The sequence below is a fragment of the Streptomyces sp. A012304 genome (assembly GCF_026008495.1).
In the GTDB taxonomy this organism is placed as follows: Bacteria; Actinomycetota; Actinomycetes; order Streptomycetales; family Streptomycetaceae; genus Streptomyces.
On record NZ_BQUN01000098.1, the window covers coordinates 240,467 to 289,696 of the forward strand.

Annotated in this window: 42 protein-coding genes and 2 pseudogenes; 20 read left to right on the plus strand and 24 right to left on the minus strand. The window is 72.1% G+C overall.

The window, feature by feature from the left end; translation table 11 throughout:
• Positions 1-53 precede the first annotated feature (53 nt).
• Positions 54-485, minus strand: a complete 432-nt coding sequence (locus ALMP_RS24040; protein WP_264931572.1) for a hypothetical protein — start codon at positions 483-485, stop codon at positions 54-56.
• A gap of 191 nt (positions 486-676) precedes the next feature.
• Positions 677-1,360, minus strand: a pseudogene (locus tag ALMP_RS24045) (ATP-binding protein); the annotation flags it as partial.
• Positions 1,361-1,591: 231 nt separating this feature from the next.
• On the opposite strand from ALMP_RS24045, the gene ALMP_RS24050 reads away from it, so the two are divergent.
• The 3 genes from ALMP_RS24050 (at position 1,592) to ALMP_RS24060 (ending at position 3,597) form a co-directional block, all read left to right on the plus strand.
• A complete protein-coding gene (locus ALMP_RS24050; protein WP_264931574.1) occupies positions 1,592-2,452 on the plus strand; it encodes a helix-turn-helix transcriptional regulator in 861 nt (286 codons plus the stop codon).
• Positions 2,453-2,707 (plus strand): DUF397 domain-containing protein, encoded by a 255-nt coding sequence (locus ALMP_RS24055; RefSeq protein WP_057580268.1) that lies wholly within the window; start codon positions 2,453-2,455, stop codon positions 2,705-2,707.
• A 77-nt stretch (positions 2,708-2,784) separates the two neighbouring features.
• Positions 2,785-3,597, plus strand: a complete 813-nt coding sequence (locus tag ALMP_RS24060; RefSeq protein WP_264931582.1) for an SAM-dependent methyltransferase — start codon at positions 2,785-2,787, stop codon at positions 3,595-3,597.
• Positions 3,598-3,655: 58 nt separating this feature from the next.
• Here the strand turns inward: ALMP_RS24060 and ALMP_RS24065 are convergent, their stop codons facing one another.
• The 4 genes from ALMP_RS24065 to ALMP_RS24080 all read right to left on the minus strand — a co-directional run bounded on the left by ALMP_RS24065 (position 3,656) and on the right by ALMP_RS24080 (position 9,725).
• The gene (locus tag ALMP_RS24065; RefSeq protein WP_264931584.1) at positions 3,656-4,372 is read right to left on the minus strand and encodes a dual specificity protein phosphatase family protein; all 717 of its coding nucleotides are present in this window, start codon (positions 4,370-4,372) and stop codon (positions 3,656-3,658) included.
• A 139-nt stretch (positions 4,373-4,511) separates the two neighbouring features.
• A complete protein-coding gene (locus ALMP_RS24070) occupies positions 4,512-5,627 on the minus strand; it encodes a hypothetical protein (protein WP_264931586.1) in 1,116 nt (371 codons plus the stop codon).
• Positions 5,624-7,747: a PEP/pyruvate-binding domain-containing protein gene (locus tag ALMP_RS24075; RefSeq protein WP_264931588.1), complete on the minus strand. Its 2,124-nt coding sequence runs from the start codon at positions 7,745-7,747 to the stop codon at positions 5,624-5,626. Before ALMP_RS24075 ends, ALMP_RS24070 begins: the two co-directional genes overlap by 4 nt.
• A gap of 487 nt (positions 7,748-8,234) precedes the next feature.
• On the minus strand, positions 8,235-9,725 hold the full coding sequence (locus ALMP_RS24080) for a PLP-dependent aminotransferase family protein (protein ID WP_264931589.1): 1,491 nt from the start codon (positions 9,723-9,725) through the stop codon (positions 8,235-8,237).
• 47 nt (positions 9,726-9,772) lie between these two features.
• On the opposite strand from ALMP_RS24080, the gene ALMP_RS24085 reads away from it, so the two are divergent.
• A complete protein-coding gene (locus ALMP_RS24085; RefSeq protein ID WP_264931590.1) occupies positions 9,773-10,321 on the plus strand; it encodes a carboxymuconolactone decarboxylase family protein in 549 nt (182 codons plus the stop codon).
• A 196-nt stretch (positions 10,322-10,517) separates the two neighbouring features.
• Here the strand turns inward: ALMP_RS24085 and ALMP_RS24090 are convergent, their stop codons facing one another.
• From ALMP_RS24090 to ALMP_RS24100, 3 genes are all read right to left on the minus strand, one after another.
• Positions 10,518-12,005, minus strand: coding sequence for a glutamate synthase subunit beta (locus tag ALMP_RS24090; protein ID WP_264931591.1), 1,488 nt, complete (start codon positions 12,003-12,005; stop codon positions 10,518-10,520).
• Positions 12,006-12,161: 156 nt separating this feature from the next.
• Entirely contained in the window at positions 12,162-12,641 is a 480-nt protein-coding gene (locus ALMP_RS24095; RefSeq protein WP_264931593.1) for a DUF1772 domain-containing protein, read from the minus strand.
• A gap of 155 nt (positions 12,642-12,796) precedes the next feature.
• Positions 12,797-13,531: a DUF2293 domain-containing protein gene (locus ALMP_RS24100; protein WP_264931595.1), complete on the minus strand. Its 735-nt coding sequence runs from the start codon at positions 13,529-13,531 to the stop codon at positions 12,797-12,799.
• A 336-nt stretch (positions 13,532-13,867) separates the two neighbouring features.
• Here ALMP_RS24100 and ALMP_RS24105 point away from each other — a divergent pair, with 336 nt between their 5' ends.
• Complete coding sequence (locus ALMP_RS24105) at positions 13,868-14,509, plus strand: uridine kinase (RefSeq protein ID WP_264931597.1); 642 nt, start codon at positions 13,868-13,870, stop codon at positions 14,507-14,509.
• Between the two features lie 196 nt (positions 14,510-14,705).
• Complete coding sequence (locus ALMP_RS24110) at positions 14,706-15,170, plus strand: CBS domain-containing protein (RefSeq protein WP_264931599.1); 465 nt, start codon at positions 14,706-14,708, stop codon at positions 15,168-15,170.
• Between the two features lie 132 nt (positions 15,171-15,302).
• Here ALMP_RS24110 and ALMP_RS24115 read toward each other — a convergent pair whose 3' ends face one another.
• Positions 15,303-16,430 (minus strand): magnesium and cobalt transport protein CorA, encoded by a 1,128-nt coding sequence (locus tag ALMP_RS24115; protein ID WP_264931600.1) that lies wholly within the window; start codon positions 16,428-16,430, stop codon positions 15,303-15,305.
• Between the two features lie 267 nt (positions 16,431-16,697).
• Here ALMP_RS24115 and ALMP_RS24120 point away from each other — a divergent pair, with 267 nt between their 5' ends.
• Positions 16,698-17,492: a methyltransferase domain-containing protein gene (locus tag ALMP_RS24120; protein ID WP_264931601.1), complete on the plus strand. Its 795-nt coding sequence runs from the start codon at positions 16,698-16,700 to the stop codon at positions 17,490-17,492.
• Between the two features lie 78 nt (positions 17,493-17,570).
• Here ALMP_RS24120 and ALMP_RS24125 read toward each other — a convergent pair whose 3' ends face one another.
• Together ALMP_RS24125 and ALMP_RS24130 are read right to left on the minus strand one after the other, a co-directional pair.
• Positions 17,571-18,623: a carbohydrate kinase family protein gene (locus tag ALMP_RS24125; protein WP_264931602.1), complete on the minus strand. Its 1,053-nt coding sequence runs from the start codon at positions 18,621-18,623 to the stop codon at positions 17,571-17,573.
• Positions 18,620-19,525 carry a pseudouridine-5'-phosphate glycosidase gene (locus tag ALMP_RS24130; RefSeq protein ID WP_264931954.1) on the minus strand — a complete coding sequence of 302 codons (906 nt, stop codon included), beginning with the start codon at positions 19,523-19,525 and terminating at the stop codon, positions 18,620-18,622. Before ALMP_RS24130 ends, ALMP_RS24125 begins: the two co-directional genes overlap by 4 nt.
• A gap of 102 nt (positions 19,526-19,627) precedes the next feature.
• On the opposite strand from ALMP_RS24130, the gene ALMP_RS24135 reads away from it, so the two are divergent.
• A complete protein-coding gene (locus ALMP_RS24135; RefSeq protein WP_264931603.1) occupies positions 19,628-20,056 on the plus strand; it encodes a VOC family protein in 429 nt (142 codons plus the stop codon).
• A 26-nt stretch (positions 20,057-20,082) separates the two neighbouring features.
• On the opposite strand, the gene ALMP_RS24140 is transcribed toward ALMP_RS24135, so the two are convergent.
• From ALMP_RS24140 to ALMP_RS24150, 3 genes are all read right to left on the minus strand, one after another.
• On the minus strand, positions 20,083-21,366 hold the full coding sequence (locus ALMP_RS24140; RefSeq protein WP_264931605.1) for an MFS transporter: 1,284 nt from the start codon (positions 21,364-21,366) through the stop codon (positions 20,083-20,085).
• A gap of 135 nt (positions 21,367-21,501) precedes the next feature.
• Entirely contained in the window at positions 21,502-22,056 is a 555-nt protein-coding gene (locus ALMP_RS24145) for a methylated-DNA--[protein]-cysteine S-methyltransferase (RefSeq protein WP_264931607.1), read from the minus strand.
• Between the two features lie 69 nt (positions 22,057-22,125).
• The gene (locus tag ALMP_RS24150) at positions 22,126-23,025 is read right to left on the minus strand and encodes a glycerophosphodiester phosphodiesterase family protein (RefSeq protein ID WP_264931609.1); all 900 of its coding nucleotides are present in this window, start codon (positions 23,023-23,025) and stop codon (positions 22,126-22,128) included.
• 276 nt (positions 23,026-23,301) lie between these two features.
• Between ALMP_RS24150 and ALMP_RS24155 the strand changes: the two genes are divergently transcribed.
• From ALMP_RS24155 to ALMP_RS24180, 6 genes and pseudogenes are all read left to right on the plus strand, one after another.
• On the plus strand, positions 23,302-24,189 hold the full coding sequence (locus ALMP_RS24155; RefSeq protein WP_264931611.1) for an MHYT domain-containing protein: 888 nt from the start codon (positions 23,302-23,304) through the stop codon (positions 24,187-24,189).
• Positions 24,190-24,229: 40 nt separating this feature from the next.
• Positions 24,230-26,377, plus strand: a complete 2,148-nt coding sequence (gene uvrB, locus ALMP_RS24160; RefSeq protein WP_264931613.1) for an excinuclease ABC subunit UvrB — start codon at positions 24,230-24,232, stop codon at positions 26,375-26,377.
• Between the two features lie 152 nt (positions 26,378-26,529).
• Complete coding sequence (locus ALMP_RS24165; protein WP_264931616.1) at positions 26,530-27,108, plus strand: TerD family protein; 579 nt, start codon at positions 26,530-26,532, stop codon at positions 27,106-27,108.
• A 57-nt stretch (positions 27,109-27,165) separates the two neighbouring features.
• The gene (locus tag ALMP_RS24170; RefSeq protein ID WP_264931618.1) at positions 27,166-29,166 is read left to right on the plus strand and encodes a TerD family protein; all 2,001 of its coding nucleotides are present in this window, start codon (positions 27,166-27,168) and stop codon (positions 29,164-29,166) included.
• Between the two features lie 308 nt (positions 29,167-29,474).
• Positions 29,475-30,476, plus strand: a complete 1,002-nt coding sequence (locus ALMP_RS24175) for a TerC/Alx family metal homeostasis membrane protein (protein WP_264931619.1) — start codon at positions 29,475-29,477, stop codon at positions 30,474-30,476.
• 266 nt (positions 30,477-30,742) lie between these two features.
• A pseudogene (locus ALMP_RS24180) lies at positions 30,743-31,149 on the plus strand (ionic transporter y4hA); the annotation flags it as partial.
• A 48-nt stretch (positions 31,150-31,197) separates the two neighbouring features.
• Here the strand turns inward: ALMP_RS24180 and ALMP_RS24185 are convergent.
• Together ALMP_RS24185 and ALMP_RS24190 are read right to left on the minus strand one after the other, a co-directional pair.
• Positions 31,198-32,469 (minus strand): MFS transporter, encoded by a 1,272-nt coding sequence (locus tag ALMP_RS24185; protein ID WP_264931621.1) that lies wholly within the window; start codon positions 32,467-32,469, stop codon positions 31,198-31,200.
• A 150-nt stretch (positions 32,470-32,619) separates the two neighbouring features.
• Positions 32,620-33,666, minus strand: a complete 1,047-nt coding sequence (locus ALMP_RS24190; protein ID WP_264931623.1) for a S66 peptidase family protein — start codon at positions 33,664-33,666, stop codon at positions 32,620-32,622.
• Between the two features lie 103 nt (positions 33,667-33,769).
• On the opposite strand from ALMP_RS24190, the gene aroQ reads away from it, so the two are divergent.
• A complete protein-coding gene (gene aroQ / locus ALMP_RS24195; protein ID WP_264931625.1) occupies positions 33,770-34,243 on the plus strand; it encodes a type II 3-dehydroquinate dehydratase in 474 nt (157 codons plus the stop codon).
• A 15-nt stretch (positions 34,244-34,258) separates the two neighbouring features.
• Here the strand turns inward: aroQ and ALMP_RS24200 are convergent, their stop codons facing one another.
• The 5 genes from ALMP_RS24200 to ALMP_RS24220 all read right to left on the minus strand — a co-directional run bounded on the left by ALMP_RS24200 (position 34,259) and on the right by ALMP_RS24220 (position 38,487).
• Positions 34,259-35,032: an amino acid ABC transporter ATP-binding protein gene (locus ALMP_RS24200; RefSeq protein WP_264931627.1), complete on the minus strand. Its 774-nt coding sequence runs from the start codon at positions 35,030-35,032 to the stop codon at positions 34,259-34,261.
• Entirely contained in the window at positions 35,029-35,961 is a 933-nt protein-coding gene (locus ALMP_RS24205) for an amino acid ABC transporter permease (protein ID WP_264931629.1), read from the minus strand. The genes ALMP_RS24200 and ALMP_RS24205 overlap by 4 nt, the downstream gene beginning before the upstream one ends.
• Positions 35,958-36,845 carry an ABC transporter substrate-binding protein gene (locus ALMP_RS24210; protein ID WP_264931631.1) on the minus strand — a complete coding sequence of 296 codons (888 nt, stop codon included), beginning with the start codon at positions 36,843-36,845 and terminating at the stop codon, positions 35,958-35,960. Before ALMP_RS24210 ends, ALMP_RS24205 begins: the two co-directional genes overlap by 4 nt.
• A gap of 288 nt (positions 36,846-37,133) precedes the next feature.
• Positions 37,134-37,790: an MBL fold metallo-hydrolase gene (locus ALMP_RS24215; RefSeq protein WP_264931633.1), complete on the minus strand. Its 657-nt coding sequence runs from the start codon at positions 37,788-37,790 to the stop codon at positions 37,134-37,136.
• A 10-nt stretch (positions 37,791-37,800) separates the two neighbouring features.
• Complete coding sequence (locus ALMP_RS24220; protein WP_264931635.1) at positions 37,801-38,487, minus strand: maleylpyruvate isomerase family mycothiol-dependent enzyme; 687 nt, start codon at positions 38,485-38,487, stop codon at positions 37,801-37,803.
• 223 nt (positions 38,488-38,710) lie between these two features.
• Here ALMP_RS24220 and uvrA point away from each other — a divergent pair, with 223 nt between their 5' ends.
• Positions 38,711-41,725: an excinuclease ABC subunit UvrA gene (gene uvrA, locus ALMP_RS24225; RefSeq protein ID WP_264931636.1), complete on the plus strand. Its 3,015-nt coding sequence runs from the start codon at positions 38,711-38,713 to the stop codon at positions 41,723-41,725.
• 131 nt (positions 41,726-41,856) lie between these two features.
• Here uvrA and ALMP_RS24230 read toward each other — a convergent pair whose 3' ends face one another.
• Both ALMP_RS24230 and ALMP_RS24235 read right to left on the minus strand, forming a co-directional pair.
• Positions 41,857-42,768, minus strand: a complete 912-nt coding sequence (locus tag ALMP_RS24230) for a carbohydrate kinase (protein WP_264931638.1) — start codon at positions 42,766-42,768, stop codon at positions 41,857-41,859.
• A gap of 135 nt (positions 42,769-42,903) precedes the next feature.
• The gene (locus tag ALMP_RS24235) at positions 42,904-43,863 is read right to left on the minus strand and encodes a hypothetical protein (RefSeq protein ID WP_264931640.1); all 960 of its coding nucleotides are present in this window, start codon (positions 43,861-43,863) and stop codon (positions 42,904-42,906) included.
• Between the two features lie 324 nt (positions 43,864-44,187).
• Between ALMP_RS24235 and uvrC the strand changes: the two genes are divergently transcribed.
• The 4 genes from uvrC to whiA all read left to right on the plus strand — a co-directional run.
• On the plus strand, positions 44,188-46,260 hold the full coding sequence (gene uvrC, locus ALMP_RS24240; protein WP_264931642.1) for an excinuclease ABC subunit UvrC: 2,073 nt from the start codon (positions 44,188-44,190) through the stop codon (positions 46,258-46,260).
• Positions 46,257-47,336, plus strand: a complete 1,080-nt coding sequence (gene rapZ, locus ALMP_RS24245; protein WP_264931644.1) for an RNase adapter RapZ — start codon at positions 46,257-46,259, stop codon at positions 47,334-47,336. The genes uvrC and rapZ overlap by 4 nt, the downstream gene beginning before the upstream one ends.
• A complete protein-coding gene (gene yvcK / locus ALMP_RS24250; protein WP_264931646.1) occupies positions 47,333-48,400 on the plus strand; it encodes a uridine diphosphate-N-acetylglucosamine-binding protein YvcK in 1,068 nt (355 codons plus the stop codon). Before rapZ ends, yvcK begins: the two co-directional genes overlap by 4 nt.
• A partial coding sequence (whiA, locus tag ALMP_RS24255; RefSeq protein ID WP_264931649.1) for a DNA-binding protein WhiA occupies positions 48,391-49,230 on the plus strand: 840 nt, incomplete at its 3' end. The genes yvcK and whiA, both read left to right, overlap by 10 nt.

Below are 49,230 nucleotides of genomic sequence, written 5' to 3' on the forward strand. Positions count from 1 at the left end.
GTGCGTTCAGGGTGCGCTGTGGTGAGGGGCGGTCGGCGGGTACTGGTGACGCCTCACGCGCTGACCGGGCGGGTCCAGGTCGGCGGGGTCCCGGTGAGGCGGCACAGCGCCAGGTAGAGGGGGATCGGCGGGGTGTACGGAAGCGTGCCGTCCGGCCGGTGGATGAGTTCGGGGGCGTGCGGGAGGTCGGGGACGAGCGCGCCCGTGGCGTAGTGCGCGGGCGCGGGCCACTCCAGCGCGTAGTCCGAGTCGGCCGGCACCAGCCACCACCAGTGCGTCTCGTCGGCGTATATACAGCCCACGTGGGGCAGCCGGGGCATGATCAGCTGCCCGAGACACGCGGGTACGGCGACGGCGTCGCAGCCCAGCGGCGCGGTCATGTCGTCGGGCACGGCGAGTCGGCGCGGCGGACTGTCCGTGCCGCGCCGCAGACGCAGCAGTGTCTCGAGACTCAGTACCGTGCCCCGCCCGGGCACGGCGCTCACGCCGGACCTCGGCCCGGGTCCCGCCGGGGCGGGTGGACCGACAAGGGGGCGGGGAGGTGGTCGGAGGGGGAGCGGCCGCCGGTCTGCGCGCCGTGCTGTCGCTGCGGGACCACGCGGGAGAGCGGGGCGGTGGGCGCGGGGTGCGGCCGCCGTCCCGTGAGGTGCCCGGTCGAGCCGAGCCCCATGTGCTCCCGCTCGCCGGTCTCGTCCTCCTCGCCCGAGCCGCCGGCCGGCCCCGGCTTCGGACGGGCGCCCCAGCCGAGGTCGTCGCGAGGGGCGGCGGGGAGACCGGGAGGGCCGGGCAGGCCGGGGACGCACGGGATGTCGCGGACGTCGTACGACTCCGTGGGCGCGGTGTCGGGGTGGCGGGGCAGGTCGGCCCAGACCAGCAGACCGGGGCCGTGTTCCTGGGCACCCCAGGAACGGCACAGGGCGTCGACGAGGAACAACCCCCTCCCGTGTTCCTCCTCGGGACGCTGGGGGGACGGGTGCGGCTCACCGGGAGCGCAGCCCTCGTCGCGCACGGCTATGCGCACGAGGTCGTCGCCGTCGATCAGCTCGCAGACGACGACACCGCTCGCGGTGTGCACGATGGCGTTGGTGACCAGCTCGGATATGACCAGGGCGGCCGTGTCGCAGGTGTCCTCGCACACCGACCAGCCGGTCAGCCGGGCCCGAGCCAGGCGTCTCGCCTGGGCGGGAGAGCCCGGATGGGCGGCCAGTTCGAATCGGAACCGGCGCTCGGGAACGGTCTGGTCAAGACCGGTTCCCGCGGCGGCACCGAGACCCTGGGGGCGGCCTGCGGCGGCGTCTGTTCCTAAGCGTGCGGACGGAATCACGCTTGCCACTATCGCCCCGCCGTGAACACTTGGCAAGTGTCACTCTGAAAAATGCAGAGTGCTGTGTGACGTGGTGAAGGGCCGTGGCACACTGCTCGCAACAGCACATCGAGCGGCGCCAGTTGGGATCGCCGGAGATCCGTACCCATTCGTACGGATCTTCGAAGTGGATCTTCGAATGGCGCCGCAGGGCTGTCGGGATTCCTTTCGTGACCGGCCGGCCGGGCCAACCAGGCCCACCGGCAGGGCTCTTCGGGGAGGTGGAGCGTGAGCGAACCGCGGTCCGCGCCGACCGTCGGACAGGTCGTCCTCGGCCGGCGCCTGCTGGACCTGCGGGAACGCGCCGGGCTCAAGCGCGAGGAGGCCGCCCGTGTCCTCCGTGTCGCGCCCGCCACCGTCCGTCGTATGGAGATGGCCGAGGTCGCCCTCAAAATCCCCTACCTCCAGCTGCTGCTGAAGGCGTATGGGGTGAGCGACGAAGAGGCCGAGGGCTTCGTCCAGCTCGCCGAGGAGGCCAACAAGCCCGGCTGGTGGCAGCGCTTCCACGACGTCCTGCCCGGCTGGTTCTCCATGCACGTCAGCCTGGAGGGCGCCGCCTCCCTGATCCGCCAGTACGAGCCACACTTCGTCCCCGGCCTGCTCCAGACCGAGGACTACGCCCGCGGCGTCCTGAGGTCCGGTGCCATCGGCCAGACCCGGCCGGAGGACATCGAGCGCCTCGTCGCCCTGCGCATGCAACGCCAGGAACTGCTCATCCGGCAGGACGCGCCCCGGCTGTGGGTCGTGATGGACGAGACGGTGCTGCGCCGCCAGGTGGGCGGCCCGGAGGTGATGCGCGGCCAGATCGACAAACTTCTCGACGCCACGAAGCTGCCCAACGTGACGCTTCAGGTCGCCCCGTTCGCCAGCGGGCCGCACCCCGGCACGTACGGGCCCTTCGTGCTGTTCCGATTCGCCATGCCGGAGCTTCCGGACATGGTCTACAGCGAGTACCTGACCGGCGCCGTCTACCTCGACGCGCGCACCGAGGTGGCGAGCCATCTCGAGGTCATGGACCGCATGGCGGCGCAGGCCGCTACGGCACATCGCACGAAGGAGATCCTCCGGGATCTCCGCAAGGAGCTGTGAATGGATCGCATCAAGCCGCGCAAACGGGTCTACAACGGCATGCCCGCGCGGGACTTGGGCAGCGAAGGCTGGCACAAGCCGTGGAGCGGCGGCAACGGCGGGAACTGCCTGGAGGCGATGAAGCTCGCCGACGGCCGTATCGCCGTCCGTCAGTCCACCGACCCGGACGGTCCGGCCCTGATCTACACCACCGACGAGATGACCGCCTTCATCGAGGGCGCCAAGGCGGGGGAGGCGGACTTCCTGCTGTCGTGACCTGCTTGGCTTTCTGAGTTCGGCTTCTTTTGCATTGGTACTGACTTGATTACTCGTTGCATCTTACGGAGTGCCTCATGACCGGGCAGTTCCCGACCCCTCCCGTTGAGATCGACACCAGCAAGCCCCACCCCGCCCGGATGTACGACTGGTACCTCGGCGGCAAGGACAATTACCCCGTCGACGAGGCGATGGGCCGGCAGATGCTCGCCCTGGACCCGCGGGTTCCGGTGATGGCCCGGGTCAACCGCGCTTTCATGCACCGGGCGACCCGCTGGCTCGCCAAGAACGGCGTACGGCAGTTCCTGGACATCGGCACGGGCATCCCGACCGAGCCGAACCTGCACCAGGTCGCCCAGCGGATCGCGCCGGACGCGCGCGTGGTCTACTGCGACAACGACCCGATCGTGCTGGTCCACGCGGCCGCGTTGCTGCGCAGCACGCCCGAGGGCGTCACGGAGTACCTCCAGGCGGACGTCCGCGACCCGGCCACCATCGTGAAGGAGGCCAGGAAGGTCCTGGACTTCGACCGGCCGGTGGCCCTGTCGCTGATCGCGCTGCTGCACTTCGTCCCCGACGAGGACGGCGCGCACGAACTGGTCGACCGGCTGCTCGCCGAACTGCCCTCCGGAAGCCACCTGGTGATGACGCACGCCACCGCGGACTTCACCCCGCAGGAGTCCGCGGCGGCCACGGAGAAGCTCAAGGCGGCCGGCGTCACCCTGGCGCTTCGCTCCCGCGCGGAGTTCAGCCGGTTCTTCGACGGCCTCGACCTGGTCGAACCCGGCGTCGCGGTGGTGCCCGACTGGCACCCTGAACTCGGCGAGCCGGTGCCCGGTCAGGAAGACGGCGTCATCCCGGGGTACGGGGCGGTGGGCCGCAAGTCCTGACCGGGGCCGGTGTGAGAACGGGGGTCGGTGTCAGAACCGGGACCCGGCCGGTGTGGTGTCAGAACCGGGACCACATGCGCCGTGGGGCGTCCACCAGACGGCTCACGGCGACCACCGGAAGCGGCGGCTGCTCGGCCTCGGCGCGGTCGAGGTGCAGTCCGTAGTAGATCTGCTCGATCGACGGCGGCCCGACCGCGAGGTTGCGCCGGACGGCCGCCGACGACGACTCCTCCCCGGTCTGCACCAGGTACGCGGCCGCCATGGTGCCCGTACGGCCCACGCCCGCGCCGCAGTGCACGAACACCTTCCCGGGCGCCTGTGCGACGACGTCGAGGAGACGCTGCACCTGCTCGGGCTTCGGCGTCTGCCCGTCCCGGATGGGCAGACGTACGACGTCCAGCCCGGCCTTGTTCGGTCCGGCGAGCTGGTGCGCGGTCAGGTCCTCGGCACGCAGGTCGACCACGGTGGTGAAGCCCATGCTCGCCAACGATCCGTACCCGGCGGGGCTGGGGGCCGCGCCGCGCCACAGCCGCTTTTCGGCGTCCACGGGCTGGAAGTGATGGATGCCCTGCACGGTTCGGGTGCCCGGCGGTGCGGGGGTCTCCTCTCGGGCCCAGTAGGACACGGCCAGGATGCCGAGGGCTCCGGCGGCCCACAGGGCGAGGTAGCCGACGATCAGCCCGAGGAGGACTCGCAGCGCCAGCCGCGCGCGGAAGCGCCTGCGCAGGGACGGGGAGGGGGTGGGAGTGGGCGAGGGTGTGGCGAGAACAGCCATGAGCGACCCGATGGGGCTAGGGGACGGAGAGCGCGTTCGTGCATGCTAACCCGGGACACCCGTGGTGGTCTTGTCCGTGTACGTATGTATATGCGAACGATATGACCGAATAGGGCGTTTTTTAAGAGTTTTGCCCTGGTCAGTGGCCGTCCTGCGTCGCGTCGCCTATGCCGACGACTGTGAGGGCGGCGCGTTCCAGGGTCGCGTCCTCCAGGCAGCCGCGCAGCCGCATCCGGTCGTTCTCGGTGAGTGCGGGCCGGACGACCCCCGCGTACAGACCGTCCCCGAGGTCGCCGAGGGTCGCGTGGCGCAGCGGTACGGACGTGGAGTCCCGGCAGCGCTCCCAGACCTGCTGGGCGGCCAGGGACCGCCGCTCGGCCGTCATGTCCGCGCCCCGCATGTCGACCCGGACGATCACGGAGGTCGCCGCGTTCCCGTTCGCCCGCTCCTGCCGGGTCTGCGTCAGCTCGGCGAGACCGGCGACCAGCGCGGTGAGCAGGGCGGCCACCACGGCGACGGCGGCGACCAGGCGTGCGGCGCGGGCCGGGGAGGGGCGGGCGCCCAGCGGCGGCAGGTCGTCCAGGTCGTCGAGGCTGTAGGGGTTGGGGTTGTAGGGGTTCTTGAGGTCGCTCAGGTTGTTGAGGTCGTCGCGCGCCTCCGGGGCCTCTGGGTCCTGTCGGGCGGCTGGGGCCTTCGAGCCGTGCCGGAACCAGCGCGGTGTAAGCCGCTGTGGGGGTCGGTGGGTGCCCTGTGCGTGTCGGTCCGAGTGCGGTGCGTAGGGGTCGGTGAGTGAGGAGGCGTCGGGGGCGGCGAGGACGGCCAGTCGGCCCGCCAGCCGCCGCTCGGCCGGCCGGGCCGTGACTGAGGCGATCCGCTGGACGACCCAGGCCAGTGCGGACAGCAGCACTCCGGTGACCATGAGCACCGGCACGAACACATACGTGCGGTCCGCCGGGTCCCGCAGCCACCGGAACCGGACGTCCTCGCGCTCCGCCGCGGGCTGCCGGAGCCGGTCGAGCACGTCCGCCTGCCGAGCGTCGCTCTCCCGCTGCCGCCGGTCGGTGTCACGCAGCCGCTCCTCGATCCGGGTCAGCCGCCCGAGCATCACGACGCCGAACAGCATCACCTCGACGACCAGCAGCAGCACGCCGCAGAGCATGGCCCGCTGCCACTGCCACCGGTACAGGTAGACGATCAGATACGTGCCGGCCCCGGCGGCGGCCAGCGCTCCGAAGACGTACGCGACCCTTCTCATGCCGTGCCTCCGGGCCGGACCTCACCGGTGGTCCCGTCGACGGTCAGCCGCGAGCCGGGCGGGAAACGGTGCACGGCGTCCACGACGCCGACGACCGCGGGCAGCCCGAACTCCCGTGCCAGGACAGCGAGATGGGAGAGCGGGCTGCCGGTCTGCGCGACCAGGCCGAGGAGACCGGGCAGCAGCGGGGCGAACGCGGGATCCAGGGTGCGCACGACCAGCACAGGGTCCTGCGGCCGGGGTCCGGCCCCGTCCCAGACGGTCCCCATCGCCCGCCCACCCGACACGCCGCGTCCTCCCTCGCCGTCGTCGTCGCGGTGCTCGGCGACGACGACCCCGCCCGCCGTGAGACGGAAGGCGTCCGGCAGCGGGGCCGAGGCGGGCCGCGGCACGCGCGCGTGGAGATCGCCGGGCAGGGTCCCGCCGTCGAGGGCGGCGGCCAGTTCCCGCCAGCGCAGCAGCCCGACGCGCTCCCCGTCGAGCCCCCAGCGCTGGGCCGCCTCCCGCACCAGCCGCACCTGCAACTCCTGCACCCAGCGGATACGGAGGCGGAGGGCTTCACGGGGCGGGAGGACGGGGCTGCCCGTGACGGTCGGGGCCGGCTCGCCGTTCGAGCCGCGGTGCCGGACGCCGCCGTTCCGACGCGCCGTGGGAGGCGGGGGGAGCTGCGGACGGCCCAGCAGGGTGGGTGCGGTGAGGGCCAGGATCACGGGGTGTGTGGCGATCAGGTCCCCCTCGGGCACTCCTCTCGCCCGGGCCCGCTCCAGGGCCGTCAGCGCCGTACCGGCGGCCGTGCGGCTCGTCGCGCGGCTCTCCGGCGGCTCGTGCAGCAGGGCACCCGTGAGTGCCTCCTGGGCGTGCAGGGAGACCAGGACCCTGCGCGCCCAGCGCAGCTCCACGGCCAGGTCGGGGGCGGCCAGCAGGGCGGGCGCGGGCACCTCGGCCAGGTGGCGGTCGACGTCCGCGACGAGATCCGTCGCGAGGCCCGGCAGCGCCGGGCCCAGCCGCCCCACCCGCCAGGCCGCGGCGAGCCGGCGCGCTCCCGGCGCCGGGTTCAGCAGCGCGAGCCACGGGTGCCTCGGCGCGACCGCGCCGAGCAGCCGCAGGTCGGCTGCCGGGCGCCCGCCGGCCGTCGTGACCACCGGCACCGTCCGCAGCAGCCGGCGTGGCGCGGTGCCGCCGATGTCGAGCGCGGCGGCCAGTCCACGGGCCATCGGCGCCACCCACAGGTCCTCCTCCAGTGGCGCCAGCTGCTCCGGCAGCGTCTCCGCGACAGGACCGGGCCCGAGCAGGCGCGCCCCGCGCACCGGCCGTGCCGCCATCGCCGTGATCGGCCGGCTCTGGAACAGCCACAGCCGCCCGTCCTCGTCGAACCCGAACTCGATGTCCTGCGGCCCGCCGAAGACGGCCCGGGCTCGCCGCGCGAGCCGCGCCAGCCGGAACAGCTCCACGCGCGTGAGCAGCCGGTCGGCTCCCGCGGGCTCCGTCCGAAGCAGCCGCCCGTGCGCGCCGAGCCAGTGGTCGGTACCCGTCCGCTCCCCGCTGACCAGGGTGTCCGGCCCGCCGCGCACCGCGCTCACCAGTATCCGGTCGGGCCGCCCGGCCACGGGGTCGGCGCCGAACACCACCCCGCCGACCCGGGCCGTGAGCATCGGCTGGACCAGCACCGCCATCGGCGCCGTGGACCCGTCGGGCCGCCGCGCCGACTCCAGCACGGTCCGTACGGCCGTACGGAAGGCCGGCCAGCCGCGGACGTCGAGCACGGACGCGAACTGCCCGGCCAGCGACAACTCGTCCGTGTCCTCCTGCGGCGACGAGGACCGTACGACGAGCGGGCGGGTGCCGCCCTCGGAGAGCTTGTCCCAGGCGCGCCGCAGGGCGACCGTGTCGCCGCCCCCGTGGTGCGGGATCACGAAGCCGGGGAGGACAGGCAGCCCGGCCCGGGCCGCGCGAGCGAGGTGCGCGGCCTTGGACCCCGCCGACCGGGGGGACTCGGCGCCGGGCTGTTCCAGGGGGACGGCGGCCGGGACGCGGTCCCCGGCCAGGCCCAGGGTCACCTGGCCCCGCGCGCCTTCCCCGCCGTGGGCGTCTTCTTCGTGACGTTCGTCGAGCGTCGTCATCCAACACCCTCCAGGACCGGCCGCCAACAGGGGGGACGCGCGGGGGTGGCCCTGCGCCTGACGGCGGAACGAAGGATGGGGGCGGGCCGCTGCCGGTCCGTGACCCGGACGCGACGGCAGCACACCTCCTGTTCCGATGGTCCCACCGCAGTTCTCATCCATGTAGCCCCAAAGCGACTTTTCGGACATGCGTGGGAGGAATTACGGAGGTGGCCGTAGGGCGCTACGGGCGGTTCCTCCGGGGGGAGCGGTCCATGCCCTCGTTCTCGGGGAGGAGTGGCTGTGGCGGGGTCGCCTTCGGGGGGTGAGCGCGGGGGCGCGTCACGTCACGGCCGTGGTGGTGAGGGCGGGGTCCGGTGGTGGGTGGTGGCGGTCGGTCGTTCGGTGGTGGTGTCCGGTGGTCGGGGGGTGGCGGTCGGGTCGTCCGGTGGCTGGTGTCCGGTGGTGGGGTAGTGGCGGTCGGTCGTTCGGCGGTGGTGTCCGGTGGTCAGGTGGCGGGTCGGTCGTCCGGTGGCAGCACCCCGCACAGGGCCTCCAGGGCGGCCCCGAAGGCGTGCTCGGGCGGTGTCGCGTATCCCACGACCAGCCCGTCCCCGGCCGGCGTGTCCGTCCCCGGGTGCCGGAAGGCGGACAGGCCGTCCAGGGCGATGCCCCGCCAGGCGGCCGCCTTGACCGTGGAGCGCTCGGTGCCGGGCGGCAGCCGCAGCACCGCGTGCAAGCCGGCCGCGATCCCGGTGACCTCCACGTGCGGCGCGTGCTCGGCGAGCGCCGCGACCAGCCGGTCCCGGCGAGCGCGGTACCGCTGCCGCATGCGCCGCACATGACGGTCGTAGGACCCACTGGTGAGGAAGTCGGCCAGGGTCAACTGGTCCAGGACGCTCACCCAGGCCTCCCGCTCGCCCTTGGCGGCCAGCACACCGTCGACGTACCGCTCCGGCAGTACCATCCAGCCCAGCCGCAGTGCGGGGGTGAGGCTCTTGCTGACCGAGCCGATGTGGATCACCCGCTCCGGGTCGAGGCCCTGCACGGCGCCCACGGGCCTGCGGTCGTAGCGGAACTCGCCGTCGTAGTCGTCCTCCAGCACCACCGCGCCACGCGCGCGTGCCCAGTCGATCACGGCGGCTCGGCGCGTGGCGTGCAGCGGACCGCCGGTCGGGAACTGGTGCGCGGGCGTGAGCAGCACGGCCCGCTCGCGCTCCAGCAGGTCGACGCGCGCCCCGTCGCCGTCCAGGGGGAGCGGCACGGTCCGCACGCCCGCCGCCGTCAGCAGCTCACGGTGGAAGCCCAGCCCGTACGCCTCCACGGCCAGCGGACCGCGCAGCACCGCGCCCGTGCCGCCTTGGCCACCCTGGCCGCCGTGACCGCCCTGGCCGCCTCCACCGCCGTGACCGCCCGGGCCGAACAGCAGGCGCAGCGCGTGCGCGAAACCGGAGCAGACGACGACGCGGTCCGGGTCGGTGCGTACGCCACGCGCGCGTGCGAGGTATTCCGTCAGGGCCTCCCGCAGTTCCCGGCGACCGGCCGGATCACCGGGCCCGAACACCTCGTTGGGCGCCTGGTGCAGAGCCCTGCGGTAGGACGCCAGCCAGGCCGCGCGCGGGAACGCCGACGCGTCCGGGGTGCCCTGCCGCAGGTCGTGTCGCGGGCCACGCGCGCGTGCGGGCGTTTTCTTCGGCACGCGCGCGGTACCGCGCAGGGTGGCGCGGTCGGCCACCCGCGTCCCGGAACCCTGACGTGCTGTCAGCCAGCCCTCGGCGACCAGCTCCGCGTAGGCGTCCGCCACCGTGTTGCGGGCGACCCCGAGGTCGGCGGCGAGCGAACGGTACGGCGGCAGCCGGGTGCCCGCGGCCAGCCGCCCACTGCGTACCGCCTCCCGCAACGCCCGGATCAGAGCCGCCCGCCGGCCACCCGGCCCGGACAGCTCCAGATGCAGGTCGGCACCGATCCGCTCCGCGGAATTGACCCATGATTCCCCCATGGAAGTGCACCCTACCGAGGGTCTATCCACCTCGTAGCGTGAAGGGCATGACGACGAACACGATCGACACGACCACGGCCGACACGAACACTGCCGGTGAGTCCGTCCCGGACCCCTCCGCCGCGATCGCCGCCGCCGAGGCCACCCGTACCCGGCTGGACTTCGCCAAGTCCGCGCGCAAGGCCTTCCGTTCCCTCATCGGCTTCGACGCCGCCGCCCGGGAGGGCCTGGACCCGGCCCTCGTCGAGCTGATCCAGATCCGCGCCTCCCACCTCAACCACTGCGCCTACTGCCTCCACATGCACACCAACGACGCCCGCAAGGCCGGCGAGAGCGAGGACCGCCTGCACATGGTCGCCGTCTGGCGCGAGGCCCGGCACTTCTTCACCGAGCGGGAACAGGCCGCCCTCGCCCTCACGGAGGCCATCACGCTGGTGGCCGACGGGGGCGTCCCGGACGACGTCTACGCCGAGGCTGCGGCCCGCTTCGACGACGAGGAACTCGCCCAGGTGATCGCCGTGATCTGCACGATCAACACCTGGAACCGGGTGGCCCTGGCGACCGGGAAGGTGGCGGGGACGGACGAGCGCCGCTGAGTCGGCCCGGGCTGCCGAGCCGGGAGGGACGGTGCCGGCCACGCCGGGCCGGGAGGGACGGCGCCGGCTGCGCCGAGCCAGGAGGGGCCGCGCCGGGCTGCGCAGGGCCCACGGGGCGGGCCGGGGCGGCTCCGGGCCGGCGTCGGGATACGCCGAGCCAGGCCCGGAGGGCGACGGCGGCGCGAGGTTCCCCTCCTCACACGCCCATGGGCCGGTCGTACGGCGAGATCGGTGCCGGCAGTCGCGAACTCCCCGTCAGACGACGGTCGACGGCCGCCGCCACCGCCCGGCCCTCCGCGATCGCCCACACGATCAGCGACTGCCCGCGCGCGGCGTCCCCCGCGGCGAACACGCCGGGCACGTTCGTCGCGAAGTCCGCGTCCCGCGCGATCATGCCGCGTTCGTCCAGCGCGAGCCCCAGCTGCTCGACGAGCCCGTCCTCCCGGTCGGGCCCGGAGAAGCCGAGGGCGAGCAGCACCAGGTCGGCGGGGAGGGCCCGCCCGGTGCCCTCCACCGGCCGCCGCCGCGCGTCGACCTCGACGAGGTGCAGCGAGCTGACATGGCCGTTCTCGTCGCCGGTGAAGCGGAGCGTGGACGCGGCGAACAGCCGGGCGTCGGCGTCCGCCGCCGGTGCGGTCTCCAGGTCGCGCGCCTCCTCGTGCGCGGCCGACAGCCGGTAGATCTTCGGGTACGTCGGCCAGGGGTCGGTGTCCTCGTCGCGCTCCGCGCCCGGCTGGGCGTAGATGTCCAGCTGGGTCACGGACGCGGCGCCCTCGCGCACCGCCGTGCCCAGGCAGTCCGCTCCGGTGTCACCACCGCCGACGATCACGACATGCTTGCCGGCGGCGGACATCGGCGAGGTCTCCAGATCGCCCTCGCACACCCGGTTGGCCAGCGGCAGGTACTCCATCGCCTGGTGGATGCCGGTCAATTCCCGCCCGGGAACATGCAGTTCCCGCCATGCGGTCGCACCGGTCGCGATCACCACGGCGTCGTAGCGCGCCCGCAGATCGGCGGCCATGACGTCCCGCCCGACGTGGGTCGACGTACGGAACTTGGTCCCCTCGGCGCGCATCTGCTCGATCCGCCGCTCCAGATGGTGCTTCTCCATCTTGAACTCGGGGATGCCGTACCGCATCAGTCCGCCGATCCGGTCGTCCTTCTCGTAGACGGCGACCGTGTGCCCGGCCCGGGTCAGCTGCTGCGCGGCGGCCAGCCCGGTGGGTCCGGAGCCGATCACCGCGACCGTCCGCCCGGACAGCCGGTCCGGCGGCCGCGGCGGCGTGAACCCCTCCTCCCAGGCCCGGTCGGCGATGGCGGCTTCTACGTTCTTGATGGTGACGGCGGGCTGGTTGATGGCGAGCACACACCCCGCCTCGCACGGCGCCGGGCACAACCGGCCCGTGAACTCGGGGAAGTTGTTGGTCGCGTGCAGCCGGTCGCTCGCCGTCCGCCAGTCCTCCCGCGACACCAGGTCGTTCCACTCCGGGATCAGGTTGCCGAGCGGGCAGGCGTCATGGCAGAAGGGGATGCCGCAGTCCATGCAACGGTCGGCCTGTTTGCTGATGATGGGGAGCAGCGCTCCGGGGACGTACACCTCGTCCCAGTCCCGCACCCGCTCCTCGACCGGTCGGCGGGGCCAGTCCTGGCGCGGCGTGGTCATGAATCCCTTGGGATCGGCCATGGGCGTCTTCCTTGCGTACGCGTGTGACAGGCCGAGCGTCATCGGGCGGCACTCTTGCGGCCACGATACGTCCCCCGTGGGATGGACGCAGAGTGGGAGGACAGCGCTTTCCGGGGAGAGATCCGGGCGCAGGCCTCGGCCGTGGTGCCGGGCCGCTCACAGGAGGGCCAGCAGGTACACGACCGCGCCGGCAGCCGAGGTGACCGTGCGCACGTGGTTCCACGTCGTCCACTCACGCACGTACGTCGGCCAGTACCTGGCGGCCTCCGTGGTGCCCGCCTCCAGCTTCATCAGCGTGTCGTTGCGCGGCACGTTCGCCACCACGGTCACCCCGAACGCCCCGGCCAGGTACAGCGCGCTGCCCAGCAGCAGCTGGACCGTTCCGTCGTCCGGCCACAGCACGAACGTCACCACGGCGATCATCGCGCACACCGTCGTCGTCCCGAAGAAAAGGATCATGAACGCCGGTGTCATCGCCGCGTTGTTGATCGCGTTCATCGCGGCGACGCCCTGGGCGGGCGGCAGCGCGGCGAGTCCGCGCATGACCAGCACCGAGAAGGCGCAGAACACGCCCGCCATCAGGCCCGTCGCGACGGCGCCCAGCACCACGAGCACCAGGTACGGCCCTTCGATCATGTCTGACTCAACTCCCACCCGTCACGCGCGGATCCCGTCCACCGAGGTCCGTCCGTCTCCACACATGAAAACCCGTGCCACGATCACCGACCATGTCCGGGGCGCGCGGGGGCATGCGGAATCGTCCAGCGGAGGGCTGAAGGGATCACCGGGACTCACGCTACCTCCGCAGCGGACCCGGCCTCCGGGCCGCTCGCCGAGGGGGCGTCCTCCTCCCGCCACCTCCGCATCAGCCCCTCCACCGCCGTCGCGATCCGCCTCCGCGCCTCGTGCCGCGGCACCCCGCTCATCAGCAGACGGTCGTACGGAGTGTTCAGATGCCGCACGGACGCCGCGACCGCGGAGACGACCGCCCCCTGCGACAAAGCCCGCCCGGCGGCACTGCGCCCCACCCGCCCACTGCCCCGCACCGAGGCGTGCGCGGCGATGTCCTGGGCCCGGTCCGCCGGGCAGCCGGGGAACAGACGGAGGATCTCCGCCGCGAAGGCCTGCGTGAACCGCAGATCCTCCGCCGCCCGCCGCCGCGCGTCCCGGGCCCGGCGCCGCCGCCTCGCCTCGGCGTCCGCCAGACAGCGCGTCTCGGCCCGGGCCAGCGCCGCCTCCTCGACGAGGACGCCCTGCCGCTCGTAGCGCCCTTTGCGCCGGTTGAACCGGACCACCACCACCGACAGCGTGCTCTCCTCCCGCGACCGGCGCGTCAACGCGGTGTCGCCGCGCGGCAGGAACACCAGGTGCCCCAGGTCGGCGCAGTCGAGACAGCGCGGAGCGCCGTTCTCCAGCACGAGCATCGGCAGCGGCCCACGGCGACACCCGGCACAGTGCTTTCGTCGGTGCGGCTGGAAGACGAGAAGCCCGGTACGGGACGGCGACGGAGTCACGGGGGCGGCCATACGGGCTTCATTCCCCTCACCGCACCCGACGCACGCGGACGAGCCACCGGGCCGGACGGCAGGTGGGCGAGTCATCGGGGCCGGGCGGAACCTGAACGAACCACCCACCGGGCCCGGCGGCACGTTGGGCGAGGCATCGCGCCGCGCGGAAGGCGGTGAGGCGTCGGGCCGGACGGTATGCGCGTGAGGCATCGGGCCGGGCGGCACGCGCGTGAGCACGGGGATGGTCATCCGCCGCCGGTCGGCGAGCGGCGGGGCGTCGGTGTCCAGCACGGCGCACCACAGGTCGGGCATGTCACGGCTCGTCGGCTCCGGCCGCCCGGCACCTGGCGCATCATGGGCCGTGTGCGACTCGAAGCGATCACCTGGGAACGGCTCGGAGACCTCCTCGCCGAGCGGCTCCTCGACCTGACGCCGGACGACGGCAGCCTCTGGCCGCGCGTCGCCTTCGACGGCGCCCCGGCGGCCCGCCCCGGCGATCTCGCCGAACGCGTCGCCGAGGCGCTGCGCATACGCGGCCGTCCCTCCCGCGTCGTCGACGCACACGGCTTTCTGCGCCCCGCCTCGCTCCGCCTGGAGTACGGCCGCCACGACGTGGAGGCCTACTACAGCGGCTGGTTCGACACCAGCGCCCTGTGGCGCGAGGTGTTCGGCCCGCTCGACCCCGGCGGCGACGGCCGGATCCTGCCCGATCTCTGGGACCCCGTCACCGACCGCGCCACCCGCAGTCCCTACGTCCAACTCCCGCCCGGCGGCTTCCTCTTGCTGCACGGCCCCCTCCTGCTGCGGCACTGGTTCCCCTTCGACCTGACCGTCCACCTCCTGCTCTCCCCACCCGCCCTGCGCCGCCGCACCCCCGAGGCCGACCACTGGACCCTGCCCGCCTTCGATCGCTACGCGCGCGAAACGGACCCCGCGCAGACGGCCGACGTCCTCATCCGCGCGGACGACCCACGCCGGCCGGCATGGAGCGGCTGAGCCCGCTCAGCCGGCGGGGTCCGGTCGGTCCCGGTGCGCAGCGGCTGTTCCCGGCCGGTCCGGTCCGTGCGGTCCGCGAAGGTGCGGGTCCCGGGCGGCCCCGAGAGAATGAAGGACGCCGGAACACGAGACCGCAGGGCGCCGGGACAGGGGCGCATTCCGCGTCGCGCCGGCCGTCCGGCACCGGGAGGACACCATGACCACTGCCGGAGAGATCATGCACCGGGGCGCCCAGTGGATACCCGCCCACGAGACCCTCGACCGAGCCGCACAGCTGATGCGCGAGCTCAACGTCGGAGCCCTGCCCATCAGCGACAAGAACGAGCGGCTCTGCGGCATCCTCACCGACCGGGACATCGTCGTGGGCTGTGTGGCCATGGGCCAAGACCCCTCCAAGGTCACCGCCGGTGAGATGGCCCAGGGCACCCCGCGCTGGATCGACGCCGGTGCCGACGTCAGCGACGTGATCCACGAGATGCAGGAGCACCAGATCCGCCGACTGCCCGTGATCGAGAACAAGCGCCTGGTGGGCATGATCAGCGAGGCCGACCTCGCCCAGCACCTCACCGAGGGCCAGATCGCCTCCTGGGCCGAGAGCGTCTACGCCAGGACCGGCAGCACGGGCGGAGCCGGCACCCACTCCGAAACAGGCCGGCACTGACACCACCGGCACGACCGACACCCGACACGACAACACCGCTGGACCGACACCCCTGACACGGCGGACGCCGCAGGCACCGACACCGCACGGTCCGACACCGGCCGCTCGGCGTCGGCGTCGGCGGACGGCCGTTCAGAGCCAGCCGTTGCGTCGGAAGCCCCGGTACAGCAGCAGGCAGGCGACGGATATCACGCCGAGGACCAGCGGGTAGCCGAATCTCCAGTGCAGCTCCGGCATGTGATCGAAGTTCATGCCGTACATCCCGCACACCATCGTCGGGACGGCGATCATCGCGGCCCAGGCCGTGATCTTCCGCATGTCCTCGTTCTGCGCGACGGTGACCTGGGCGAGATGCGCCTGAAGGATCGAGTTGAGCAGTTCGTCGAACGCGGCTATCTGCTCAGTGGCACGCGTCAGATGGTCGGAGACGTCCCGGAAGTACGCCTGTATCTCCGCGTCGACCACCCGCGCCGGCCGGTCCGCGAGCTCCCGCAGCGGACGGCCGAGCGGCACCACCGCCCGCTTCAGCTCCAGCAGTTCACGCTTGAGCTGGTAGATGCGCCCCGGGTCGGCCCGCGCGCCGCTCTCCGCGAAGACGTCCGTCTCGACCTGCTCGATGTCCGCCTGCACCGCGTCGATGACGTTGAGGTAGTCGTCGACCACATGGTCCGCGATCGCGTGCAGCACCGCCGACGGGCCCTTGGCGAGCTGTTCGCGGTCGGACTCCAGCTCCTCGCGCAACGGGCCCAGTGAGCCATGCCGTCCGTGCCGCACCGAGATGACGAAGTCCTGGCCGACGAACACCATGATCTCGCCGGTGTTGACCACCTCGCTCGTCGCCGTGAGCTGCTCGTGCTCGACGTAGCAGACCGTCTTGAACACCGCGAACAGCGTCTCGCCGTACCGCTCCACCTTCGGCCGCTGATGGGCCTCGACCGCGTCCTCGACCGCCAGCGGGTGCAGGTCGAACAGCTCAGCGACGCCCGCGAACTCGTCGTTCGTCGGCTCGTGGAGCCCCAGCCAGACGAAGCCGTGACCGCTCTTGCGCACCCGCTCCACCGTGTCGACCAGGTCGCCGCCGACCGGCGCCCGCGCGCCGTCCTGGTACGTCACGCAGTTCACCACCGAGGAGCCCAGCGGGGATCGCGCCGGATGGCTCAGATCGACCCGCGTACGCCGACGCGCCAGCCGTGCCACCCTGCGCAGTCCACCGACCCTGCCCAGGCCGGTGACCTTCCGCAGATTCCCCGCCATGGTCATCTGCATCTCCTCGCGTGGATCCCCTCGTGGCGCGTTCCCACGCCCTGGCGGGCCAGTCTGCCAGGCTCGCGTATGCGGCGGGTAAGCCTGTGGAAACGGAATGTTCCGCTTTGTTCCCGCCTGTGGACGGCCTGACTTGGGTCTGCCCACGCCGCGGATTCCCATCCCTGCCGCCTCCCTTCATCCTCCCCGTCGGCCGCCTCCGGGCAGGGCATCCCGGCCGCGTCGACCACCCCCGACAACCCGGGCAACTGGGATCATCACCACATGACGCGAACCGACCGGTACCTCCTGGACAACCGACGGACCGAGGCGGGGGAGCGCTTCGACGCCTTCGCCGCCCTCTTCGACCCCACGACGTTCCGGCACCTCGAGAGATTCGGCATCGGACCCGGCTGGCGCTGCTGGGAGGTCGGTGCGGGCGGCACGTCCGTGGTGTCCTGGCTGGCGAAGAAGGTGGGCCCGACCGGGAAGGTCGTCGCCACCGACATCGACACCTCCCGGCTGGCCCCGGCCGGCCGCCCGCCGGTCGAGGTCCGCGTCCACGACGTCGGCGCCGAGGAGCCGCCGGGGGAGCACTTCGATGTGGTGCACGCCCGGCTCGTCCTTGTCCACGTGCCGGAACGGGAGAAGGCACTGCGGTCGATGATCAGGGCACTGCGTCCCGGTGGACGCCTCCTGATCGAGGACGCGGACCCCGCCCTGCAACCCCTGGTCTGCCCCGACGAGCACGGGCCCGAGCAGCAGCTCGCCAACCGGCTCCGGCACGGCTTCCGCACCCTCCTGAAGGAACGGGGCGCCGACCTCTCCTACGGCCGCAGACTGCCCCGCCTGCTCCGCGAGGCCGGGCTGCACCATGTCGAGGCCGACGCGTACTTCCCGCTCGCCTCCCCCGCCTGTGCCGCCCTGGAATCCGCGACGGTGCGCCAGATCCGCGACGACCTCGTCGCCGCCGACCTCGCGACCGACGAGGACATCGACCAACACCTGGCCAACGTCGCCTCCGGCAGCATGGACCTGGCCACCGCACCGATGATCTCGGCGTGGGGACGCAAGGCGTAGAGGGACGGGGAGGCGTGTGCGGGCAGGGGCGCGCGAGGCGAGGCAGCAGGGCTACGGCCCTCCCACCACCACGTCGACTCAGCCCGGAAGCACCGTGCCCGCGCTGTTCTCGTCGTGCGCGGGCGGTCTGCCGTTCACAGGTTCCACCGTGCTGTTCGCGTCGTGCGCGGGCGGTCTGCCGTTCACAGGTTCCACCGCGCTGTTCGCGTCGTCCGCCGGTGGTCTGGCGCCCACCCGTTCCACCGCCCGCGCGCCCGCCGCGCACCGCTCGGCCGCCGCGTCCTTCGGCCCGTGGCCCGCGAGGAGGGCGGCGAGGAACGCGCCGGTGAAGGCGTCCCCGGCGCCCGTCGTGTCCCGTGGCGTGGCCGGGACCGCCGGCACCCGGGCGAGCACCGCCCCCTCCCGGGCCACCAGCGCACCGTCCGCCCCCTCCTTGGCCACCACCAGCGGAACATGGCGGCTGAGTTCCACCGCCGCCTCCGCTGCGTCACGCGATCCGGTCAGCAGACACGCCTCGTCACGACTGGGCAGCAGCACCTCCACGCCCCGCACGAGCCCGAGGAAACGGTCGACACCCAGCTCCGCCAGAAAACCCGCCGACGCCGGGTCGAGGCTCACCGGCACGCCACGCGCGCGTGCCGCCGCCAGCGCCGTCCGCACCAGCGCCCGCCCCGACGCGGAGAACAGCAGGTAGCCCGAGAGATGCAGCCGGCCGACACCGTCGAGCAGGGCGTCCGACCAGTCGTCGGAAGTGAGCCGCAGCGACGCCCCACTGTCGGTGAGGAACGTCCGCTCGGCCGCCGCGCCCCCGTCCACCAGGCAGATCACCGTACCGGTGGACACCTCCGGATCGACGACCAGCCGGGGCCGGACCCCGCAGCCGACCAGCTCCCGTTCGTGCCAGGCCACCGAGTCCGCGCCCACGCGACCGAGCAGCCGTACGTCCGCACACCCCCAGCGCGCCGCCCAGCACGCCACATTGGCGCCCGCCCCGCCCGGCAGGGTCCGGATCACAGCCGCCGTGTCTGTCCCCGAGGCCAGCGGCCCCCGATGCCGGGCGACGACGTCCGTCACGACATCCCCGACGACCAGCAGGCCCGCCCCCGCGGCCGGCCCCGCCGCCTTGCTCACGCCCCCGCCCACGCCGCGGCGATCCGCGCCGCCAGCCGTACGTTGCCGCGCACCGCCGCCAGATTGGCGCTCAGCGACGCGCCGTCGGTGTGCCGGACCAGGTAGTCGAGCAGGAACGGCGTCACGGCCTGGCCGGTGACCCCCTCTGCCTCGCACGCGTGCAACGCGTCGGCGAGCACACGCGCGTGCAGCGCGGGATCCAACTGCTTTTCCTCGGGCACCGGATTGGCGACGATCAGCGCCGACTCCGGCAGCCCCAACCCGTCCTGAGCCCGCATCACGTCCGCCACCTGCCCAGGGTTCTCGAGCGTCCAGTCGACCGGATGCCCCGAGTCGGACAGATAGAAGCCGGGGAAGCGTTCGGTGCCGTACCCGGCCACGGCGACCCCCAGCGTCTCCAGCCGCTGAAGAGTCGCCGGTACGTCCAGGATCGACTTCACCCCCGCGCACACCACGGTGATCCGCGTGCGCGCCAGCAGCCCCAGATCGGCCGACTCGTCCTGTGTCACCGTCCACTCCCGGTGCACTCCGCCGAGCCCGCCCGTGGCGAACACCCGCACCCCCGCCAGCGCCGCCAGCAGCGCGGTCGCCGACACCGTGGTCGCCCCGCTCGCGCCCGCGGCCACCGCCAACGGCAGGTCGCGGTGGCCCAGCTTGCGGATCCCGTCCTCGTTGGCGACCCGCTCCAGCTGCTCCTTGTCCAGCCCGACATGCGGCCGCCCGTCCAGGACGGCGATCGTCGCCGGTACGGCGCCCTCCGCCCGTACGACCGCCTCCAGTTCCAGTGCCACCTGGAGGTTGCGCGGGCGCGGCAGCCCATGGGCGATGATCGTGGACTCCAGGGCCACCACGGGACGACGCGCGTCGACCGCCTCCCGCACCTCTTCCGACACCACCAGCACCACGGGCCCGCCTCCTGTCCGTCGGTCTCCCCTCATCTCTGGCGGGCGGCGCGCCCGGCCAAACCCTTGCGGCCTGTGGGGGACGACACCAGCCTGGAACACATGACGGACAACACGACATATCTCGACCACGTCGTCCTGTGGGTGCGCGACCCGCTTGCCGCAGCCGACTTCTACGAGAGGGCCGTCGGCCTGGAACCCCTCAGGCTGAAGGAGTTCGCCGCGGGCGAGGAGCCGTTCCCCTCCGTACGTGTCGACGACAAGACGCTCCTCGACCTCATGCCGCTGTCCTTGGCCGAACACATGACGATGCTCCCCGGGTCCGCGGACATCGCGGGACACCCCGTGAACCACGTCTGCCTGGCCCTGCCCCACGCCCCCTTCGACGCGCTCGCCGCCCGCCTCGCCGAACTCGGCGTCCCCATGTCGGACGTCGCCCACGGCTCCTTCGGCGCCCGAGGCAAGGCGACCCGCAGCTTCTACTTCCGCGACCCGGACGGCAACGTCATCGAGGCACGGCACTACGACTGAGCCCGCCCGGACGGAGGCGGGCAGCCTCAGTCGCCGGAGGGGTCCTCCACGGGTCTGCCCCGGGTGAACAGCGTCAGCCCGGCCAGCGGGACGAGCAGGACCGCCGCCGCGAGGTTCAGCCACGCGTAGCCCGCCTGGGCGACGACGAGACCCGCGACCGCCCCGCCGATCCCCGCCGCCGCGTTCATGGTGAGGTCGGACAGCCCTTGGGCGGCGGCCCGCGCGGGCCGTGGTACCGCGTCCGTGAGCAGCGCGGAGCCGGACACCAGCCCGGCCGACCAGCCCAGGCCGAGCACGAACAGCCCCACCATGGTCTGCCCGTGACGGTCACCCGCCGTCCCGGCCAGCAACAGCGCGGTGGCCAGCAGCCCCGCCGCGAGCGCCGTCACCGACAGCCGTCCCACCCGGTCCGCCAGGCGACCCATCAGCGGCGCGAACGCGTACATGCCCGCGATGTGTACGCTGACGACCAGACCGATCAGATCGATTCCGGCGCCGTGATGGGAAAGATCGACGGGGGTCATCGACATGACCGACACCATCGCCGTGTGCGACACGGCCACCGTCACCAGCGCGAGCCGCGCGCGGGGCGAGGCGAGGACCGCGGCGAGCCCGGCGCGCAGGGAACGGGCCTCGGGGGACCGCTCGTCCTCCGGCGCGAGCGCACGAGCCGTCAGCAGCGGATCAGGGCGCAGCAGCACGCCCACGGCCACCGCCGTGATCAGGAAGATCGCCGCCGCCCACAGGAAGGGGCCCGCCGCCTCGGGGATCCCGAACCCGGAGACGCTGCGGCCGGCGGGCGCGGCGATGTTCGGCCCCAGGACCGCGCCCAGCGTGGTCGCCCACACGACATGCGAGATGGCCCGGGCCCGTCGCTGCGGCTCGGCCAGGTCGGCCGCCGCGAACCGGGCCTGGAGGTTCGCCGACGAGGCCGCGCCGAACGCGGCCATGCCGCACAGCAGCAGCGCGAAGTTCCCCATCCGCGCGGCCACCACGACGACACCGGCGCCCAGGGCACCCACGAGATAGGCCAGCACCAGCCCCGGACGGCGCCCGCACGCGGTCATCAGCGCGGCCATCGGCATCGACAGCACGGCCGTCCCGGCGACGGTGGCCGTGGGCGCCAGCCCCGACAGCGCCTCGGTCCCGCTGACCTGCTGGGCCAGTACGGTGGCCAGCGCGAGGCCGGTCGTGACGCCCAGTCCGCCGAGGACCTGGCTCCCGACCAGCACCGCCGTCGTACGGCGCCGCAGAGCGGCCAGGTCGGCACCGGCCGGCGGCGGGCCGGCGGCCCGCTCGACGGCGGTCACGGCGTACGACCGTCCCGGGCACCATGCCCGCGCCGAGACGGTCCTGTGTGGATGAGATCGGTGGTCACCGGCACGGTCTCCCCCCTGCTGCCTCTCCCTGCGCGCTCTCTCCCGCCCGGACCTGGGACCGGCGGCTCAGAACAGCGGCTCGGGCAGGACTCCCTCCAGAGCCAGTAGCTTCCGCTTGGTCTCCAGGCCGCCGCCGAATCCGCCGATCCCGCCGTCGCTCTCCACGACCCGGTGGCAGGGCACCACGACCGGCAGGGGATTGGCCCCCATCGCCACACCCACCGCCTGCGCGGCCCCCGGCTGACCCACCCGCTTGGCCAGGTCGCCGTAGCCGACGACCGCCCCGTACGGCACGCCGGAGGCGAGCTCCCGCAGCACCTGCCGGTTGAAGCCGGAGATCAGCGACCAGTCCAGCGACAGCTCGAAGTCCCGGCGCTCACCCGAGAAGTACGCCTCGACCTGCCGTATCGCCTCGGCCAGCAGCGGGGAGCCGGGCGCCTCGACCGGCTCGGTGCCCAGCCGCTCCGCGAGACGCGCGAGCGCCTTGTCGCGCACCCCCTCGGTGGCGTGGAACACGACGTTGACCAGACCCTCGCGGGTCGCGGCCAGCAGCAGCGGACCGATGTCGCTGCCGACGACCGCCCACACGACCTGCTGCCCGTACTGCCCATGGCTGTCCATGCGCCCACCGTACGGCCTGCCACTGACAACGCCCCCGACCGGCGGACGCGCCCCCGGCCGGCCATGACGTCAGAGCCCGTGCAGCGCCCGCCGCACCAGGTCCGGCTTGTCGGTGATGATGCCGTCGACGCCGTACCCGGCGACGGTCCGGGCGGTGGCCGCGTGATTGACGGTCCAGACGAACACCTCCAGCGGCCTGCCGTGCGGCCCCGTGACCGCGTGCACGGCGGAGACGTACTCCCTGGACAGCGAGGCGTGCGAGGGATTGATCAGATCGGCGAAGCGCGCGTACCCGGGCAGGTCCGTCACGGTCGGCCGGCCCAGCAGGCCGGTCGTCACCGCCGGCTGAAGATCGTGGACGGCGCGCAGACTGTCGGCGCTGAAACTCTGCACGATCAGCCGGCCGCCGACATGGCTCCGGTCGAGCCAGCCCTCGTCGCTCAGCACCTTCAGGATCTGCTGTTCGATCCCGGGATACAGCTGCGGGTTCTTGATCTCCAACAGCAGCTTCTGGCCATGGTGCTCCACACGCCGCACGTACTCCTTCAGCGTCGGCACGCGCGCGCCCGCGTACGCGGAACCGAACCAGCTCCCCGCGTCGAGCCGTGCGATCTCGGCCGCGGTGAAGTCCTTCACCTTCCACGGGGCCCGCCCCGGGAAGACCTCCTCGACGTCGGTCGTCCGCTGGAGGCTGTCGTCGTGGATCACCACCAGCTCACCGTCCCTGGTGCGCTGGACGTCGTTCTCCACCCAGGTGACGCCCAGAGCGGCCGCGGCGTCGACGGCGGCCAGCGTGTTCTCCGGCGCCCGCGCGGAAGCACCCCGATGGGCGATCACCGAGGGCTGCCCCTCCACCACTCCCGCCCGCGCCTCACCGACCACGCCCGCCCGCGCGTCGTCGACGGGCAGCAGCAGGGCGACGGCGCTCAGGAGCGCGGTGACCGTGGCGGCGACTGCACGCGCGTACATGGGTACTCCTCCGCGTCGAGCGATCACATACGGCTCCACTGTGACAGCGGACGGTCAACGGCGAGGGAGTGCAGGATGACCACAGAATGAAAAGAGGCGACCGAACCCGCTCACCTCGGCCGCACATCTGAGGCAAGGACGTGTTTCTTTGCCGGAAAATCGTTCGACCATTCAGGCGGGAGTCATACTTTCTGCGTCAACCCTGACCGCTCGCGCGGTCCTGGGAAGGGGCGCGCTTCAGGGAACTCCAGCAACAGGGCGGAAGGGCAACCGCGCATGCACGGCACGGTCGACGGATTCAGCTACGGACTCGTCACACCGCTGGTGGCCTACCTCATGGCCTGCCTCGGCGGTGCTCTCGGCCTTCGCTGCACGACCAGAGCCCTGCTCGTCGCCCACACCTGGCGCCCCGGATGGCTCGCCCTGGGCTCGGCGGCCATCGGCTCCGGCATCTGGACCATGCACTTCATCGCGATGATGGGCTTCAGCATCGCCGGCGCGCCGATCCACTACGACAAGCCGACGACGTACGCCAGCCTGGGCGTGGCCATCGTCATGGTAGGCGTCGGGATCTTCATCGTCGGCTACAAGGGCGCCACCGGCACCGCGCTGTTCACCGGGGGCACCATCACCGGCCTGGGCATCGCGTCGATGCACTACCTGGGCATGGCCGGGATGCGGTTCAACGGCACGCTCCAGTACAACACCCTCACCGTGGCCGTCTCCGTCGCCATAGCCATGGCCGCCGCCACCGCCGCCCTGTGGGCCGCCGGACAGGTCAGGGGCGTCCTGTGGAGCGTGGGCGCGAGCCTCGTCATGGGGCTGGCCGTCACCGGCATGCACTACACGGGGATGGCCGCCCTCGACGTCCACCTGCACACCGCGAGCGACTCCACCCCCGGCGACTCGCCCGCGAGCCTGCTCGCGCCGATGCTGGTCGGCCCGCTCGCCTTCCTCTGCCTCGCGGGTGTCGTCATGCTGTTCGACCCGCTGATGATCATGAGCAAGCCCGTCCGGACCACCGTCGAGCACAAACCCGGTGTCCCCGCCCACACCCACGCCGCTCACCCCACCCGCAGGACCCAGGTGCGCCCCCCGCGGAAGGTGACGCACGAGGGGTCCACCACCTCGCACCAGGAGTCCAGAACCCCGCAGAACCGCTGATCGGGCCCCGTTGTCAGTGGCGGGTCGTACGGTGGATGGCATGCGGCCCGTTTCCCAGATCGAACGCACGGTGGCGCCCTTCGAGGTCGTCAGCCCCTACCAGCCCAGCGGCGACCAGCCGGCGGCCATCGCCGAGCTGGCCCAGCGCATCGAGGCCGGTGAGAAGGACGTCGTCCTCCTGGGCGCGACCGGCACCGGCAAGTCCGCCACCACCGCGTGGATGATCGAGAAGCTCCAGCGCCCCACGCTCGTGATGGCGCCGAACAAGACGCTGGCCGCCCAGCTGGCCAACGAGTTCCGTGAGCTGCTGCCGAACAACGCGGTCGAGTACTTCGTCTCGTACTACGACTACTACCAGCCCGAGGCGTACGTCCCCCAGTCGGACACCTACATCGAGAAGGACTCCTCGATCAACGAGGAGGTGGAGCGACTGCGCCACTCCGCGACCAACTCGCTGCTCACCCGCCGCGATGTCGTCGTGGTCGCCTCCGTCTCCTGCATCTACGGCCTCGGTACGCCGCAGGAGTACGTGGACCGCATGGTCCCGCTGAAGGTCGGCGAGGAGATCGACCGCGACGAGCTGCTGCGCCGCTTCGTGGACATCCAGTACACGCGCAACGACATGGCGTTCACCCGCGGCACCTTCCGGGTGCGGGGCGACACCATCGAGATCTTCCCGGTGTACGAGGAGCTCGCCGTCCGCATCGAGATGTTCGGGGACGAGATCGAGGCCCTGTCCACCCTCCACCCGGTCACCGGCGAGATCATCAGCGACGACGAGCAGCTGTACGTCTTCCCGGCCTCCCACTACGTCGCCGGCCCCGAGCGGCTTGAGCGGGCCGTCAACGACATCGAGAAGGAGCTGGGCGAGCGCCTGGCCGAGCTGGAGAAGCAGGGCAAGCTCCTGGAGGCCCAGCGCCTGCGCATGCGCACCACCTACGACATCGAGATGCTCCGCCAGATCGGCTCCTGCTCCGGCGTGGAGAACTACTCGATGCACTTCGACGGCCGCTCGCCCGGCTCCCCGCCCAACACGCTGCTCGACTACTTCCCGGACGACTTCCTGCTCGTCATCGACGAGTCCCATGTCACCGTCCCGCAGATCGGCGCGATGTACGAGGGCGACGCCTCCCGCAAGCGCACCCTCGTCGAGCACGGCTTCCGTCTGCCGTCCGCCCTGGACAACCGGCCTCTGAAGTGGGAGGAGTTCCAGGAGCGCATCGGGCAGACCGTCTATCTGTCGGCGACCCCCGGCACCTACGAGCTCTCGCGCGGCGACGGCGTCGTGGAGCAGATCATCCGCCCCACCGGCCTCGTCGACCCCCAGGTCGTCGTCAAGCCCACCGAGGGCCAGATCGACGACCTTGTGCACGAGATCCGCACGCGCGTGGAGAAGGACGAACGCGTCCTGGTCACCACCCTCACCAAGAAGATGGCCGAGGACCTCACCGACTACTTCCTGGAACTCGGCATCCAGGTCCGCTACCTGCACAGCGACGTCGACACGCTGCGCCGCGTCGAACTGCTGCGCGAGCTGCGCAGTGGCGAGTTCGACGTCCTCGTCGGCATCAACCTGCTGCGTGAGGGCCTCGACCTGCCCGAGGTGTCCCTGGTGGCGATCCTCGACGCCGACAAGGAGGGCTTCCTGCGCTCCGGCACCTCCCTGATCCAGACCATCGGCCGCGCCGCGCGCAACGTCTCCGGCCAGGTCCACATGTACGCCGACAAGATCACCCCGGCGATGGAGCGGGCCATCGAGGAGACCAACCGCCGCCGCGACAAGCAGATCGCCTACAACAAGGCCAACGGCATCGACCCACAGCCGCTCCGCAAGAAGATCAACGACATCGTCGCGCAGATCGCCCGTGAGGAGATCGACACCGAGCAGCTGCTCGGCTCCGGCTACCGGGCGAAGAAGGACGGCCGGGGCACCAAGGCCCCGGTGCCCTCGCTGGGCGACAAGGCGGCCAAGGGCGCCAAGTCCGCCAAGGCCGCGAAGGGCAAGGCCAAGGAGACGGTCCCGACCGACCGTCCCGCGGCCGAACTCGCCGAGCAGATCGAGGAGATGACCGAGCGTATGCGGGCCGCCGCGGCGGACCTCCAGTTCGAGGTCGCCGCCCGACTGCGCGACGAGGTCTCCGAGATGAAGAAGGAACTGCGTCAGATGAAGGAGGCCGGTTTGGCCTGACGCGGGGGCGCGGACCGGCCGTCGTACGCACTGTGTTGCAAGAACGACACAAAGTGCGGGCCTGGGTACGGCACTGTCAGTGCCCTTGCGTAGGGTTTTCGTCAACCGCGGGTTCGCGGCAACAGGGGACAGCTCGAGAGGGGAATCAGCGCGTGACCGTCAACATGACCAAGGGTCAGGCCATCAGTCTGCAGAAGAACGACGGAGGCAGCCTGACCGCGGTGCGCATGGGTCTCGGCTGGCAGGCGGCCCCCCGGCGCGGCCTGTTCGGCTCCCGCACCCGGGAGATCGACCTCGACGCCTCCGCCGTGCTGTTCGCGGACAAGCAGCCGGTCGACGTCGTCTTCTTCCGTCACCTGGTGAGCGACGACGGCTCCGTCCGGCACACCGGTGACAACCTCGTCGGCGGCGTGGGCCAGGGCGGCGACGACGAGGCGATCCTCGTCGACCTGAGCCGCGTCCCGGTCCACATCGACCAGATCGTCTTCACCGTGAACTCCTTCACGGGCCAGACCTTCCAGGAGGTGCAGAACGCGTTCTGCCGCCTGGTCGACGAGACCAACGGCCAGGAGCTCGCGCGCTACACGCTCGCCGGCGGCGGCGCCTACACCGCGCAGATCATGGCCAAGGTCCACCGCGTCGGCAGCGGCTGGAACATGACGGCCCTGGGCGCCCCGGCGAACGGCCGGACCTTCCAGGACCTGATGCCCGCGATCCTGCCGGCGCTGTAGCCGACCGGGCGAGCGGCACACCACAACACCACACGCGACACAGGGGGACGACAGGCGATGACGGCCGAGCTGGTGCGGGGGCAGAACCACCCGCTCTCCCAGGTCCGCCTCGAGATCAGGATCTCGGCCGGCACGCCGATCGTGGCCGCGGCCGCGCTCAGCGACGAGAACGGCAAGATCCACGGCGTGGAGTGGGTGGCCCACCCGGGCGCACCCACCCTGCCCGGCCTGGAGGTCTCCCGGCAGCCGGCCGCCGATCACCGGCTCGCGGTGGACCTGGACGCCGTCGCGGAGGCCGTGCACCGCGTCAGCGTGCTGCTCGCCCTGCCCATGACCGCCGGGGCACCGCTGAGCTTCGGCTCCCTCGCCTCTCCCTTCGTCGCCGTCACCGCCCTCGACGGCACGGAGATCGCCAGCTACACCCTGACCGGCCTGGACGCCGAATCGGCCGTCGTCGCCCTGGAGTTGTACCGGCGCCAGGGAGCCTGGAAGGTGCGCGCGGTCGGCCAGGGCTACGCCGGAGGCCTCGCCGAACTCTTCACCGACCAGGGCCTGCCGCAGGCGCGGCAGCTCGCGGCCGCTGTCCACGAAGCCGTGGCACAGGGCGTGGCCCGCTCGGTGGCGACACCGCCGCCGCACACGGCCGACGGTGACCGCTCGCGTCAGGCGGCCACCTCCGCGCTCGGCCCGGACCAGAGCGGTTCCCCGTACGGCGGACAGGGCGGCACGGGCCCGTACGGGGCGACCCAGGGCGGTCACAGCACCCAGACGCCGCAGGGCTACACCGCAGGACCCACGCCGTCGGCCACCACCCCGCCGACACCGCCGTCCCCGCCCACGGCCGGCGGCCCGATCGACTACAGCCACCCGCGTCGGCGCAACACCCCTCCGCCGCCCCCGCCGACCGCGCCCCCGGCCCAGCCCGGGCAGCCCCCTCGGCCCGTCGCGGGGGACGCGACCGGCTGGTCCATGGAGGAGCGCCTCTACAACCAGGTCTGGGGCATGTTCGAGGACCTGGCCCGCACCGCGGCCGCGTACCGCAGTGCCGTCGACTTCGCCGACACGCGTATGGAGAAGGAACTCGACGAGGTCCTGTCCGACCCGCGCAGCCGGATCGGCGGCCAGGGCGACGCCGCCCGGGAGGCGGCTCGAGCCAAGCACACCCAGCTCGTGGACCAGGCCCGGCAGGTTCTGGACCGCGACCTTGCCCAGCTCGCCGCCGAGGCCGACGTCGTCGAGCCCGCTCTGCCCCCTGCCTACGCGCGCTGGGACAACCCGGTGTGGCAGGGCTACCGGGTGCCCATGGAGATGCCCATGGCCCTGCGCCTGGGCGACCTCCACCTGCCGGAGAGTGACCGGCTGCGCATACCGATGCTGATGCGCCTGCCGCTCGAGCGGGGCCTGTGGATCGACAGCGGGCGGACGGGCTCCTCCGACGGCACCTTCGCCGACTCCCACGAGCTGCGCCGCCTCGCTCTGGACGCGGCCGTGGCGCACACGGCCCGACTGCTCGCGGTGCATCCGGCGGGCGAGTTCACCGTGCACGTCATCGACCCGGCGGGCTCGGGCGCGCAGGCGCTCGCACCGCTCGCGCAGAGCGGCGTGCTCGCGGCTCCGCCGGCCGTCGGCGCGGCCGGTGTGGCGGACGTCCTGAGCCGGCTCACGCAGCGCGTCGACCTGGTGCAGATGGCGGTGCGCGGCGGCGCGGCCGATTCGCTCCCGCCCGGCTTCGACACCTCCCAGCAGCTCCTGGTGATCAACGACTTCCCGCACGGCTTCGACGACCGCGCCGTGACCCAGCTGCGCTATCTCGCCGACGAGGGCCCGTCGGTCGGCGTCCACCTGATGATGGTCGCCGACCGGGAGGACGCCGCCGGTTACGGTCCGTTGCTGGACCCGCTGTGGCGCGGGCTGATGCGGCTGACGCCGGTCGCCGACGACCACCTGGCCGACCCCTGGGTGGGGCATGCCTGGACGTACGAGCCGGCGCTCGTGCCGCCCGGGAGCCAGGTGCTGCACCAGGTCCTCGCCCAGGTCGCGGCGGCTCGGCGTCCGTGACCTGGGCCACCTCGGCGCACCTCCACCACACCTTCACCAAGTATCCGTAAAGCGGCCCTGACCAGGTGTTTTGAGCTTTCTTTTGCCAATCGCTTTACCAATCCTTGGTGATTGGGGTACTGTCTTTCCTACGGAGGGGAGTACTCCCTGTCTGCTGCGGCGTACCCGTCAATACGGATCAGGCCAGATCCCGGGGCGTCGGCCCGTGTGGTTCCATGCGCGCACTGCGCACCGGGACCCGGGGTGGAAGAGACCTCCGGCAGCGCGACGACGCTGATTACCTGCCGTTACGTACTGCCGGAGGCGCAGTGGATGTTTCCGTGGGCCTGTGGGTCCTCACCATCGTGGGCCTTGCCGCCCTCATCGCGGTCGACTTCTTCATCGGTCGCAAGCCGCACGACGTATCTATCAAGGAAGCCGGCATCTGGACGGTCGTCTGGATCGTCCTGGCCGCACTCTTCGGGCTCGGACTGCTCGTCTTCGGCGGCGGTCAGCCGGCCGGTGAGTTCTTCGCCGGCTTCATCACCGAGAAGTCGCTGAGCGTCGACAACCTCTTCGTCTTCGTCCTGATCATGGCGAAGTTCGCGGTCCCGTCGCAGTACCAGCAGCGGGTCCTGCTCATCGGCGTGCTCATAGCCCTGGTCCTGCGGGCGATCTTCATCGCCGCGGGTGCCGCGATCCTCGCCAGCTTCTCGTGGGTCTTCTACCTCTTCGGCGCCTTCCTGATCTGGACCGCCTGGAAGCTCATCCAGGAGGCCCGGGCCGACGAGGAGGACGAGGACTACGAGGAGAACAAGCTGCTCAAGGCCGCCGAGCGCCGGTTCGGGGTCGCCGACCGCTACCACGGCACCAAGCTGTGGATCGAGCAGAACGGCAAGCGGGTCATGACGCCGATGCTGGTCGTCATGCTCGCGATCGGCACCACCGACGTGCTCTTCGCCCTGGACTCCATCCCCGCGATCTTCGGCCTCACGCAGGACCCGTACATCGTCTTCACGGCCAACGCGTTTGCTCTGATGGGTCTGCGGCAGCTGTACTTCCTCATCGGCGGCCTGCTGAAGAAGCTGGTCCACCTCAGCTACGGCCTGTCGATCATCCTCGGCTTCATCGGCGTCAAGCTGGTGCTGCACGCGCTGCACGAGTCCGGGGTCCACGTCCCCGAGATCAGCATCCCGGTCTCGCTCGGCGTCATCTGCTCCGTCCTGATCGTCACCACGATCACCAGCCTGCGGGCGTCCCGCAAGCAGGAGGCGGCCGAGGAGGCGCAGAGCGCGAGCGAAGGCGCTCCGAAGGACAGCATCGACGTCTGACCACGCACGACGTAGGAAGAACCACCCCCGGAAGCGGTGCTCGGCGAATCGCCGGTCACCGCTTCCGGTGCTTCGTTGGTGCGGAGGCGCACCCGCCCGGGGGCGTCACGACCGGGTGGAGGTCACCATGGGCACATCGACGAAGTCCGTGCAGATCATCGACTTCGAGACCGACCGCATCGACGACGTGCGGGCACTGGCCGAAGAGCTGAACGAGCGCCTGGCGGGCCGCGCCGGCGGCCGTCCGGGACGGCATGTTCCGGACCCTCGGCATGGCTCTGATCGGCGTGGTGGGCCTCGCCAAGGGCGTCTCGCCCACGATCGAGTCCGGGGTGGAGGCGGCCGGGCTGCGCCACGCCGTCGTCGGTGTGATCATCGCGCTGCTCGTGCTGCTCCCCGAGACCATCGCCGCACTGCGCTCCGCTCGCCGTGACCGTCTCGCGCTCGGCTCCGCGATGGCCAGTATCGGCCTGACCATCCCCGCCGTCGCCCTGGCCTCCGTCTGGCTCTCCGGCCCGCTCGTCCTCGGCCTCGGCGCGATCCACATGGTGCTGCTGGCACCGACGGTCGTGGTCAGCTCCCTGACGGTCGTGCCAGGCCGGGGGACACCGCTCCAGGGCGGGGTGCATCTGGTGCTGTTGCGGCCTACCTGGAACTGGCGATCAACCCGTAGCGCAGCGCCCGCCACCCACCGGCGGCTCACCCCGCCGCCACCGCCTTCTCACCCCACGGCCGCCTCCGGCACCGCCACCCCCGTCGGCCGGGTCTCCGGCAGCAGGGCGAAGCAGCCGAGGCTGAGAAGGGCGATGCCGGTCAGGTAGGCGCCGACGCCCCAGGGGACACGGCCCCCCTGCTCCGCGAGGGCCGTCGCCGCGATCGGGGTGAGCGCGCCACCGAGGACACCGCCGAGGTTGTAGCCGACCGCCGCGCCCGTGCACCGCACACGCGGCTCGTACAGCTCCGGCAGATACGCGGCGATCACCGCGAACATCGTGACGAAGGAGACCAGCGCCCCCAGGAAGCCCAGGAACATCGGCAGCGGCCGGCCGGTCGCCAGCAGCGCGACCATCGGGAACATCCACAACGCGGCCGCCGCGCACCCCACGAGGCACAGCGGACGCCTGCCGAAACGGTCACCGAGCAGGGCCGCCAGAGGCGTCAGCGCCCCCTTCACCACCACCGCGGCCATGATGCAGGCCAGCATGACGGTGCGGCTCACCCCGAGCCGCTCGGTGGCGTAGGCCAGGGACCACGTCGTCACCGCGTAGAAGATCGCGTACCCCACGGCGAGGGCCCCCGCGGTCAGCAGGACGAGCCGCCAGTGCGAGCGGACCACCTCGGCGAGCGGCACGCGCGCGTGGTCGTCGATCTCCAGGAACCGCGGGCTCTCGGGGAGCGACGACCGCAGCCACAGCCCGAGCAGGGCCAGCGCTCCGGCCGCCCAGAACGGCACCCGCCACCCCCAGCCCGCGAACTGGGCCTCGGTGAGCGTGGCGGACAGCACCAGCATCGCGCCGTTGGCGAGCACGAAGCCCACCGCCGGTCCGACCTGCGGGAAGCTCGTCCACAGCCCGCGCCGGTCGGCGGGCGCGTGCTCGGCGGTCAGCAGCACCGCCCCGCCCCACTCCCCGCCCAGCCCCAGCCCCTGCAGAAAACGCAGCACGAGCAGCAGTACGGGCGCGGCCACCCCGATCGTGTCGTACGTCGGGACGCACCCGACCGCGACCGTCGAGGCGCCGGTCAGCAACAGGGAGACGACGAGCACCGGCCGGCGTCCGTGCCGGTCCCCGACGTGCCCGAAGAGCACGGATCCCAGCGGCCGTGCGACGAAGCCCACGCCGAACGTGCCGAAGGCGGCCAGGGTCCCCGCCAGGGGCGAGAACGTGGGGAAGAACAGCGGGCCTAGGACCAGGGCGGCCGCGGTGCCGTAGACGAAGAAGTCGTAGAACTCGATGGCCGTCCCGGCGAGCGAGGCGGCCGCGAGCCGTGGCATGGAGGGCGCCCTTGTGGGGGTGCGAACGTCGTGCATGACGCGTCAACCACCCATGACCACAAGCGGTTACGGGCGGCCGCGCGGCGCCTCGTGACATGCGGCCCGGCCACTCCTGACGTGCGGCCGGGCCGGTACCTCGCGACGGCCGGCTCAGTACGTGACGGTGATGCGCCGCGCCGGGCCGTCGACGCGGATCGTGCCGCCGTAGGGGAGGACGAGTTGCGGGTCCGTGTGGCCGAGGTCCACGTCGAAGACGGTCAGGGTGTCGGGGGCGTACGTGCGCAGCGCCCGTTGCACCGCCTCGCGCTGTTCGGCGGCGTACCGCGCGCCCTCCTCGGGGCTGTTGGGGCGCGCGAAGTCCCAGGTCTTGGCCCGGCCCATCAGCAGCGCCGGGAAGCGCCGCAGCAGGCCGCGCTCGCCCATGGTGCGCAGGATCCGGAAGGCCTCCGTGCCGCTCGGCAACTCCTCCGAGGTCTCCAGGAACAGCACGCCACCGTCGTACACCGACAGGTCGTGCGCGATCTCCCGGTCGGCCGCCAGCAGCCAGGAGAGGATCTCCAGGTTGCCGCCCCAGCTGCGGCCCTCCACCACACGGTCGGCGTTCAGCCAGGTCCATCCGGTGCCCGGCCGGCTCCCCGGCTCCGTCTCGAAGGTCGCCGGGTCGGCCCAGTCGCCGTTGACGTCGTTCCAGCGGTCCGCGGGCCGCAGTTCGTAGGGGCCCGAGGTGAACAGGGCCGCCCGCACGGACTCGGCGGTGTGCGGATGCATGGCCACGGGACGTCCGAGCTCGATCATCACGCTCGCGCCGTGGTAGCCGACGATGCCGGTGTTGTAGAGATAGACCAGCAGGTTCGTGTTGTCGCTCATGCCGAAGAAGGGCTTCGGGTTGGCCCGGAGCAACTGCCGGTCCAGCAGCGGCAGGACGGTGATCTGGTCGTCTCCGCCGGTCGACGCGAAGACCGCCTTGATGTCCGGGTCGGCGAAGGCCGCGTGGATGTCGTCGGCCCGCTGCTGCGGCGTCGAGCCCATCTTCCGGCTCGCCGGGTACTCCACCGGTTCCAGACCGAACTCCTCGCGCAGTCGCCGCAGGCCCAGCTCGTAGGGACGCGGGAAGAGCCCGGGCAGTCCGCTGGAGGGCGAGATCACGGCGACACGGTCGCCCGGCGAGGGTTTGGGCGGGTACGAGGGGGGCGTCATGCCGGGAGGGTAAGTCGTCCCGCCTCCCGTCCGCACCGTGATAAACCGGGGTCGAGCCGCGGTCTCCCGACGGACCGCTCCCGCCGAACGGACCGGAGGAACCGTGCCCCGCACCCTGGCCAACGCCCCGATCATGATTCTCAACGGCCCCAACCTGAACCTCCTGGGGCAGCGCCAGCCGGAGATCTACGGATCCGACACGCTCGCCGACGTCGAGGCCATGTGCGCCAAGGCGGCGGCCGCGCACGGCGGCACGGTGGACCTGCGGCAGTCCAACCACGAGGGCGAACTCGTCGACTGGATCCACGAGGCGCGGCTGAACCACTGCGGGATCGTGATCAACCCGGGCGCGTACTCGCACACGTCGGTCGCGATCCTGGACGCCCTCAACACCTGTGACGGCCTGCCGGTGATCGAGGTCCACATCTCCAACATCCACCGGCGCGAGGCCTTCCGGCACCACTCGTACGTCTCCCTGCGCGCCGACGGCGTCATCGCGGGGTGCGGCGTCCAGGGCTACGTCTTCGGCGTCGAGCGGGTCGCCGCGCTGGCGGGCGCGGGCCAGGCGGACGCGTAGCGGTTCCGCCCGGGCCTACAGACGGCCGGCCTCCACGATCCGCCGCAGGAAGCGCCGGGTGTGCTCCTGCCGCGGGTCGCCGAAGACCTGCTCGGCGGTGCCCCGCTCCAGCACCACCCCTCCGTCCAGAAAACAAACTTGGTCGGCGACCTCCCGCGCGAAGCCCATCTCGTGCGTGGCCAGCACCATGGTCATGCCGTCGTCCTTCAGATCGCGGACCACGTTCAGGACCTCGCCCACCAGCTCCGGGTCCAGGGCCGCGGTGATCTCGTCGAGCAGCAGCAGCCGGGGCCGTACGGCCAGGGCGCGCACGATGGCGACGCGCTGCTGCTGGCCGCCGCTGAGCCGGTCGGGGTACTCGCCGGCCCTCCCGCCCAGCCCGAGCCGCTCCAGCAGCTCCCGGGCACGTTCCTCGGCCTCCGCGCGGGCGACGCCGTGCACCCGGCGCGGGGCCAGCGTGATGTTCTCCAACACGGTCATGTGCGGAAACAGGTTGTACGCCTGGAAAACCACGCCGATACGGCGCCGTACCGCGTCCTGGTCCACGCGAGGATCGGTGATCTCCTCGCCGTCCAGCCAGATCGCGCCGTCGTCGATGTCCTCCAGCAGGTTGGCGCAGCGCAGCAGCGTGGACTTGCCGGAGCCGGAGGCGCCGATCAGCGCGGTCACCGTGTGCGGGGCGACCTCCAGATCGACGTCCCGTAGGACGACGGAACCGCCGAAGGTCTTGCGGACGGACTCCATCCGCAGCACGGGGGCGCCGCCGGGGGAAGCGGACGCGTCGCTCATGTCGTTCCTCCCTGGGCCCGCTGACGGTCCATCCGGGCCGTCACCCAGTCCGTGAACCGTGTCATCGGGATGGTGAGCGCCACGAAGACCAGCCCCGCGACGATGTACGGCGTGTAGTTGAGGCTGCGGCCCACGATGATGTCCGCGGCGCGCACGGCGTCGACGGCACCGCCGATCGACACCAGGCCGGTGTCCTTCTGCAGCGACACCAGGTCGTTCAACAGCGGCGGCACCTGGCGGCGCACGGCCTGCGGCAGCACGACGTGGCGCAGCGCCTGCCGGTTGCTCAGGCCCAGCGAGCGGGCCGCCGCGCGCTGCGAGGGGTGCACGGACTCGATGCCGGCGCGGAACACCTCGGCGACGTACGCGGAGTACGTCAGGGTCAGCGCCGTACCGCCCAGGAGCACCGGATCGACCGTCACGCCCTGGAGCCGCAGCGCCGGGACGCCCAGCACCACGATCATCAGGTTGATGATCAGCGGCAGACCGCGGAAGAAGTCCGTGTACGCCGCCGCCAGCACGCGCAACGGGAAGAACACCGGTCCGCGCAGGGTGCGGGCCACGGCGATGAGCATGCCCAGGACCAGGACGGCCGCGCCGCAGACGAGCAGCAGCCGGACGTTCAGCCAGAGGCCCTCCAGGACCTTCGGTAACGCCTCGCGCGCGTACTGCCCGTTGAAGAACGTCTCCTTGGTGCGCGGCCAGCCGGGCGCGCCGACGACGACCAGGTACAGGACGACGGCCGTGACGAGGGTCGAGAGCGCGGCGATCGCCGTGGCGCGGCGGGCACGCGCGCGCCGGTACCGCTCGCGTTCCAGCCGCCGCCGGGAGGGCACGTACCCGTCGCCCGCACCGCCCTGGCCGTCCTGGGACAGATCACCTCTGTCGTCCGCGTCCTCCGGGCCGGACTCCTCCTTGACGACCGTCACTTGAGCACCGGGGCGTCGACGGCGTCGGACAGCCACTGCTGCTCGATCCTCGCGAGGGTGCCGTTCGCGCGCAGGGCGTCCACGGCGGCCGTGACGCAGGGGGTGAGCGCGCTGCCCTTGTCGAGCACGAGCCCGAACTGCTCCGGTGTCCCGCCCCGGTTCTCGAACTGGCCGACGATCGTGCCGTCGGTCACCTCGGCCGCGGTGATGTAGAAGGCGGTCGGCAGGTCGGTGACGACGGCGTCCACCTGACCGTTCCTCAGCGCCGACTTGGCCTGGTCGTTCTTGGCGTAGACGGCGGCGGCCCGCGTCGGCTTCACCACGTCGTCGATGTAGTTCAGGCTCGTCGTGCCGACCTGGGCGCCCAGCTTGAGGCCCTTGAGGTCCGCGATGCTCTTCGCGCTCGCGGCCTTCGAGCCCTTCAGCGCGATGACCGCCTGGCGCACGTCGTAGTAGCCCGACGAGAAGTCGACGGCCTTCTTGCGCTCGTCGCTGATCGACACCTGGTTGATGTCGAAGTCGAACGTCTTCTCACCCGGCGCGAAGGCCTTGTTGAACGGCACGCTCTGCCAGACGACGGCGCTCTTGTCGTAACCGAGCTGCTCGGCGACGGCGTACGCCACCGCCGACTCGAAGCCCTGCCCGTTGGCGGGCTTGTCGTCCTTGAACCACGGCTCGTACGCGGGCGTGTCGGTGGCGATCGTCAGCTTGCCGGAGGTCTTGGTGGCCAACTCGCCCTTGGCGCAGGCGTTCCCGGTCGATCCGCTGGACGGCGCGGCGGTCGCCTTCTCCTCCGGCTGCGGAGCGCAGCCGACGGCGGTGGCGAGGAGGACCAAGGTGACGCCGGCGGTGGCGCGGCGCGGGACACGAGGGGCAGGAGGCATGGCGGGAGAGTGACAGTGAACGCCCCGTTTGTCGAGGTCGCGCCAGCGTCTGTCCGCATGGTGGGAACGGGTGTTGCGGCTCTGTGAACGCGGTCGCGGAGAACGCGCCTGGGCCGCCGGTCGAGGGCGGGGAACGGGGACCGGCGGCCCATTCCGAGCGGGAGCCGTCTTCCCGCGCGGGGCTACAACCAGTTGACCGCGCAACCAAGCGCGGGGGGAGCGCGCGTGGCCCACCAGCGCGTGCACGCCATTCACACGGGGCGCGCGTGCGGTGACGCGCGCCCCGGCTCACCACCCGCGCGCGTGCCACTCCGGCAGGTGGGGGCGCTCGGCGCCCAGCGTGGTGTCGTTGCCGTGTCCCGGGTAGACCCAGGTCTCGTCCGGGAGCACGTCGAAGATCTTCGTCTCGACGTCGTGGATCAGGCTGGCGAAGGCCTCGGGGTCCTTGCGGGTGTTGCCCACGCCGCCCGGGAAGAGGCAGTCGCCCGTGAACACGTGCGGGTGGCCGTGCGGGTCGTCGTAGACCAGCGCGATCGAGCCCGGCGTGTGCCCGACCAGATGGCGCGCGGTGAGTTCCACGTTGCCCACCCGGACGACGTCGCCGTCGTCGACCAGGACGTCGGTCGGAACGGGGATGCCCTCGGCGTCCTCCCGGCCGGCGTACGTACGCGCGCGCGTGGCCGCGACGACCTCGGCGAGCGCCTGCCAGTGGTCGGGGTGCCGGTGGGTGGTGACGACGGACGCGATGCCGTCGTCACCGATCATGCCGAGGAGCGTCCCGGCGTCGTTGGCCGCGTCGATCAGCAGCTGCTCGTCCGTGCCCCGGCACCGCAGCAGATAGGCGTTGTTCTCCATCGGACCGACCGCGATCTTGGTGATCATCAGGTCCTTCAGCTCGTGCACGTCCGCCGGGCCGCCGACCCGCACCTGTCCGCTGTACGTCATGCCGGCCAGCCTATAGCGGGGGGAGGGCCGGGAGGGGTCCGCCGGCGACGGTCAGCGCCGACCCGTCGCGACGTCCCGCGAGCCACCCCAGGAGGTCGGCGCCGGACCCGGTGACGGTCACCTCGGGGCCGTCCGCCGCCCGCCCGGTGCGCCACGCGCGCGTGCCGTCCGTGACGCGGGTCGGCGGCACCTCCGGGTGGCCGCTGAAGCGCTCGGCGAGGAACTCGATCTCCCGCTCGGTGAACTCAGCCGGCAGGTCCTCCAGCTCATAGCCGATACCGAGGTCCACGTGGTGCAGCTCGACCTCCACCCAGCGCCGGAACGGCACCCGGGCCGCGGAGTCGGTGACCCCGTTGCGCAGCTCCACCGTTCGCGACCAGTCGGCGGGCACCGCGCCGGCCTCCTGGAAGCGGGCCGCGCTCTCCCGCACGTCCGTGAGCTGGACGTCCAGGGGGCGCGGGGCGTCCCGCTCGATGTCGGCGTCCCGCACGGTGGCGTCGGCGTACATGGGGCGCCCCTCGAGGACGTTCACCAGGGCGTCGGCGTTGCGGGCGAGGTGGGCCAGGACATGGCCCCGGGTCCAGCCGGGCAGACGTGACGGCCCGGCCACGGACGCGTCGTCCAGTTTGGCGACTGCGGTGAGCAGCCGGTCGGTCGCTTCACGTACAGACGCCAGGTCATGAGCGTGATCAGTCATGGTGCTGACCCTAGCTCCGCCACCCCTTCGGGTGAAGGAGGCGGACCGCGCCCGCAAATCGAATGCGCGTGCTATATGGTCGGTGGCGGCGTCGGGCATGCTGGATGGCCGGGGATTGTTGTGAACCGGTGAATCCCGACCGGCGTTGTCAGTGGCTCCCCCTAGTCTGAGAAGGACGGGGGCCCCGCCCCTGTCACTTCTCTCAAGAAAGGTGCGGACCGGCGTGGCCGACCGTCTCATCGTCCGTGGCGCGCGCGAGCACAACCTCAAGAATGTCTCGCTCGACCTGCCGCGCGACTCGCTCATCGTCTTCACGGGCCTGTCGGGGTCGGGCAAGTCCTCGCTGGCCTTCGACACCATCTTCGCGGAGGGCCAGCGGCGCTACGTGGAGTCGCTCTCCTCGTACGCCCGCCAGTTCCTCGGGCAGATGGACAAGCCGGATGTCGACTTCATCGAGGGCCTCTCCCCGGCGGTCTCCATCGACCAGAAGTCGACCTCGCGCAACCCGCGCTCCACGGTCGGCACCATCACCGAGGTCTACGACTACCTGCGTCTGCTCTTCGCGCGCATCGGCAAGCCGCACTGCCCCGAGTGCGGCCGTCCGATCTCGCGCCAGTCGCCGCAGGCCATCGTCGACAAGGTCCTGGAGCTGCCGGAGGGGAGCCGCTTCCAGGTGCTGTCGCCGCTGGTGCGCGAGCGCAAGGGCGAGTTCGTCGACCTCTTCGCCGACCTCCAGACCAAGGGCTACTCCCGCGCGCGCGTGGACGGCGAGACGATCCAGCTCTCCAGCCCGCCCACGCTGAAGAAGCAGGAGAAGCACACCATCGAGGTGGTCGTCGACCGCCTCACGGTGAAGGAATCCGCCAAACGCCGCCTCACCGACTCCGTGGAGACCGCCCTCGGCCTGTCCGGCGGCATGGTCGTGCTCGACTTCGTGGACCTCCCCGAGGGCGACCCCGAGCGCGAGCGCATGTACTCGGAGCACCTGTACTGCCCGTACGACGACCTGTCCTTCGAGGAGCTGGAGCCCCGCTCCTTCTCCTTCAACTCGCCCTTCGGCGCCTGCCCCGAGTGCACCGGCATCGGCACGCGCATGGAGGTGGACCCCGAGCTGATCGTCCCGGACGAGGACAAGTCCCTCGACGAGGGCGCCATCCACCCCTGGTCCCACGGCCACACCAAGGACTACTTCGGCCGTCTGATCGGCGCCCTCGCGGACGCGTTGGGATTCCGGACGGACATCCCCTTCGCGGGCCTGCCGCAGCGCGCCAAGAAGGCCCTCCTGCACGGCCACAAGACCCAGATCGAGGTCCGCTACCGCAATCGCTACGGCCGGGAGCGCGTCTACACGACGCCCTTCGAAGGCGCCGTCCCCTTCGTGAAGCGCCGGCACAGCGAGGCCGAGAGCGACGCCAGCCGCGAGCGCTTCGAGGGCTACATGCGCGAGGTGCCCTGCCCCACCTGTGAGGGCACCCGCCTCAAGCCCATCGTCCTCGCGGTCACGATCATGGAGAAGTCGATCGCCGAGGTCTCCGCGATGTCCATCAGCGACTGCGCGGACTTCCTGGGCGAGCTGAAGCTGAGCGCCCGCGACAAGAAGATCGCCGAACGCGTCCTGAAGGAGGTCAACGAGCGGCTGCGGTTCCTGGTCGACGTCGGCCTGGACTACCTCTCCCTCAACCGCGCGGCCGGCACCCTCTCCGGCGGCGAGGCCCAGCGCATCCGCCTGGCCACCCAGATCGGCTCCGGCCTCGTCGGCGTCCTCTACGTCCTCGACGAGCCGTCCATCGGCCTGCACCAGCGCGACAACCACCGGCTGATCGAGACCCTGGTCCGGCTGCGCGACATGGGCAACACGCTCATCGTCGTCGAGCACGACGAGGACACCATCAAGGTCGCCGACTGGGTCGTCGACATCGGCCCCGGCGCCGGCGAGCACGGCGGCAAGGTCGTGCACAGCGGCTCCCTGAAGGAGCTGCTCGCCAACGCCGAGTCGCAGACCGGGCAGTACCTGTCCGGCAAGAAGTCCATCCCGGTGCCGGACATCCGGCGCCCGCTGGACCCCTCCCGACGGCTCACGGTCCACGGTGCCCGAGAGAACAACCTCCAGGACATCGACGTCTCCTTCCCGCTGGGCGTCTTCACCGCGGTCACCGGCGTGTCCGGCTCCGGCAAGTCCACCCTGGTCAACGACATCCTGTACACGCACCTGGCGCGTGAGCTCAACGGCGCGAGGAACGTGCCCGGGCGGCACACGCGCGTGGACGGCGACGACCTCGTCGACAAGGTGGTGCACGTCGACCAGTCGCCCATCGGCCGTACCCCCCGCTCCAACCCGGCCACGTACACCGGCGTCTTCGACCACATTCGCAAGCTGTTCGCCGAGACGACCGAGGCCAAGGTCCGCGGCTACCTGCCCGGCCGCTTCTCCTTCAACGTCAAGGGCGGCCGCTGCGAGAACTGCTCGGGCGACGGCACCATCAAGATCGAGATGAACTTCCTCCCGGACGTCTACGTCCCGTGCGAGGTCTGCCACGGCGCCCGGTACAACCGGGAGACCCTGGAGGTCCACTACAAGGGCAAGTCCATCGCCGACGTCCTGAACATGCCGATCGAGGAGGCGACGGAGTTCTTCGAGGCCGTCCCCGCGATCGCCCGTCACCTGAACACCCTGAAGGACGTCGGCCTCGGCTACGTCCGGCTCGGCCAGTCCGCGACCACCCTGTCCGGCGGCGAGGCCCAGCGCGTGAAGCTCGCCAGCGAACTGCAGCGCCGTTCCACCGGCCGCACGGTCTACGTCCTGGACGAGCCCACCACCGGTCTGCACTTCGAGGACATCTCCAAGCTCCTGAAGGTCCTCGCCGGCCTCGTCGACAAGGGCAACACGGTCATCGTCATCGAGCACAACCTCGATGTGATCAAGACCGCCGACTGGGTCGTCGACATGGGCCCCGAGGGCGGCGCCGGCGGCGGACTCGTCGTCGCCGAGGGCACGCCGGAGGAGGTCGCCGGGGTGCCGGCCAGCCACACCGGCAAGTTCCTGCGCGAGGTCCTCGGCGCGGACCGCATCAGCGACGCGGCACCGGTGAAGGCCCCGCGCAAGACGGCGGCGAAGAAGACGGTCGCGGCCACGACCGCGAGGAAGACGGCGACCGCACGGACGTCCGCCAACAACACGGCGACGAAGAAGGCGGCCGCGGCGACCAAGAAGACGACGACGCGGGCCCGCAAGGCCTGAGCCGACCGCTCCACCGCGACGGACGGCGCCCCGCGGGACTCCCCGCGGGGCGCCGTCCGTTTGCACGGTCAGCGGCCCCGGCGCCGCGGCCCGCCGCCACCGGCGGACGGCGGCCGATCCGCCGACAGGGCCTAGAACGCGCCGACTTCCGAGGCGTACGGGGGTTCCGCACCCGCCCGGGAGCAGGTGATCGACGCCGCGCGTGCCGCGAAGCGCAGCAGCCGTTCCCAGCCGTCGTCGCCCAGCGCCTCCAGCGCCGACCGGGACAGCGTGTCCTGGACCGCCAGACCGTGCAGCAGGGCCGCGTTCACGGTGTCACCGGCACCGATGGTGTCCACGACGTCGACGTTCTCGCCCGGCACGGGGTGTACGGAGCCGTCGCGGGTGAAGGCGGTCAGCCCGTCCCCGCCGTGTGTGATCACGACGGCCGAGGGACCGGCGGACAGCCACTCGCGCGGGGTGCCGCCCAGCCACCGGGCGTCCTCCTCGGAGAGCTTGAGGAGGGACACCGACGGCAGCCAGCTCTTGAAACGCGCCCGGTAGGCGTCGGCGTCGGGGATCAGCCCGGGCCGGATGTTCGGGTCGAGCGTGGTGAACAGACCCTGCCCCGCCGCCGTCCGCAGCAGCTCCTCGTACGCGCTCGCGCCCGGCTCCAGGACCAGCGAGCAGGTGCCGAAGGAGACCGCACGGGTGCCGGCGGGCAGGGCCGCCGGGACGGAGAAGAGCCGGTCGGCGGTGCCCTCGACGTAGAAGGAGTAGGCGGCCGAGCCGTTCGCGTCGACCGTGGCGACGGCGAGGGTGGTCGGTTCCGGGCCGCGCTGCACGGCCGAGACGTCCACGCCGGTGTCCCGCAGCCGGTCCAGCAGCGCCTCGCCGAAGGCGTCGAAGGAGGTGCGGGAGCAGAAGGCCGTCCGGGAGCCGAGACGGCCCAGGGCCACGGCCGTGTTGTAGGGGCCGCCACCGAGGGCCGGCCGCAGCTCCGCGAGGGCGCCCGTGCCCTGAGGTACCAGGTCGATCAGGGCCTCACCGGCGACGACGATCACAGGGCGGTTCCTTTCTCGGAATGCGGGACGGCCGCGGGAAGGTACCTCATCCCACGCGGGACGTGCACGCCTGCGCAGGCGCGCACGTCCCGCACGACCCGTCGTACCCCTTCACCACCGCTCGCCGGGACGCCCTCACTCCCAGTCCCACCCGATACCCACCCGGCCCGCGCGCACGCGCGGCTCGACGAGGTGGACCGACCGGTGCCGTCGGCTGAACGCCAGCTCCTGACGGCCGCTGCGCGGCGCGGCAGCCGAATGCTGGGTGAAGCGGTGGCAGCGGACCGGAAGGGCGTCCTCGTGGAACCGGATCTGCAGGGCGTACTGGCCGCCCGGGGCGCCGAAACCACGGGCGTACTCACGGGTGGCGCCGGCGGTGCCGTCCTCGATGCCGTAGCGGAAGAGGAAGGTGTCGCCGGCCCGCAGGCGGGTGTCGAAGAGGAACTCGGCCACGAGGACGCCGGTGCCGTGGTGCCGGCGGACGCGGCCCGCGCGGCAGTTCTCCAGGGCGTGCACCGTCATCCGCTCCGGCGCGCACCCGGGGTCGCCGTGGTGGACGGCGACGAAGCGGTCGACGCCGTCGCGGTGGGCGCGCACGATGTGCTGGGACTCCCGCCCCAGCAGTTCCCGGCGCGCGCCGACGCGGACCCGCTCGTGGTGACCGAGGGTGTGCAGTCCGTCGTCAGGAGGGCACTGGAGTTCGAGGAGCAGCCGCTCCAGGGCGTCCGAGGCCTCCAGGAACGAGCGGTAGGAGCGGCCGGCCGTCCGCCCGCCCGCCGCGTCCGCGTCGTCCGCCGTCAGCAGCCGGATCAGTGACTCGTCCGGCAGGCGCAGGATCTCCTCCAGGGCCCGTACGGCCCGCAGCGACTCGGGGCGCTGCGGACGGCGGGCGCCCTGCTGCCAGTAACTCAGGCTCGTCACGCCGACCTTGACCCCGTGCCGCGACAGATGGTGCTGGACGCGTTGGAGGGGCAGCCCGCGGGCGGCGATCGCGGCGCGCAGGGCCACGTGGAAGGGGCCGCCTCGCAGGGCCGCGTCCAGATCCGCGGCGGCGACGTCGGGGGCGGCGTCCGCGTGCTGTGGGGCGTGCGGCATGCAGGGGCCTTTCTGTGAATGCTCACGACGGCTGGTCGGACCGTTCGCACGGGTGGCCGGGGTCTTCCCGGCGGCGCGGGGGCGCCTTCACATCCGTAGGGCGCCACTCAGGGCCCCGAGTTCCCCCGCATTGAAGCGTGTTGACCAAGTCCCGACAACACCTGAGGCCCGATCGGGCCGTGCGGTTCGGCCGAGTCGGATCCCTCGCCCGCACCCCGCGGGAGCACGGCCCCGCGCCGCCCGTCGCGCCCCCTGCCCGGGACACCCCCGGTGGTTGTCCACAGGCCCGCCGGACTGTCACCCCGCGCCAGTAGGGTGTGAGACATGGCCGACCCCTCCAGCTACCGCCCCAGGCCGGGTGAGATCCCGGACTCCCCAGGGGTGTACAGGTTCCGTGACGAGCACCGCCGGGTGATCTACGTCGGAAAGGCGAAGAGCCTGCGCCAGCGCCTGGCGAACTACTTCCAGGACCTGGCAGGACTGCACCCGCGCACCCGCACGATGGTCACCACGGCCGCGTCCGTGGAGTGGACGGTGGTGTCCACGGAGGTCGAGGCGCTCCAGCTGGAGTACTCCTGGATCAAGGAGTACGACCCCCGGTTCAACGTCAAGTACCGCGACGACAAGAGCTACCCGTACCTCGCGGTGACGATGAACGAGGAGTTCCCGCGGGTCCAGGTGATGCGCGGCCACAAGAAGAAGGGCGTGCGCTACTTCGGGCCGTACGCGCACGCGTGGGCGATCCGCGACACGGTCGACCTGCTGCTGCGGGTCTTCCCGGTACGGACCTGCTCCGCCGGCGTCTTCAAGAACGCCGCCCGCACCGGCCGGCCCTGTCTGCTCGGCTACATCGGCAAGTGCTCCGCGCCCTGCGTCGGCCGGATCCCCGCCGAGGACCACCGCGAACTCGCCGACGAGTTCTGCGACTTCATGACCGGCCGCACCGGCACCTACCTCCGCCGTCTGGAGAAGCAGATGATGGAGGCGGCCGACGAGATGGAGTACGAACGGGCCGCCCGTCTGCGCGACGACATCGAGGCCCTGAAGAAGGCCATGGAGAAGAACGCGGTCGTGCTCGCGGACGCGACCGACGCCGACCTGATCGCGGTCGCCGAGGACGAGCTGGAGGCGGCCGTCCAGATCTTCCACGTCCGCGGCGGACGTGTGCGCGGCCAGCGCGGCTGGGTCACCGACAAAGTCGAGGAGATCACCACCGGCGCCCTCGTGGAACACGCCCTCCAGCAGCTCTACGGCGAGGAGACCGGCGACGCCGTGCCCAAGGAGGTCCTGGTCCCCGCCCTGCCCGACCCGGTGGAGCCCGTCCAGGAGTGGCTCACCGGCCGCCGCGGCTCCGGCGTCTCCCTGCGCGTCCCGCAGCGCGGCGACAAGCGGGCCCTGATGGAGACCGTCGAACGCAACGCCCAGCAGGCTCTCGTCCTGCACAAGACCAAGCGCGCCTCCGACCTGACCACGCGCTCGCGTGCCCTGGAGGAGATCGCCGAGGCGCTCGACCTGGACAGCGCCCCGCTGCGGATCGAGTGCTACGACATCTCGCACCTCCAGGGCGACGACGTCGTCGCCTCCATGGTCGTCTTCGAGGACGGCCTGGCCCGCAAGAGCGAGTACCGCCGCTTCCAGATCAAGGGCTTCGAGGGCCAGGACGACGTCCGCTCCATGCACGAGGTGATCACCCGCCGCTTCCGGCGCTACCTCGCCGAGAAGGAGAAGACGGGGGAGTGGACCGACGGCGAGACCGACGCCGAGGAAGCCCTCGGCCAGGCCCCCGCCAGTACGCTCACCGAGGACGACGGCCGCCCCAAGCGGTTCGCCTACCCGCCCCAGCTCGTCGTCGTCGACGGTGGACAGCCCCAGGTCGCGGCCGCCCGCCGGGCCCTGGACGACCTGGGCATCGACGACATCGCGGTGTGCGGTCTCGCCAAGCGCCTGGAGGAGGTCTGGGTCCCGGACGACGACGACCCGGTCGTCCTGCCCCGCACCAGCGAGGGCCTCTACCTGCTCCAGCGGGTCCGCGACGAGGCCCACCGCTTCGCGATCACCTACCAGCGCACCAAGCGGGCCAAGCGATTCCGCTCCAGTCCGCTGGACGACGTGCCGGGCCTCGGCGAGACCCGCAAACAGGCGCTGCTGAAGCATTTCGGCTCGTTGAAGAAACTGCGGTCCGCGACGATCGAGCAGATCTGCGAGGTCCCCGGCATAGGCCGCAAGACGGCCGAGACGATCGCCGTGGCCCTCGCCCGGACGGCTCCGCCCGCGCCCGCCGTCAACACGGCGACTGGAGAGATCATGGATGAGGAGGAGCCCGAGACGACGGCGGGCTCCCTCGGGGAACCCGTCACCGCGGGCCTCCCGGAAGAGCGACGGGGGCAGGAGAGATGACCGAGCACGACGCACAGCCCACACCAGAGCGAGATCAGGCGCCCACGGCCGAGCCCGGCCGGGCGCCCACAGCGGCGTCCCAGCCGGCGCCCAGGGAATCCGGCGAGGATCCCACCCAGCACCCCACAGACCCCCACAGCACCCAGCACGACACACGTCACGAAGACGGAGCACAGGTGAGTACGGACGTCACGCCGCCCGGGATCCCCGAGGCGGCCATCCCCGAGCTGGTCATCATCTCCGGCATGTCCGGGGCGGGCCGCTCGACGGCCGCCAAATGTCTGGAGGACCTCGGCTGGTTCGTCGTCGACAACCTCCCGCCCGCGCTCATCCCCACCATGGTGGAGCTCGGCGCCCGCTCGCAGGGCAACGTGGCGCGGATCGCGGTCGTCGTCGACGTCCGCGGCCGGCGCTTCTTCGACAACCTCCGCGAGTCCCTCGCCGACCTGGCGTCGCGTAACGTCACCCGGCGGATCGTCTTCCTGGAGTCCTCCGACGACGCCCTGGTGCGCCGCTTCGAGTCGGTGCGCCGACCGCACCCCCTCCAGGGCGACGGCCGTATCGTCGACGGCATCGCCGCCGAACGCGAGCTGCTGCGCGAGTTGCGCGGCGACGCCGACCTGGTGATCGACACCTCCAGCCTCAACGTGCACGAGCTGCGCGCCAAGATGGACGCCCAGTTCGCCGGCGAGGAGGAGCCCGAGCTGCGGGCCACCGTCATGTCCTTCGGGTTCAAGTACGGCCTCCCGGTCGACGCCGACCTGGTCGTGGACATGCGCTTCCTGCCCAACCCGCACTGGGTCCCCGAGCTGCGCCCCTTCACCGGCCTGAACGAGGAGGTCTCGTCCTACGTCCTCAACCAGCCCGGCGCGAAGGAGTTCCTCGACCGGTACGCGGAGCTGCTCCAGATGATCGCCGCCGGCTACCGCCGGGAGGGCAAGCGCTATGTGACCATCGCGGTCGGCTGTACGGGCGGCAAGCACCGTTCGGTCGCGATGTCGGAGAAGCTCGCCGCGCGCCTCGCGGCCGAGGGCGTGGAGACGGTGGTCGTGCACCGGGACATGGGACGGGAATGACAGGACGTACTCCGCGGCTGGGCCGGCTGCGCAAGGTGGCGCCCGAGGGGCGCGTGGGCCGGCCGGTCGAGGCCCGGGGCGGCAGGCCACGCCGCCGCGGCACCCAGCCCAAGGTCGTCGCCCTGGGCGGCGGCATGGGCCTGTCCGCCTCGCTCACGGCGCTGCGCCGGATCACCGGCGACCTCACCGGCGTCGTCACCGTCGCCGACGACGGCGGTTCCAGCGGCCGACTGCGGGACGAGCTGGGCGTGCTTCCGCCCGGTGACCTGCGCAAGGCGCTGGCCGCGCTGTGCGGCGACGACGACTGGGGCCAGACCTGGGCCCGGGTCATCCAGCACCGCTTCCAGTCGCAGGGCGAGATCAACGGGCACGCGGTCGGCAATCTGCTGATCGTCGCCCTGTGGGAGCAGCTCGGCGACCATGTCCAGGCGCTGGACCTGGTCGGCAAGCTGCTGGGCGCGCAGGGCCGTGTGCTGCCCATGTCCGCCGTGCCCCTGGAGCTCCAGGCGCTGGTCAAGGGCCACGACCCGCAGCGGCCCGAGGAGGTCGACACCGTGCGCGGCCAGGCGAACGTCGCGCTGACCCCCGGCGAGGTGCAGTCCGTGCACCTCGTGCCGCACGACCCGCCGGCCGTCCCGGAGGCGGTGGCGGCCGTCCTCGACGCGGACTGGGTGGTGCTGGGACCGGGCTCCTGGTTCTCCTCGGTCATCCCGCACCTGCTGGTGCCGGAGCTGCTCGACGCCCTCACGGAGACGAAGGCGCGCCGGGTACTCTCCCTGAACCTGGCGCCGCAGCCGGGAGAAACCGAGGGCTTCTCCCCGCAGCGTCATTTGGAGGTTTTGGGACGACACGCCCCTAAACTCGCCCTGGACGTGGTGCTGGCCGACGAGGCCGCCGTGCCCGACCGCGACTCGCTGACCGACGCCGCCAAGCGGTTCGGGGCCGCGGTGGAGCTGGCGCCGGTGGCCCGGCCCGACGGGACTCCGCGGCATGATCCGGAGCTGCTGGCCGCCGCGTACGACCGTATTTTTCGGATGCATGGAAGGATCGGCCCATGGCGATGACGGCAGCGGTGAAGGACGAGATCTCCCGGCTCCCCGTCACCCGGACCTGCTGCAGAAAGGCGGAGGTCTCCGCCGTCCTGCGGTTCGCCGGCGGCCTTCACCTGGTGAGCGGGCGCATCGTGATCGAGGCGGAGCTGGACACCGCGATGGCGGCCCGCCGGCTCAAGCGGGACGTCCTGGAGATCTTCGGCCACAGCTCCGAGCTGATCGTGATGGCGCCCGGCGGTCTGCGCCGCGGCTCGCGCTACGTCGTACGCGTGGTCGCGGGCGGTGACCAGCTGGCCCGCCAGACCGGCCTGGTGGACGGCCGCGGCCGCCCGATCCGGGGCCTGCCCCCGCAGGTCGTCTCCGGCGCGACCTGCGACGCGGAGGCGGCCTGGCGCGGCGCCTTCCTGGCACACGGTTCGCTGACCGAGCCCGGCCGTTCCTCCTCCCTGGAGGTCACCTGCCCGGGGCCCGAGGCCGCGCTCGCGCTGGTGGGCGCCGCCCGCCGGCTGTCCATCGCGGCGAAGGCCCGCGAGGTGCGGGGCGTGGACCGGGTCGTCGTCCGGGACGGCGACGCCATCGGTGCCCTGCTGACCCGGCTGGGCGCCCATGAGTCGGTGCTGGCCTGGGAGGAGCGCCGGATGCGCCGCGAGGTGCGGGCGACGGCGAACCGTCTCGCCAACTTCGACGACGCCAACCTGCGCCGCTCGGCCCGTGCCGCCGTCGCCGCCGGCGCCCGCGTCCAGCGCGCCCTGGAGATCCTCGGCGACGAGGTCCCCGAGCACCTCGCGGCGGCCGGCCGGCTGCGCATGGAGCACAAGCAGGCCTCCCTGGAGGAGCTGGGC

Bases quoted from the DNA above. Each gene is read 5' to 3' on its own strand.
- ALMP_RS24055 (WP_057580268.1), top strand. From the start codon at position 2,453: ATGGATCGCATCAAGCCGCGCAAACGGGTCTACAACGGCATGCCCGCG.
- ALMP_RS24060 (WP_264931582.1), top strand. From the start codon at position 2,785: ATGACCGGGCAGTTCCCGACCCCTCCCGTTGAGATCGACACCAGCAAG.
- ALMP_RS24065 (WP_264931584.1), bottom strand. From the start codon at position 4,372: ATGGCTGTTCTCGCCACACCCTCGCCCACTCCCACCCCCTCCCCGTCC.
- ALMP_RS24070 (WP_264931586.1), bottom strand. From the start codon at position 5,627: ATGAGAAGGGTCGCGTACGTCTTCGGAGCGCTGGCCGCCGCCGGGGCC.
- ALMP_RS24075 (WP_264931588.1), bottom strand. From the start codon at position 7,747: ATGACGACGCTCGACGAACGTCACGAAGAAGACGCCCACGGCGGGGAA.
- ALMP_RS24080 (WP_264931589.1), bottom strand. From the start codon at position 9,725: ATGGGGGAATCATGGGTCAATTCCGCGGAGCGGATCGGTGCCGACCTG.
- ALMP_RS24085 (WP_264931590.1), top strand. From the start codon at position 9,773: ATGACGACGAACACGATCGACACGACCACGGCCGACACGAACACTGCC.
- ALMP_RS24090 (WP_264931591.1), bottom strand. From the start codon at position 12,005: ATGGCCGATCCCAAGGGATTCATGACCACGCCGCGCCAGGACTGGCCC.
- ALMP_RS24095 (WP_264931593.1), bottom strand. From the start codon at position 12,641: ATGATCGAAGGGCCGTACCTGGTGCTCGTGGTGCTGGGCGCCGTCGCG.
- ALMP_RS24100 (WP_264931595.1), bottom strand. From the start codon at position 13,531: ATGGCCGCCCCCGTGACTCCGTCGCCGTCCCGTACCGGGCTTCTCGTC.
- ALMP_RS24105 (WP_264931597.1), top strand. From the start codon at position 13,868: ATGGGCCGTGTGCGACTCGAAGCGATCACCTGGGAACGGCTCGGAGAC.
- ALMP_RS24110 (WP_264931599.1), top strand. From the start codon at position 14,706: ATGACCACTGCCGGAGAGATCATGCACCGGGGCGCCCAGTGGATACCC.
- ALMP_RS24115 (WP_264931600.1), bottom strand. From the start codon at position 16,430: ATGACCATGGCGGGGAATCTGCGGAAGGTCACCGGCCTGGGCAGGGTC.
- ALMP_RS24120 (WP_264931601.1), top strand. From the start codon at position 16,698: ATGACGCGAACCGACCGGTACCTCCTGGACAACCGACGGACCGAGGCG.
- ALMP_RS24135 (WP_264931603.1), top strand. From the start codon at position 19,628: ATGACGGACAACACGACATATCTCGACCACGTCGTCCTGTGGGTGCGC.
- ALMP_RS24145 (WP_264931607.1), bottom strand. From the start codon at position 22,056: ATGGACAGCCATGGGCAGTACGGGCAGCAGGTCGTGTGGGCGGTCGTC.
- ALMP_RS24150 (WP_264931609.1), bottom strand. From the start codon at position 23,025: ATGTACGCGCGTGCAGTCGCCGCCACGGTCACCGCGCTCCTGAGCGCC.
- ALMP_RS24155 (WP_264931611.1), top strand. From the start codon at position 23,302: ATGCACGGCACGGTCGACGGATTCAGCTACGGACTCGTCACACCGCTG.
- uvrB (WP_264931613.1), top strand. From the start codon at position 24,230: ATGCGGCCCGTTTCCCAGATCGAACGCACGGTGGCGCCCTTCGAGGTC.
- ALMP_RS24170 (WP_264931618.1), top strand. From the start codon at position 27,166: ATGACGGCCGAGCTGGTGCGGGGGCAGAACCACCCGCTCTCCCAGGTC.
- ALMP_RS24185 (WP_264931621.1), bottom strand. From the start codon at position 32,469: ATGCCACGGCTCGCGGCCGCCTCGCTCGCCGGGACGGCCATCGAGTTC.
- ALMP_RS24190 (WP_264931623.1), bottom strand. From the start codon at position 33,666: ATGACGCCCCCCTCGTACCCGCCCAAACCCTCGCCGGGCGACCGTGTC.
- ALMP_RS24200 (WP_264931627.1), bottom strand. From the start codon at position 35,032: ATGAGCGACGCGTCCGCTTCCCCCGGCGGCGCCCCCGTGCTGCGGATG.
- ALMP_RS24210 (WP_264931631.1), bottom strand. From the start codon at position 36,845: ATGCCTCCTGCCCCTCGTGTCCCGCGCCGCGCCACCGCCGGCGTCACC.
- ALMP_RS24215 (WP_264931633.1), bottom strand. From the start codon at position 37,790: ATGACGTACAGCGGACAGGTGCGGGTCGGCGGCCCGGCGGACGTGCAC.
- ALMP_RS24220 (WP_264931635.1), bottom strand. From the start codon at position 38,487: ATGACTGATCACGCTCATGACCTGGCGTCTGTACGTGAAGCGACCGAC.
- ALMP_RS24235 (WP_264931640.1), bottom strand. From the start codon at position 43,863: ATGCCGCACGCCCCACAGCACGCGGACGCCGCCCCCGACGTCGCCGCC.
- uvrC (WP_264931642.1), top strand. From the start codon at position 44,188: ATGGCCGACCCCTCCAGCTACCGCCCCAGGCCGGGTGAGATCCCGGAC.
- rapZ (WP_264931644.1), top strand. From the start codon at position 46,257: ATGACCGAGCACGACGCACAGCCCACACCAGAGCGAGATCAGGCGCCC.
- yvcK (WP_264931646.1), top strand. From the start codon at position 47,333: ATGACAGGACGTACTCCGCGGCTGGGCCGGCTGCGCAAGGTGGCGCCC.